Genomic DNA, 55,651 nt, shown 5'->3' with positions numbered 1-55,651 from the left:
CGGCTCGGCGCGCGCATTCCGATCCTCGGCGTCTGCCTCGGCCACCAGAGCATCGGCCAGGCTTACGGCGGCCGCGTGGTGCGCGCGGCGAGCATCATGCACGGCAAGACCTCGCGCATCCGCCACACCGGCCGCGGCGTGTTCGCCGGCCTGCCCGACGGCTACGAGGCCACGCGCTACCACTCGCTGGTGGTCGAACGCGAAAGCCTGCCCGAGTGCCTGGAGATCACCGCCTGGACCGAGCACGCCGACGGCAGCTTCGAGGCGATCATGGGCTTCCGCCACCGCGAGCACCCGGTCGAGGGCGTGCAGTTCCACCCCGAGTCGATCCTGACCGAGCATGGGCATGCGTTGTTGAGGAATTTCCTGGAGAGCGGGGGAACGGGGAACCGGGAACCGGAAACCGGATAGCTCGCGCCCCGCTTCCGACATTCCCCGCTCCCCGTTCCCGTTCCCCGTTCTCGTTCCCGTTCCCGTTCCCCGTTCCCCGTTCCCCGTTCCCCGACACAGCCCATGCCCCTCACCCCCCAGGAAGCGCTCCAGCGCACCATCGAGCACCGCGAGATCTTCCATGACGAGATGGTCGATCTGATGCGGCAGATCATGCGCGGCGAGGTGTCGCCGGTGATGACCGCGGCGATCCTGACCGGCCTGCGGGTGAAGAAGGAGACCGTGGGCGAGATCGCGGGCGCGGCGCAGGTGCTGCGCGAGTTCGCGCGGCCGGTCGAGGTCGCCGACCGCACGCACCTGGTCGACATCGTCGGCACCGGCGGCGACGGCGCGCACACGTTCAACATCTCGACCGCCTCGATGTTCGTGGTCGCCGCGGCCGGCGCCAAGGTCGCCAAGCACGGCAACCGCAGCGTCTCCTCGAAGTCGGGCAGCGCCGACGTGCTCGAGGCGCTCGGCGCGCGCATCGAGCTGGCGCCGGAACAGGTAGGCGCGTGCATCGCCCGCACCGGCATCGGTTTCATGTTCGCGCCGGTGCATCACCCGGCGATGAAGACGGTCGCGCCGGTGCGGCGCGAGATGGGCGTGCGCACGCTGTTCAACATCCTCGGTCCGCTGACCAACCCGGCCGGCGCCCCGGCGATCCTGATGGGCGTGTTCCACCCCGATCTGGTCGGCATCCAGGTGCGCGTGCTGCAGGAGCTCGGCGCCGAACGCGCGCTGGTGGTGTGGGGCCGCGACGGCATGGACGAGCTTTCGCTCGGCGCGGCCACGCTGGTCGGCGAGCTGCGCGACGGCCGCGTGCGCGAGTACGACGTGCACCCGGAGGACTTCGGCATCGCCATGGCGCACAGCCGCAACCTGCGCGTGGCCGACGCGCTGGAATCGAAGGCGATGGTGCTGGCCGCACTGGAGAACCGCGACGGCCTGGCGCGCGAGATCGTCGCGTTCAACGCCGGCGCGGCGCTGTACGTGGCCGGTGTCGCCGAGTCGATCCACGACGGTATCGCCCGCGCGCGCCAGACCATCGCCTCGGGCGCCGCGCGCGAAAGGCTGGATGCCTTCGTCGCGGCGACCCGCGAGCTCGCAGAATAGTGCCCCGCTTCCCGACCGCCGCCGCCATGCCCGCCCCGTTCGCACGCCTTCCCGCGCCGCCGTACTACGCCGTCATCTTCAGTTCGCAACGCACCGCCGACGACGAGGCCGGCTATGCCGAAGCGGCGGACCGGATGATGCGGCTCGCGTCGCAGCAACCCGGCTTCCTCGGCGCCGAAAGCGTGCGCGGCGCGGACGGCTTCGGCATCACCGTGTCGTACTGGGACAGCGAGGAGGCGATCGCCGCCTGGCGCGCGCACGCCGAGCACGCCGCTACCCGCGCCGAGGGGCGGCGCCGCTGGTACGCCCACTTCGAACTGCGCGTCGCCCGCGTTGAACGCGCCTACGGCCTGAAGGAATCCTCGTTCGCATGACCGACGTGCTGACCCGCATCCTCGCCCGCAAGCGCGAGGAGATCGACCAGCGCAGCCGCATCCGCCCGCTCGCGGAGCTGCGCGCGCGCGCCGCGCACCAGCCGCCGGCGCGCGGCTTCGTGCGCGCGATCGAGCGCCGCGTGCGCGCCGGCGAGGCGGCGGTGATCGCCGAAGTGAAGAAGGCCAGCCCGTCGAAGGGCGTGATCCGCGCCGACTTCGACCCCGCCGCGATCGCGCACAGCTACGAGGCCGGCGGCGCCGCCTGCCTGTCGGTGCTGACCGACGTCGACTTCTTCCAGGGCAGCAACGCCTACCTCGGCCAGGCGCGCGCCGCCTGCACGCTGCCGGTGCTGCGCAAGGACTTCATCGTCGATCCCTACCAGGTGTACGAGGCGCGCCTGATCGGCGCCGACGCCATCCTGCTGATCGTCGCCGCGCTCGAGGACGGGCCGATGATCGAACTGGCCGGGCTGGCGATGGAGCTCGGCATGGACGTGCTGGTGGAGGTGCACGACATCGACGAACTCGAGCGCGCGCTGCAGACCGACTGCGCGCTGATCGGCATCAACAACCGCGATCTGCGCACGTTCGAGGTCTCGCTCGACACCACGCTCGCGATGAAGGACGCGGTGCCGCCGGACCGCATCCTGGTCACCGAGAGCGGCATCGCCACCCGTGTCGACGTCGCCCGCCTTCGCGCGGCCGGCGTGCACGCGTTCCTGGTCGGCGAAAGCTTCATGCGCGCGCCCGACCCCGGCCGCGCGCTGCGCGAGCTGTTCGCCCCATGAGCCTCGCCGGGCCGCGCTATCCGCAGGCGAAGGCGGACGCGCCGCTGGTGGTGTTCGACTTCGATCACACCCTGTACGACGGCGACTCCGGCAGCCACCTGTTCGTCTGGATGATCCGCCGCGCGTGGTGGCGGCGCGTGCTCGCGCTGCTGATCGCGCCGGTGTTCGCGCCGATGATCGCGTTCCTGCCGACGCGACGCGCCGGCATCTCCGCGTTCGTCTGGGCGGGCACGATCGGCCTGAAGCGCCGGCGCGATCTCGACGAGCTGATCGATCGTTACGTCGCCGGCAACGCCGATGCGATCCGCCGCCGGCTGCTGCCGCACGCGCTCGACGTGCTGCACCGTCATCGCGAGGCGGGCGACCGTGTGGTGATCGCCACCGGCGCGCCGCCGGAGCTGGCGCGTGCGATCCTCGCCTTCGTCGCCCACGAGGACGTGCCGGTGGTGGGCACCGAAGTCGGCCCGCGCTTCGGCGCGGTGATCGCGCGCCGCCACTGCCACCACGCGATGAAGATGCGCATGCTGCGCGAGGCCGGGTTCGCCGGCGAGATCGCCATCGCCTATTCCGACAGCAGCGCCGACCTGCCGCTGCTGCAGGCCGCGCGCCGGCCGGTGGTGGTGAATCCGAAACCCGACCGCGTCGAGTTCTTCCGCCGCACGCTGCCGCCGGGCACGCCGATCCTCAATTGGGGCTGCCCGGACCGCGGCGGCGAGCCGTTGCCCGGCTGAGCCTCAGCCCAGCATGCGCACGAGCTGGTAGCCGCTGATCCCGAGGATCAGCACGCCCACCGCGCCGAGCGCGGGGCGCTCCGGGACGCGTTTGACCAGCCAGGCCGCCAGCGGCGCGGCGATCACGCCGCCGACCAGCAGGCCGGCGATGACCTCCCAGTGCGTGAGGCCGATGTGGACGATGAAGGAGATCGAGGTCGCCAGCGTCACGCAGAACTCCGCCGCGCTCACCGAGCCGATCGTGGTGCGGATGTGGCCGCCGCGCGCGAGCAGGGTCGAGGTCGCCATCGGCCCCCAGCCGCCGCCGCCGATCGCGTCCAGAAACCCCGCCACCAGCCCGAGCGCCGGCACGTGGCGGATCTCCTTGCGCGCCTTGCGCCTGCCGAGCGCGGCCCGGCCCAGGATCACCAGCGCCAGCAGCACGAGATAGCCGTACACGAACGGCTTCACCGCATCGCCCGGCACGCGCGTGAGCAGGTAGGCGCCGACCGCGCCGCCCAGCATGCCCGGCACCGCCAGGCGCACGAACAGACGACGGTCGACGTTGCGGTGCAGGGCGTGCGCGCCGCCAGAAACGCCGGTGGTGAACACCTCGGCCGCATGCACGCTGGCGGACACCGTCGCCGGCGGCAGCCCCATCGACAGCAGCACCGACGAGGAGATCAGCCCGTAGGCCATGCCGAGCGCGCCGTCGATGAGCTGCGCCAGCAGGCCGACCAGCACGAAGAAGAGGAACTCCTGACCCAGCCAATCCATCCGGTCATCCGGTCGGGCAAAGGCGCCCGTTGTACGGGATGCGTGCGGACGATGCCGTTACGGGCGCATCCGCCGCGTTCAGGCGCCTAAAGCCTTGACGAAACGCAGTGCGCCCTCGCCGAAGCCGAGCGCGCGGTAGAACGCGTGCGCCTCGGCCCGGTGCGCCGCGCTGGTGAGTTCGAGCCGGCTGGCCCCGGCCTGGCGCGCGCGCCGCTCGGCTTCGCGCACCAGGCGCCGCCCGACGCCGCAGCGCTGCGCCTCCGGCAGCACGGCCAGCGCGGTGATGCGGCAGGTGGGGGCGCCGAGCGGCACGTAGTAGAGCGTGTCCAGGCCGAGCAGCCCGCAGCCGGCGCCGCCCACGCAGGCCAGCAGCAGTTGCTGGCGCGGGTCCGAGCGCACCGCCTGGATGCGGACCGCGGCCTCGCGCGCATCGCACGGGTAGCCCAGCACGGTGAGCAGCCGCGCGACCACCGGCGCGTCGGCCGGTTCGGCCGGGCGCACGGTCACCGCCTCGGCGGGAAAGGAGGCCGCCGCCTGCGCCATGCCTCAGCGCGTGCCGAACAGCACGATGGTCTTGCCGCGCGCGTACAGCTTGCCGTCCGCCTGCAGCTTCTTCAGCACGCGGCCGGCCATCTCGCGCGAGCAGCCGACCAGGCGCGACAGCTCCTGCCGCGACACCCGGATCTGGGTGCCCTGCGGATGGCTCATCGCCTCCGGCTCCTTCGCCAGGTCGTGCAGGGTGCGCACGATGCGGTCGGTGACGTCCAGGAAGGCCAGTCGGCCGGCCTTGCGCGTGGTGTCCAGTAAACGTCTGGAGATCTGCGCGGCGATCGCGTACAGCAGCTTCGGCGCATCCGCCGACAGCCGGGTCAGCAGCAGGTCGTACAGCCGCTCGTGGCCGATCTCGGCGAGCTCGCAGGCCGACCGCGTGCGCAGGATCACCTCGCGCTGGTCGCTTTCGATGAACAGGCCCAGCTCGCCGACGAATTCGCCCGAGCCGAAATAGCCCAGCACCAGTTCGCGGCCGTCGTCCTCCTCGGCGATGATGCTGACCGAGCCGGACACCACGTAATACAGCGTGCCGGCGGGGTCGCCGGGGCGGAACACGTCGGTGCGCGAGGGGTAGCGCCGGCGGTGGCAGTGGGCCAGGAAACGCTCGATCGTGGACGCGTCCGGCATCAGCGGACTCTGGGAACGTCGCATCGTCGGGTTGGAGGCAACCAGGGAGGCGGTCATGGCGGAAGGGGGATCGGGGGATGTTCAGCCGCACTTTAGGCTTGAGCGTGGCGTGGCGCAAATTGGTTAAACGCGTCACGTTCGTGAACAGCGCGGCACCTCTCCGAACCCCGGGCAACCGGACGCCCCGCGCGCGTTCCCCCGGGGGGCCGATTGGCCCATAATCGCCGCCTTCGCTGGTCAGACCGGGGATCCGAAGTGGTCAAGCCGTTGCCGCGCCTGAGGCTGCAGGGGTTCAACAACCTCACCAAGGCGCTGTCGTTCAACATCTACGACGTCAGCTTCGCCGCGTCCGAAGACGAGCGTAAGCGCTACATCGAGTACATCGACGAGGCGTACAACGCCGACCGCCTGACGCAGATCCTCACCGACGTCGCCGAGATCATCGGCGCGAACATCCTCAACATCGCCCGCCAGGACTACGATCCGCAGGGCGCGTCGGTCACGATCCTGATCTCCGAGCAGCCGGTGATCGACAAGCGCGACGCCGGCCGCGAGCTGATCTCCGACGCGGTGGTCGCGCACCTGGACAAGTCGCACATCACCGTGCACACGTATCCGGAAACGCATCCGGACAACGGCATCGCCACCTTCCGCGCCGACATCGACGTCGCCACCTGCGGCGTGATCTCGCCACTGAAGGCGTTGAACTACCTGATCGAGAGCTTCGAGTCCGACATCGTGATCATGGACTACCGCGTCCGTGGCTTCACCCGCGACGTCAAGGGCAAGAAGCACTACATCGACCACAAGATCAACTCGATCCAGGACTACCTGGCGAAGAACATCAAGAACCGCTACGAGATGCTCGACGTCAACGTCTACCAGGAGAACATCTTCCACACGAAGATGCACCTGAAGGAGTTCGACCTCGACAACTACCTGTTCGAGGAGAAGGCGAAGAACCTCTCGTTCAAGGAGCGGATGAAGATCGAGGCGCGGCTGAAGCGCGAGATCGAGGAGCTCTACCACGGCCGCAATCTGATCGACTGAGCGTCGGCCGCGCATCGCCCAGCACCGGAAGCCCGCCGTCTGGCGGGCTTCCGCGTTCCGCGCGCCGGTTGCGCCGCGATCGCGCGAGCGAGTCGGAATCCGGACCCGCCCGCCACCTCACACCCGATACGCCACCGCCTTCATCACCTTCGAGGCAAGCGACATCAGGCGCGGGATCGGCATCGGCAGCGCGCGCGCGCCCGCGGCCTGGGCGTTGTCGGCGTGGCGGGCCTCGTCGATCTTCATCTGGCTCAGGATCGCGCGACTGCGCGCGTCGGCGGGCGGCAGGCGCTGCAGGTGTTCGTCCAGATGCGCTTCGACCTGCCGCTCCGTCTCCACCACGAAGCCCAGGTTCCAGCCGTCGCCGCGCAGACCGGCGAGCAGGCCGATCGCGTAGCTGCCGGCGTACCAGAGCGGGTTGAGCAGGCTCGGACGGCTGTCGAGTTCGTGCAGCCGGTCCGCGCACCAGGCCAGATGATCGGTTTCCTCCTGCGCGGCCGCGAGCAGGTGCGCGCGCGTACCCGCATCGCGCGCGACCGACGCCTGGCCGACGTACAGCGCCTGCGCGCAGACCTCGCCGACGTGGTTGATCCGCATCAACCCCGCGGCGTGGCGGCGTTCGTCCTCGTGCAGCACCACGTCGGGCGTGTCGGCCGCGGGGTTGGGCCGGTGCGCGGGCGGCCGCGCGAACACGGTCTCCAGCGCGCGCTGGGAGTCGGCCAGGATGCGATCGAGCGGGGAGAGAGTGCGTGCGGTCATGCCGCCAGTGTACGCCGCCCCTTGCGGCGCGGACGTCGGCATCCGGCTCAGGACGCCAGCCAGTCCGCGAGCGCCTCCAGCGGATGCCGCACCGGCACCGGGCACGCCGGCGCCAGATGCAGGCGGCAGCCGATGTTCGCGCTCAGCACGCAGCTCGCGCCGGACTGCCGGATCGCGGCGACCAGCGGCGCGCGGAAGGCGGCCGCGCGCCGCGGATCGAGCAACATGTGCGACCCGGCCGCGCCGCAGCATCCGTAGCCGGCATCGAGTTCCACCACCTCCAGCGCCGGCACCTGGGCCAGCAGCCGCCGCAACGCCGCATCGGAGCGCACCACGCTGCGCTGCGTGCACGGCAGGTGCAGCGCGATCCGCACCCGTGCCGGACGGAAGCGCAGACGCTCGGCGTGTTCGGCGAGCAGCTCGAGCGCATCGCGCGTCGCCGCCGGTCCGCGCGCCGCGGCGACGTGCGCATGGCAACCGCTGGCGATCGTGGCCACCACCGGGAAGGCGGCGAGCGCGGCGCGGTTCGCCGCCGCCAGTCGCGCCGCTCTCTCCGCGGCGCCCGCGTGCGCGTGCAGCGCACCGCAGCAGGTCTGCCCGCGCGGTTCGACCACTTCCAGCCCGGCGGCCGCGGACAGGCGCACGAAGGCGTCCCGCACCGGCGCCTCGAACACGCCGCCGACGCAGCCGCGGAAAACCGCGATGGCCGCAGCCGCCGTCGACGGAGAAGGCGCCGGCGCGGCGCCCGGCGGCCGCGGCAGCGGACGCAGCGGGCCCGGCAGCAGCGGGTGAAGCGACCGGTACAGCCGCAGCAGCGCGTCGAGCAGCCGCGGCCGCGCCGCCAGCGCCTCCAGCGCCCGTTGCCGCCATGCGGCGCCGCGCCGCTTGCGCTGGCGTCGCCGTCCCTCGACCAGCAGCTCGCCGTAGTGCACGCCGGCCGGGCATACCGCCTCGCACCGGCGGCAGCCCAGACAATGATCGAGATGGGCCTCGCCCGCGGGCGTCGGCGCCGCCGCCTCCAGCGCCCAGGCGCGCAGCAGCGCGATCCGGCCGCGCGGGCTTTCGGTCTCGAGCCGTTCGCGGGCGTAGGTCGGGCACGCCGGCAGGCACAGGCCGCACTGCACGCAGCGATCGGACAGGGCGGCCAGCGGATCGGGCACGGGCTGCGGCGGCATCGCCGCGATGCTAGCATCCGCACCCGGTCGCGACCGGCCCGCTTGCACGGGCGGGTCGCTGCCGCTATGATTCCGCTTCTTTCGCTCCACCCCTCTACAACGCGAGGCGAAGTTCCGCCGGCCCAGGCGCCCGGAACCAGCCCGGCAAGGTACCCGCACAGTCACATGAAGACTTATTCCGCCAAGAACGAGACGGTCCAGCGTGACTGGTACCTCGTCGACGCGACCGGCAAGACGCTGGGCCGCCTGTGCTCCGAACTCGCCCGCCGTCTGCGTGGCAAGCACAAGCCCGTCTACACGCCGCACGTCGATACCGGCGACTACATCGTCGTGATCAACGCCGAGAAGATTGTCGTCACCGGCAACAAGCTGAAGGACAAGCAGTATCACCGCTTCACCGGCTACATCGGCAACCTGAAGACCGAGACGCTGGAGCAGGCCCTGCAGCGCCATCCGGAGCGCGTGATCGAGATCGGCGTGAAGGGCATGCTGCCCAAGAATCCGCTCGGCCGCGCGATGTTCCGCAAGCTCAAGGTCTACAAGGGCTCCGAGCATCCGCACACCGCCCAGCAGCCGCAGCCGCTGGAGATCTAAGGTCAACCATGGCTACCACGCAGCAGAATTACGGCACCGGCCGCCGCAAGTCCTCCACCGCCCGCGTGTTCCTGCGCAAGGGCAGCGGCCGCATCCTGATCAACGACCGTCCGCTCGACGAGTTCTTCGGCCGCGAGACCGCGCGCATGATCGTGCGCCAGCCGCTGGAGCTGGTGCAGGCGACCGACAAGTTCGACGTGATCGCCACCGTCAGCGGCGGCGGCACCACCGGCCAGGCCGGCGCCATCCGTCTGGGCATCGCCCGCGCGCTGGTGGAGTACGACGAGTCGCTGAAGACCGACCTGCGCAAGGCCGGCTTCATGACCCGCGACGCCCGCGAGGTCGAGCGCAAGAAGGTCGGTCTGCACAAGGCCCGTCGCGCGACCCAGTTCTCGAAGCGCTAAGCTTTTCGCGCTACAATCCATCGCGTTCCACAGCCCCGTCGCCAAGTGGTTTAAGGCACCTGGCTCTGAACCAGGCATTCGGTGGTTCGAATCCATCCGGGGCTGCCATCTTCGACCGTCCGACGGTCATCCACGAATCCCGCCGCGTGCGGGATTCGTCGTTTCTGCGCCGCCGTTTCCGCGCAACCCTCGCGGCGACCTTCGTGCCCGATGGTGCGCGGTTCCGACGCCGCGGCCTCGGCGCCTCTTCCCCGCGCAAGCGGGGGATCCCGTGTCGGGCGGTGCGGCGGCGACGCAGCGCATGGTCGTTCCGCGGCTCCGCAGGGCGCCCGCCATGACGCCCGCCCACCGTGCGCGTCGAACGCGCGCGCCGGATGCTGTCCGGCCTCCCATGCCGGACGCGCGGCGGCTCTGGTTACAATTGAAACCAATTCGCGCCGGGCACCGTGCCGCCCGGCTCTGATCCGCGGAGAACACGCATGAAGCTCGGAAGTCTCAAGGAGGGCGGCCGCGACGGCACGCTCGTGGTGGTCTCGCGCGACCTCGCGCGCGCGGTGCGCGCCGACGGCATCGCCCCCACCCTGCAGCGCGCGCTCGAGGACTGGTCCAACACCGCGCCGCGATTGAACGCGCTGTACGACGCGCTCAACGCCGGCGCAGCGGAGGGCGCGTTCGACGTCGACTTCGCCGCGTTCGCCGCGCCGCTGCCGCGCGCCTACGAGTTCGTCGACGGCAGCGCGTACCTGCCGCATGTCGAGCGCGTGCGCCGCGCGCGCGGCGCCGAAGTGCCCGAGAGCTTCTACACCGATCCGCTGATGTACCAGGCCACCAGCGCCGGCTTCTACGGCCCGCGCGACCCGGTGCTGGTGACCAGCGAGGACTACGGCATCGATCTGGAAGCCGAAGTGGTGGTGATCACCGACGACGTGCCGATGGCGGTGACGCCCGCGCGCGCGGCCGAGCACATCCAGTTGGTCGGTCTGGTCAACGACGTCTCGCTGCGCAACCTGATTCCGGCCGAGCTCGCCAAGGGCTTCGGCTTCCTGCAGTCGAAGCCGCGCTCGGCGCTTTCGCCGGTGTTCGTCACGCCCGACGAGCTCGGCGAGGCCTGGCGCGACTGCAAGGTGCACCTGCCGCTGGTGACCCACATCAACGGCGAGTGGTTCGGCGCACCGGAAGCGGGCGTGGACATGCAGTTCGACTTCGCGCAGCTCGTCGCGCACGCCGCCCGGACCCGGCCGCTCAGCGCCGGCACGATCGTCGGCTCGGGCACCGTCGCCAACCAGGACACCTCGCTGGGTGCCTCCTGCTTCGCCGAACGGCGCACGGTGGAGACGCTCGAACACGGCAAGCCGCTGACGCCGTTCCTGAAGTTCGGCGACCGCGTGCGCATCGAGATGCTCGACCGCGAGGGCCGCAGCATCTTCGGCGCGATCGAGCAGCGCATCGAACGCTATCCGCTCGACTGACGCGCGCCTTGCGGCGGATGGACGGCGCTCGCCGCATCCGCCCGCGGGCTACAGTGCAAGCCGGCAACCGGACCTGGCGATGACCGACACCCTGCGGCTGTACTCGTACTGGCGCTCGAGCGCCGCCTACCGCGTGCGCATCGGCCTCAACCTGAAGGGACTGGCCTACGAGCTGGTGCCGGTGCACCTGCTGCGCGACGGCGGCGAGCAGCGCAAGCCGGAATACCTGCGCACCAATCCGCAGGGCCTGGTGCCGGTGCTGATGCACGGCCAGCGGCCGCTGCGGCAGTCGCTCTCGATCCTCGAATACCTCGACGAAGTCTGGCCGGAGCCCGCGCTGATGCCGGCCTCGGCGCGCGAGCGCCAGCGCGTGCGCGCGTTGGCGCAACTGGTGGCCTGCGACATCCACCCGCTCAACAACCTGCGCGTGCTGCAGTACTTCGATCGCACCTGGGGCGTACCGCAGCCGGAGCGCGACGAGTGGGTCAAGCACTGGATCCGCGAGGGTTTCGCCGCGTTCGAGGCGCTGGTGGCGGACAACCCGGCGACCGGCGCGTTCTGCCAGGGCGACAGCCCGACGCTCGCCGACTGCTGCCTGATTCCGCAGATGTACAACGCGCGCCGCTTCGGGCTCGATCTGTCGCCGTACCCCACGCTTCTGCGCATCGAACAGGCGTGCCTCGCGCTGCCGGCATTCGATCTGGCCCGCCCCGAGAACCAGCCGGACTGTCCGCCGTAGCGCGGGCGATGCGGGGCAGGCCGCGGCCTGGGCGGCTATGGGAAAGGGACGTGGCGCTGGTTGCGCCACCCACATCCGCCGCCCCGGCGCATGCCGGGGCCCATCGTCCGCTTGTCTGCGCGCTCGCGATGGCCCGGCTTGAGCCGGGACGACGGACAAGGCGGCATGGCGAGCCTCGCTCGCCATCCGCGACTCAGGTCGTGAACACGTCCGCGTACGGATCGTGTTCGCCGCTCGCGCCTTCCGACAGGCGGAACTTGAGCGACAGGCCCTCGCGCGAATCGGCCGCGCGCAGCGCTTCCTCCATCTCGATCTTGCCTTCCTTGTAGAGCCGGAACAGGCACTGGTCGAAGCTCTCCATGCCTTCCTGCAGCGAGGCTTCCATCGCCGGCTTGATCTCGTGGATTTCGCCGCGCCGCATCAGATCGCGGATCAGCGGGGTGTTGATCAGCACCTCGGTCGCCGGCAGGCGGCGGCCGTCCTTGCCGACCACCAGGCGCTGCGAGATCACCGCCTTCAGGTTCAGCGCGAGGTTCATCAGCACGTTCTTGTGCGCGGCCTCGGGGAAGAAGTTGAGGATGCGCTCGAGCGTCTGGTCGGCGTTGTTGGAGTGCAGGGTCGCCAGGCACAGGTGGCCGGTCTCGGCGAACGAAATGGCCGCCTCCATCGTGGTCGCATCCAGGATCTCGCCGATCAGGATGACGTCCGGCGCCTCGCGCATCGCGTTCTTCAGCGCGGAGTGGAACGAGTGCGTGTCCAGGCCCACTTCGCGCTGGTTGACGATCGACTTCTTGTGCTTGTGCAGGTACTCGATCGGATCCTCGATGGTGAGGATGTGGCCGGCCACGTGCGTGTTGCGGTGGTCGATCATCGACGCCAGCGTGGTGGACTTGCCCGAACCGGTCGAGCCGACGATCAGCACCAGCCCGCGCGGGGCCATGATGATGTCCTTCAGCACCTGCGGGAGCTGCAGTTCCTCGATCGACGGGATCACGCTGCGGATCGCGCGGATCACCATGCCGACCTCGCCGCGCTGCTTGAACACGTTGATGCGGAAGCGGCCGACGTCGGCCAGCGCGATCGCCATGTTCAGTTCGAGCTCGCGCTCGAAGTGCGGCACCTGCCCCTCGTCCATCAGCGAGTAGGCGATCTTCTTCACCATCCCCGGAGGCAGGCCAGTGTTGCCGAGCGGATACAGCCGCCCTTCGACCTTGATGTACACGGGCGCGCCGGTCGTCAGGAACATGTCCGACGCGTTCTTGTCCGTCATCAGCTTCAGGAAATAGCCGATGTCCATGAATTCCCCCGAGGCGACGGCCCGCGTGTCCGTTGCGCGCGGCCGTCCGGCTTGACCACAATGGCCGCAACACGACTGCTGCGGACTCCCCAATGCGTTCTAGCTTGGCACAAATCCGGAGCGTGCTATCAGCTCTGATCCTCGGCTTTGTGATGGTGGCCCAGGCGGCGACGCCGGCGCCGCTGCCGGAGGTGGCGGGCGCGCAGGAGGCGATCGCGCGCGCCGAGCAGGCGGATGCCGACCAGTACGCCTCGCTCGAGATCGCGGCCGCGCGCGGCGCGCTACAGCGCGCCCAGCAGGCCAGGCGCAAGGACGACGCCCGCGCCGAGGCCCGCGCCGCCGCGGCGGATGCGGACCTGGCCTACTTCAAGAGCCGCGAGGCGGTGCTGAATGCGCAGGTGACGCAGCGGCGCGCCGAGATCGCCGAGCTGCGCGAGCGTCTGCAGACGGGGGAGGGACGATGAGTCGCCGCCTGCTGGGCTGCCTGCCGCTGGTGTGGGTGCTGGCGGTCGCGCCGATCGCCGCCGCGGAGAACCCCGACCTCGCCCGTCTCGCCCAGCGGCTCGCCGCGGTGCCGGCCGATCCGCTGGCCCATCCGGTCGCGGCCTACGAACGTCTTCGCGCCCAGCAGGCGCTCGACGCGCTGGCCAAGGCCCGCGGACGGGCCCGGGCGGGGGCGCTGTACGTCGCCGAGCGGCGCGTGCAGAGCGCCGAGATCGCCGCCCGCATCGACCTCGCCCAGCGCGAGCTGGAGACGCTCGAGCGCGAACGTGCCGATCTGCTGGTCGAGGCCAGCCGGCGCGACGCCGAGCGCGCCCGTGCCGAAGCGGAGCGGTTGCGCATCCAGGCGCAGATCCAGGCTGAGGAGGCCGAGCGCCTGCGCCAGCAGGCGCTCGCCAGCCAGCAGGCGGCCGAGCAGGCCGACGCCATGCTGGAGGGCGTGGCCGATGCCCAGGCGGCGCGCATCGAGGCCGCCCGCGAGCGCGAGCTGAAGCTGGCCCGCCAGGAGGCCGAGCTGGTCGCGGGCCGCAAGCTCCCGGCCTCGCGTCGCGAGGGCAACCTCGAGGTCTTCACCCTCGCCGGCGACGCGTTTGCCTCCGGACAGGCGGCGCTGACCGACAAGGCGAAGGCCGACGTCGGTGCGATCGCGGCGTACCTCGCGGCGCTGCCGGGGGCCTCGGTGCAGGTCGAAGGCCACACCGACGCCCAGGGCGCTCCGGATGCCAACCGCGCGCTGTCGCAGCGCCGCGCCGACGCCGTGCGCGAGGCGCTGCTCGCCGGCGGCGTGGCGCGTGCGCGGGTGCGTGCCGCAGGTCACGGCGCGGAGCGGCCGGTGGCCGACAACGCCACCGCCGAAGGCCGCGCGCGCAACCGCCGGGTCGAGATCCGCATCACCCACAAGTAGGCTACAGGCGCCAACGGCGCCCTTCGTCCGCGAACGTGCGGGCAACGGTCTTCGCATCCGTGAAAGGCGGGTGTACGGCGCCCGCCCCTCGCCGCCAGGGCCCTTGCCGACGCCGGGAGGGAGGAGTAGGGTCGGTATCCCAAGCGGCCCGTTTCCGCTTGGCCCTACGCCAGGTCGCGATGATGCAGCTGATCTTGCCCCCGCAGCCCGACGCCGCCCGTGAGGTCGGCGAGGTGCCGCGGGTGCTGCAGCACCGCGCCGCCTCGACTCATCCACGCAAACGCCTCGGCCGTCCCGGCCGGGGCGTTCGCATTTGCGCTGAAGGAGGCATTCATGTTCGAAGAACGGCCGCAGCAGGAAATCGACGCCCTGATGCAGAGCAACCCGGAGTTCAAGAAGCTCTATCAGCGACACAAGGAGCTGGACAAGAAGGTGCTGGACGCCGAGCTCGGCGTGCTGCCGATCGACGACGTGACCCTGGTGCAGATGAAACGCGAGAAGCTGGCCACCAAGGACCGCCTGTTCCGCATCTACGAGGCTCAGCGCCACTGAGCTCGATCACGCGGGCGGGGGCGTCTTCCTCGTCGACCGCCCACGCCCGCGTCCGGTCCGCCGCGGCTGCCCTCCGGGGCAGCCGCGGCGGCGTACCGGCAACCCCGCGCCCGGCCCGTTAGAATCCCGGACTTTCCCGGCCGCCCGGCCGCGAGGGTCCGCATGGCCATCCACACCTCCGTCCTCGAACTGATCGGCGAGACGCCGATCGTCAAGGCGCAGCGCCTCGATACCGGCGTCTGCTCGCTCTACCTGAAGCTCGAGTCGCAGAACCCCGGCGGTTCGATCAAGGACCGCATCGGCCTGAAGATGATCGAAGCCGCCGAGGCGCGCGGCGACATCAAGCCGGGCGACACCCTGGTGGAAGGCACCGCCGGCAACACCGGCATCGGGCTGGCGCTGGTCGCGCAGCAGAAGGGCTACCGGCTCATCCTCGTCGTGCCCGACAAGATGAGCCGCGAGAAGATCTTCAACCTCAAGGCGATGGGCGCGCAGGTGGTGCTGACCCGCTCGGACGTCGCCAAGGGTCATCCCGACTACTACCAGGACCTCGCCGCCCGCATCGCGCGCGAGACGCCGAACGCGTACTTCATCAACCAGTTCGGCAATCCGGACAACCCGGCCGCGCACGAGTTCGGGACCGGCCCGGAGATCCTGCGCCAGATGAGCGAAGTCGGCGGGCTGGACGCGATCGTGTTCGGCTGCGGCAGCTCGGGCACCATGACCGGCCTGTCGCGCTGCTTCGCGCAACACTCGCCGCATACCGAGCTGGTGCTCGCCGATCCGGTCGGCTCGATCCTTGCCCAGTACATCAACGAGGGCACGCTCAGCGAGAAGTCGGGCACCTGGATGGTGGAGGGGATCGGCGAGGACTTCCTGCCGTCGATCTCCGACTTCTCGCGCGTCAGAAAGGCCTACGCGATCGGCGACAAGGAGAGCTTCCTCACCGCGCGCGAGCTGCTGGAGAAAGAGGGCATCCTTGGCGGCTCCTCGACCGGCACCCTGCTGGCCGCCGCACTGCGCTACTGCCGCGAACAGACCGCGCCGAAGAACGTGCTGGTGTTCGTCTGCGACACCGGCAACAAGTACCTGTCGAAGATGTACAACGACTACTGGATGCTCGACAACGGCTTCATCGAGCGTCCGAAGTACGGCGACCTGCGCGACCTGATCCTGCGCCCGTTCGCGCAGCGCGACACCGTCGTCGTGAGCCCCAACGACCTGCTGGTCACCGCCTACCAGCGCATGAAGCTGTACGACGTCTCGCAGTTGCCGGTGATGGACGGCGAGCACATCGTCGGCATCCTCGACGAGAGCGACGTGCTGCTGCACGTCTACGGCGACGAAGCCCGCTTCCGTGACCCCGTGTCGACCGCGATGGTCAGCAAGCTCGACAAGGTGGACGTCTGCGCGCCCATCGAAGCGCTGCTGCCGGTGTTCGACCGCGGCCATGTCGCCATCGTCATGGACGGCGAGCGCTTCCTCGGGCTGATCACGCGGATCGATCTGCTGAACTATCTCAGGCGGCGCATACCGCAGGCATGAACCGTGCGGGCCGGGCGGCGAGGCGTCCTGCGCCGCCTGCTATCCTGCGCCGGCCGCAACGCTCCCTGGACCCCATGCCGCCAGCTTCTCCGCACGCCGCCACGCCATCGCCCGCATTGCGCAGGCTCGGCGAGCTGTTGGTGGAGCGCCACCTGGCCACGCCCGCCGACATCGGCAAGGCGCTGGCGTTCCAGCAGCAGTTCGGCGGCCGGATCGGCAGCATTCTGGTCCGCCTCGGTGCGCTGTCCGAGGAATCGCTGCTGCCGGTGCTGTCCGAGCAGCTCGGCATCCCGTTGCTTGACTCCTCCGAATGGCCCGTGGATGCCCAGGCGGCCCGCGTGCCGCTGGATGCGAGCGGCATCGTCGCGGACTGGTGGATCGACAACGACGTCGTCGCCTGGGCCGCGCCGGAGGGACAACTGCTCGTCGCCGGACGGGATCCGCTCGATCCGATGGTCAACGAACTGCTCGGCCAGCGCCTCCCTGCCGGCTGGTCATGGCGGCTCGCCCGCGCGCAGGACATCGAGCGTCTGGTCGATCTGCTCGCGCGCGCCCGCCGCGCGGACGAGGAGGCGGCCGACGACGTCAGCCATCTACGCGAGCTCGCCGAGGAAGCGCCGGTCATCGAGCTGGTCAACAACATCCTCGCGCAGGCGATGGACCAGCGTGCCTCGGACATCCATATCGAGCCGGAGGAGATGCTGTTCCACGTGCGGATGCGCATCGACGGCATCCTCCATACGCGGCTCACGCTGCCTGCCAGCCGTTACCCCGCGGTGGCATCGCGCGTCAAGCTGATCTCGGGCATGGACATCGCCGAGCGCCGCCTCCCGCAGGACGGCCGCCTGAGCGTCCGTGTCAGCGGCCAGGACGTCGACGTGCGCGTCTCGTCGGTGCCCGCGGTGCACGGCGAGTCGCTGGTGATGCGTCTGTTGCCGAAGGAACGCCAGGATCTGAGTCTGCAGCGGCTGGGCTTTTCCCCGCGCGACCTGTCCCTGTTCCGCGGCTGGGTGCAGGAGCCGCACGGCATCGTGCTGGTCACCGGGCCGACCGGATCAGGCAAGTCGACGACCCTCTACGCCGCGCTGGAATCGATCAACCAGCGCGACCGCAAGATCATCACCGTCGAGGATCCGGTCGAGTATCAACTGCCGGGGATCACCCAGATCCAGGCCAACGCGGAGATCGGATACACGTTCGCACGGGCCCTGCGCGCCATCCTGCGCCAGGATCCGGACGTCATCATGATCGGCGAGATCCGCGACCTCGAGACCGCGGAAATCGCGGTGCAGTCGTCGCTGACCGGCCACCTCGTGCTGTCGACGCTGCATACGAACGATGCGGTGAGCGCGTTCACCCGCCTGATCGACATGGGCGTCGAGCCGTTCCTGGTCGCGACCAGCGTCCGCGCCGTGCAGGCGCAGCGACTCGTGCGCCGGTTGTGCCCGGACTGCAGCCGGCCCGTCGAACCGCTACCGGCGGTGGCGCGGTTGGTCGAGCCTCTGCTCGAGGCTTCGGCCGCGCGACCGCAGTGGCGTGAGGCGGTGGGGTGCCAGCGTTGCCAAGGCACCGGCTACCGTGGCCGTGTGGGCATCTACGAGCTGGTGGATGTCACGCCGGAGATGCAGGAGCTGGTCCTCGCGCGCTCGACAGCCGAGAAGCTGCGCACGCTTGCGAGCGCGCAGGGCGGCCGTACGCTGCGGGAAGACGGCCTGCTGAAGGCGCATGCCGGGCTCACCACGGTCGAAGAAGTCGTGCGCGTGACCGGCGCTCTGCCGGCGGACGGCTGAGATGGAATTCCGCTACCAGGCGATCGATCCGACAGGAAACAACGTATCCGGCAGTGTGCATGCGCCGGGCGAGCGCGAGGCCGCGCGCGAGCTGGCCGCGCAGGGGCTCACCGTGTTCGCATTGCGCGCACAGGCCGAGAAACGCCCGCTGTCGCATCGGCGGCGACGCGCGTCGTCGCGCGAGCTGCAGCTCGTGCTGCAGGAGTTCGCCACGCTGCTGGAAGCCGGGGTGTCGCTGGTGGTCGCACTGGCGTCGCTGGCCAAGTCCAGCCACCACCCCCAGCTCACGCGCGCGTTCGCCGACATGGAGCGCGCGGTGCGGCGTGGTGAAAGTTTCAGCAATGCGTTGCGCGGCGCCGCCCTGCCTGTGCCGGAGTACGTACACCAACTGGTGCAGGCCGGTGAAGCCACCGGTCGGCTTGCCGACTCCTTGCGGGCGGGCGTGGAACAGTTCGAGTACGACCAGCGCGTAAGCCAGGAGATGCGATCCGCACTGGTGTATCCCAGCGTGCTGGTGATGTCCGGCATCGCGGCGGTCGGCATCATCTTCGTATGGGTGGTGCCGCGCTTCGGTGGGTTGCTGACCCAGCACGGCGACCGAATGCCGCCGCTTTCGCGCCTGACCATCAGCACGGGCGTCTGGCTGAGCGAGCATCTCTGGCTGGTCGCGCTGGTCGTGCTGGGTGCGCTCGCCGGGGCGCGCGCGCTTTGGTCGCGCGAGACGCTGCGCAACCGGTTGGCCGAGCTTGCGGCCCGGATGCCGGTCCTGGGCGATTGGCTGATCGAGGCGGAAGTCGGGCGGTGGTCGAGCACGCTTTCGGCACTGCTCGCCGGGCGGGTCGAACTGATCCGCGCGCTCGGGCTCGCCGCCGGATCGGTGCGCCTTGCGTTCCTGCGCAACCGGCTCGCGCAGGTGGCGAAAGCAGTGAAGGCCGGCTCGACGCTGTCGGCCGCGCTGCGCGAGCACCGCGCGCTCAATCCCACTGGATACGACCTGGTGGCGGTGGGCGAGGCGAGCGGCGAGCTGCCGAAGCTGCTGGCGGCCCTGGCACGGCTCTACGAGACCACCGGCCGCGACCGGATGAAGCGCGTGCTTCAATTGATCGAGCCTCTGGCGATCATTATCATCGGCGCGGTTGTCGGCACCATCGTGACCGCCATCATCCTGGCGATCACCAGCGTCAACGACGTGCCGCTGTGACGCCCTCCGGAGTGCCCATGCCCCACCGCCGCAGGTCCGCAGGTTTCACCCTGCTCGAAATGCTCGTCGTCCTGGTGATCATCGGGCTGATCGCAAGTCTGGTCGGACCGCGTCTGTTCAGCCGGGTCGACAGTTCGAAGGTGCAAGTCGCCGAGACACAGGTCCGCATGCTCCGCGGCGCGGTCGAGACGTTCCGCCTCGAGGTCGGACGGCTGCCGACGCCGGAGGAGGGGCTTGCGGTGCTCACGCAGGCGCCGGCGGATGAGCGGACGCGCGGACGCTGGCGCGGACCGTATCTGGACGAGGCGGTGCCGGCGGACCCGTGGGGCAACCCCTACCAGTACTCGATCCCCGGCCGCGACGGCATGCCATTCGCGCTCTACTCGCTCGGCGCGGACGGCAAGCCCGGCGGCGAGGGCAACGATGCCGATGTCGGTTTCCTGCCGCCGCAGTGAACCGCGTGTCCGGCCGACCGTGGCGGCCGGATTCACCCTGCTGGAGCTGCTGATCGTGCTCGCGTTGATCGCGATCGCGGCTGCCGTCGCCGCACCTCGGCTGGAGCGAACCTACGACGCGGTGGCGGGCAGCGGTGAGCGCGCCGAAGTGCGTCGCCAGCTCGAGAGCCTGCCGCTGCGCGTTCGTCGCGACGACCGTCCGCTGACGGTGCAGGCCGAGGACGCCACCGCACTGGCCGCGGCGCTCAGCCTGCCGGCCGGCTGGCGCGTGGTGCCGCTCGATGTGCTGCAGATCGAAGCCAGCGGCGTTTGCGCTGCGGCGCGCGTGCGCGTGGACGGACGCGGTGCCACCGAGGTCTGGCGGTTGCGGGAACCGGATTGCGTGGTGAGCGATGCGCCGTAACCGCCATTCCGCGGTGGCCGGTTTCTCGCTGCTGGAGGCGATCGTCGCGCTCGCCATTCTTTCCGCGGCGGGCTTGGCCCTGTTCGCGGCGATCGCCCAGTCCGTGCGGATGGCCGAGCGCGCCGAGCGCGCGCGCGAAGCGGACACGGCCATGCGCAATGCGCTGGCCTGGAGCGAGCGGATCAACCCGATGGAGCAACCGCGGGGCGAACAGCTTCTCGGAGGCTTCCGCCTGCGATGGACGAGCGAGCCGGTGGAGCCGGAACGCGATGCGGTCACCGGCCACCTGCAGCCCGGCCTTTACCGCGTCGGGCTGTACCGTCTGCGCATGGAGCTCTGGCGCGACGGTGCCATCGCGGAGGAGGTCGAACGTCTCCGTGTCGGCTATCGCCAGGTGCGCGAGGCGCCGCGGCTGTGACGCACAGGCGCGCACGCCAGGCAGGGTTCACTCTGCTCGAAACGATCGTCACTCTGGTGATCGTGTCACTGCTGGTCGCCGTGCTGATGCAGGCGCTCAATCAGACGCTGAACCTGCGTACGCGCCTGCTGCGTCACCAGGGCGAGGCGCGTCTGGCGGCGTTGCAGGAGGCGTGGTTCCGCGATTCCGTGGCGGCCGCGCTGATCGATCTGCCCGACGGTCTGGGCGAAATGCGCGGCAATAGCACCGCGGTCGATTTCGTCACCGCGCGGCCCCTCGCCGGGTCAGGGCCGGCCCGCGTGCGATGGTCGCTGCAGAGGGGGGCGAATGGCATCGAGCTGCGGTATGGCGATGAGCGGCTCGGGGAAGTCACCGCCGTTCCCGGCCCTTTGTACGAGGCCCGCTTCGCCTACCTGGGTGTCGACGGCCAGTGGCATGACATCTGGGAGCCCGAGACCGAGGCGGACGAGCGCCTGCCGCGTCTGGTCCGTTTCGAAGCGCGAACGGGCAGGGGCACCATCGCCTGGTGGGTCGCCATCGCGTCCGATCCCCGACTCCCGACCCGGCTGCGGAGGAACGAGTCCGGTGTCTACTGAGCGACGCGGCGCGCAGCGCGGGTTCGTGCTGGCGGTCACCTTGTGGATCCTCGCCGCCATCACCCTCGCGGTCGCTCTGCTCACCCTGTGGAGTTACGAGGAAGTCCGCGAGGCGAGCGATGCCCGCGATCGCACCGCAGACGCCATCGCGATGGCGTCGACGCGCGATGCCTTGCTGTACCTCGGTGCAACCCGCGAAGTGACCCTCGCCGGCTTGCCCACGCGGGCGCTGACGGAAGCCGAGCGCGCCAGTCTGCGGCTGCAGGAATTCGGTGCGCTGCGGACCGACCCGCGCGGTGGCGAGCTGCGGCTGGACGGAACGGTCTATCGGGGGCGCGGGGCGGCCCGCTTCGCCCTGCAGGACGAGGCGGGGCTGCTGGGCCTTCTGCTTCCGACTTCGGCGCTGGTGGATCGCTATCTGGAATCCGCCGGCGTGCGCCGCGAACAGATCGGACGCCTGCGCGACGCGCTACTGGATTACATCGACGAAGACCGCCTGAAGCGCCTGAATGGCGCCGAACAAAGGGAATACGAACAGGCCGGGCGCGAACCGCCACCGAACCGGCGTCCGCTGATTCCGGGCGAAGTGCTGCGGGCGCTGGGATGGTCCGAGCTGCCCGCCGGGGTGCGCGCACGCCTGCCGGAAGAAGCCACCGTGTTCTATTCCGGCGCGGTCAACCTCAATACCGCGCCCGAATCCCTCTTGGCCACGTGGTTGCCCGGGTGCCCCCAGACCTGCCGCACCGTGGTTGCGCGCCGGCGCACGCAGCCCTTCGCGTCGGGGCTCGAGGTGCAGACCGTGGCCGGCGTGCGCCTGCCGGGCGACCCGCTGATCGATTACCGGGTGCTGCCTTCAGACACCTTACGCATGACGCTGTGGGGCCGGACGGGCGCCGGCTGGCGCATCCATGTACGATTCACGCCCCTTGCGGACAAGCGGGCCCCGTGGTCCATCCTGGCCGCCTATCCGGTTCCCCGACCTTCCTCCGATGCCCCAGCGCAAGACCCTGGCAGCGATCTTCTCGCCGACGCGGCGCCTGATCGGCCCTGAGCCGAAGGTCGTCGCGCGTGGCGGCCTGCTCGGCGCGTCGGAGTGGGTGGTGCCGAGAGCGCAGTGCCTGTATCGCCGTCTGGATCTGGCGGCGCTCCCGCCGCGCCAGCGTGCCGGTGCCGCGCGCATCGCCGCGCGCCAGCACGAACCGGTCGAAGGCGCGCCGGCGCGTATCGCGTGGACCGGCGGGATCGCCCACCTTTGGTTCTGGACCACGCCCGACCCCGCCGTCGCCCGCAGTGAAGAGGCCTGGACGCCGGAGAGTCTCGTGCGCGAGCCCCCGCTGGTCGATGGCGTGCGGCTGCTCCGGCTGGTGGAGGGGGTGGAAGGGCAGTACTGGCGCGAAGGCGTCCTGCAGGCCAGCCAGTACTGGCCGCAGCGTCCCAGCGAGGAGCAGTGGCGGCGTTTCGTGCGCGCCTGCGGGCTCGGTCCGGATCATGCGCGGACGGTGCCGGAGCCCATCGAAGCCGCCTGGGCGGCGCCGTGGGCAGAAAGCCGGCGCGCGTGGCCGGGCTCGCCAGCACGCCTTGAACGCTGGGCGTGGATCGGCGCGCTGTGGATTCTCGCGGTCGTGCTGGGGTGGCAGGTGGCCGCGCTGGCCCGCTGGCAGGATGCGCAACGTGACCTGCAGGCCCGCCTGGAGACGATGCGCGCGCGCTCCACGCCGCTGCTGGCTGCACGCGAGCGCGCGGAGACGGCGCGCGATGAGCTGCTGCGCCTGAGGGAGCTCCAGCGCGGCGTGAGCGACTATCGCCTCATGGCCGACATCGTCGCCGCATTGCCGAAGGGAAGCCTGCTCACGGGCTGGGTCCGGGAAGGCGGCAAGCTGCAGGTCACGGTGAAGTCCGCCGAGACCGATCCGCGCGCCTTCGTCGCCGCGTTCGAGAAGAACAAGGTTCTCGCCGACGTCTCCGCCACTTCGTTGCCGACCGGGGCCATGCAGCTCGAATTCACCCTGCCGGGCATCGTCACGCCGGAGGCCAGGCCGTGATCGCCGCGCATGTGCAGCGTGCGCGGCAGGAATGGCGGAGCAACCGCCGCCTGCGTCTGGGCGCCCTGGTGATCCTGCTGATCGCCGGAGCGCATGCCGCTTCCGCCCTCAGCGAGCGTCGCGCTGCGATCGCCGCCGACTACGGGCGCGACCTCGAGCTGCTGCAGCGGCTGGAAGAGGCCAGCCGCGAGGCCCTCTGGCCCAAGCGCGCCAGTCAGACCGAGGCCCGGCTCCGCGCCGAACGCGACAGCGTGCCGCCGGTGCCCACCGCGGGTGCGGCGAAGGCGGAGATGCAGGCGTGGCTTGCCGCGCAGTTGCCGCCGACCGGAGTGCGCGTCGAGCGGATCGAAGTCGAGACCGCGGCCGACGTGCCGGACTACCCCGGACTCTGGCAGGTGCCGGCGCGGTTCGACGTGGTGGCTCCGCTCGGCAAGGTGCGCGATGTCATGCGCATGCTGAGCGAGGCCCTTCCTTGGGTGCAGGCCGAGCGCGTCGAGGCCTCCGGCGAGGGCGAAACCCGCCTGTCGGTCATCGTGCGCGGCTACTACCGCAAAGGCGCGCGCCGTCCGGCCGATACGGCCAAGGTGGGATCGCCGCGATCGGGCGATCCTGCGACCGATTCTCCGTCGGCGTCGCCTCCCTCCGCGGCCCGGGCCGCCTCGGATGCCGGGACCCCAGGCAGGAAGGCCCGCGCGGCGGAAACCGGGCGGCCACCGAGCACGCGTGGCATCGTGCCCTCGATCGCGCGCGAACCGGTTACGGGCGGGGGACAGAAGCGATGAGCGCGGGGTTGAGGATCATCCTCGGGATGGTGCTTGCTGCGGCGCTCGGCGGCCTGCTTGCATTCCGTGGCGGACTGCCGCGGACCGATGCGCCGCGGAATGGCGCCCGCGCCGAGTGGAGCCTCCCTGCTCCCGCCAAGCCCGCACTCGCATCCGCGGATCGCATCTGGGAAGAGCGCGCCCCCTGGGGCGCGCCTCCGCCCCCGCCCCCGCCGCCCGAGCCGCCTCCTCCGCCCCCGCCGGTGCCGGTGGGCGTCGTGAAGTCCGGGCGCTTCGCGTACGCCGTGTTTGTCGTGCCGGGCGCGCCCGCGGAATACCACGTCCGCGTCGGTGGGCGCCTGCCCGATGGCGGTCGTGTGATGAAAATCTCCAGATCGCGTGTGATCTGGAAGGATGGCCGGGGCGAGCAGCACGACCAGGAACTGCTCGCCGACCCGCTGCCTCTTTTGAGGAACCCTGTTCGTCCCTGACGGTCTCGTACCGTCGCCGTTGTTTGCCAGGACACCGAGCCTTGCCATGAGCCAGACGCCGCCCCATTCCACTTGCCGGTCCGAGCCCGGACGTGCACGCATCGCCTATGCGGTCCGCATCGTCCTGGCCGTTCTCCTGGCCGGCACCTTGGCGGCATGCGCCGTTCGCCCGCCCAAATTTCCGGCGCCGCTTCGCGCGCCGAATCCACCGCCCGCGCAGGACGATGTTCTCCAACAGCAAGGCGGCGCAACCCGCCCGCGCCTCGAGGAGGGGCCGACGCTCCCGGCCGCAGCACCGGCAGCCCAGCAACAACCGGCCGAGTCTCCCGTTCCCCCCATCCCGAACAGGAAGCCGGTTGCGCTGGCATTGGATGGCGTGCCGCTGTCCGCGTTCATCAACGTGGTGTTCGGCACGGAACTCGGCTTTCCGATCGAGATCGAGCAGGCGGTCCGTGATCGGACCGAGCTGGTGACCCTGCGGCTGACGGAACCGCAGGAGCCTGAAAAGCTTTATGCCATCGCGGCCGAAGTACTTCGAAACTACGGCGTGCGTGTACAGCCCGTCGGCACGTTGCTCCGCTTCAGCCCTATACCGTCCGCGACCGGCGCTGCGCCGCGCGTGGTCGTCACGCGAGCGCTTCCGGACGTGCCGGCCGGCCAGCGGCCGGTGTTCGTGGCGATCCCGCTGGACATCGGCGAACCCGGACGCATCGCCGCGCAGGTGCGCATCCTCCTGGGCAACAGCGGTGTCACCATCACCGAGATGATCGAGGCTAATGCCTTGCTGCTCAGCGGCCCCGGCGATGCGGTCCAGGCGGCGATGGACGCAGTCCTCACCCTCGACAAGGCTGCGCTTCGCGACAAGCGGTCGATCCGCATCAATCCCCTTTACCTGTCGGTCGACCAACTGGCGCGCGACCTGCGCGAGGTACTCAATGCGCAGGGCATTTCGGTGCGGATGGGGCCCGGCACTTCGGGCGCGCTGACCTTCGTGCCCGTGCAATCGGCGAACGCCCTGATCGTGTTCAGCGAGTCGGAGGCGGCGCTGCGTGCAGCGTCCGAGTGGGCGGAGCGCCTCGACCAGCCGACCGACGAGAGTGCAGGCGGCGGCGGGGTCTACCTCTATTCCGCTCGCCATACCACGGTTGAAACGCTGGTTCCGATCCTGCAGGCGCTGGTCGGCGGCGCCAATGCGCCGACGGCGCCCGCCTCGGGCTCGGCGGCCGCGGGCGGCAGCGGTACGCCGGGCGCTCCGCAAGGGCAGGCGGGTGCGTCGAACCAGGTGGTGTCCATTGCAGGCAACGGAGGGCGGCTGGCGGTCGACCCCATCCGCAATGTCATCGTCTACCAAGGCGATGGGCAGCGCTGGCGGGCGATCCAGGGCGTCCTCGCCCGCTTGGACCAGCCTGCCAGGCAGGTGGTGATCGAGGTCACCGTAGCGGAGGTCACCCTGACTGACGAGTTCAGTCACGGCATCGAATGGGCCTTGCGGAACATCAATTTCGAAGGCATGTCAGGGCCGTTGACGGCGCTTGGCGGCTCGCAGCCCAATGCCGGCGGACTGGTCTGGCGGGCGATCTCGTCCTCGGGGCAGGTAAGCGCACTGGTCAACCTGTTCGCGCGCGACAGTCGCGTGTCGATCCTCTCGACGCCCCGCCTGCTCGTGAAGAGCGGGGAGAAGGCCAGCATCGACGTCGGCACCGAGGTCCCCATCATCACCAGTCAGGCGACCGCGCCGGACCTGCCCAGCCCGGGGGAAACGCCGTCCATCCTGCAGTCGATCCAGTACCGCAAGACCGGTGTGCTGCTGGAGATCGAGGCCGTTGTGCATTCGGGACAACGGGTCGATCTCAAGATCGCTCAGGAGGTCAGCGAGGCCACCCAGACCGAGAGCAGCGACATTCCTTCGCCCAGCATCTTCAGCAGGCGGTTGCAGACGAGTCTCACCCTGTCCGACGGCGAGAGCATGCTGCTCGGCGGGCTGATCTCGAGCACCAACAGCGACGGCAAGAGCAAGGTGCCCTTGCTGGGGGATATCCCGGGCCTTGGCCGGCTGTTCCAGAACCGGCGCAAGGAGGGAACACGAACCGAGCTGCTGATGCTCATCACCCCGTACGTGGTCGAGGACGCGACGCAAGCGAAGGCGATCACGGAAGCCGTCCGCGCCCGCTTCGGTACCGGCAAGGAAGAGTGAGACAGTCATCTGCTGGTCAGGTAGATGACCGTTTCAAGTAGATTGACGGCGGTTTAACGGCCCCCGTATAGTCGGTGCCGCCTGGGGACTGCGCAGTGCTTGAGCATGCGCAGGAAGGTCGAGGAACGGGGGACAGGGGAGTCATGAAGAATCTCCGCCACCGGCCCGACCGGGGTGCCGGCGCCGGCACGTGCGTGCGGGCGGTGGGTAGTGTCCAGGCGTAGTGCTTCGCAAGAAAAATCAATCCTAAGCTTAGGAGCAAAAGAATGTCCTTGAACAAGAAGGCTCTCGCTACGGCTGTCGCCGGAGCCCTGCTGGCGGGCAATGCCTATGCCGCCAACATCTCCACGGGCGGCGCGCCGGCGTACTTCGCGCGCGAGATCATCGCCACCCCGGCCGCGCCGGTCACCCTCAACACCGACTCGACGGCGGGTGTCGACGCCACCGAGCTGTCCTGGAACGTCGGTTACAACTTCTCCGACGGCGAAGTCCGCTACGCGCGCGTCGAGTGCTCGGGCAACTTCCGCTTCGGTACCGGCCTGACCGTCGTCTCGAACGATCCGGGCTCCGTCAACTTCGGTTCGATCAACGGCATCGGCACCAACGTGCTGACCTTCTCGGTCACCTCGCTGGGCGGTGCCAACAACGTCGTGGCCGCCGACACGTTCACCATCACGGGCGATCACCAGATCACCGGCACCAGCTCCGACGTGGTCTGCAACGTCGCCCTGTACGACCAGCCGTCGCAGGCGCAGGCCGGCGGCACCACGGGCCGCATTCCGAACTCGCTCTCCGCGGGCCCGTACCTGGCCTTCCGTGACAGCTACAACTTCACCAGCACGCCGTTCACGGCGACCGCCGATGTGTCGACCGACTACCTGGACTTCCTGGCGTCGGGCGACACCACCGCGGCGACCGCCGAGCTGGCCAGCTGGGTCTATGACCTGGTCGATCCGGACGCTGCGGGCCCGCAGACCGCTCCGTACGACATCGACGGTTCGGCCATCACGCTGGCCGATCTGATGGCCACCGGCGCCACGGGCACCCGCATCGTGGTCAGCGGCGACTTCAGCTATGCGACCAGCGCGTTCCTCTCCAGCGGCGGCAACTGCGCCACGCCGATCGCCGGCATGACCGCGACCATCACCGGCGGCAACACCGCGACGTTCAACGTGGGCGCCACCGCTCTGCCGGCCGGCACCTCGTTCTGCGTGACCCGCAACGGCACGACCGCGATCCCGGTCACGGACTACACGGCGCAGCTGATTGCCGTGTCGGCCGCGCCGACCACCTATGCGGTCACCAACCGCGGCCCGCACGCTTCCGGCTCGATCGTCCGCAACGGCACCGAGCTGCAGGCGCCGCTGGTGCAGCTGCCGAGCGGCTACCTCAGCCGCATCATGCTGACCAACACCGGCTCGGTGGCCCGCAACTACCGCATCCGCGTGATCGGTGAGACGGGCAACGTGATCTCGACGAACGCCGCCAACATGTCCGGCACCATCCCGGCCAACGGCAGCCGCTTCTTCGAGACCAACACGTTCATCACCGGCTTCAGCGCCGGCACCCGCGCCACGGTGATCATCACGGTCGACGCGCCGACCAACCAGATCCAGGGTCTGTACCAGATCGTGAATCCGGCCAACGGCTCGATCAGCAACCACGTGATGGTGCGTCCGGGCACCAACTGATCGCGGTTCGGATCAGCGCAATCGGAAAGGCCCGCTTCGGCGGGCCTTTCTCTTTTCGCGATGCCGGTTCGCGATCGCCCGGCGGGCACGTCGGCAGTCACGGCTCGATGCGGTTGCTCGGCTCGATAGGGTTGATCGCGCATCTTGTTGTTCTACGTCGCGGCGTCGGGCGCAGCCGGCCTGCGCGCAAGGCTCTTGCGCCCGCATGGCGAGGGCCCCGAGCCTCTCGGCGGCGTGAGAAGATGGCGGACAGGCTCTCGATTCGTCCCATGAACTTTTTCGATCAGTATCCGCGCTTCTACCAGACCAGTCGGACCAGCCCGTGGCCGCGCCGGCTGAACGCGCGCCACACGGCGATCATCGCGCGCAATGCCGAAGCGCTGAGAGGCCGGCGTGTGATCGACATCGCCAGTCACGATGGCCGATGGACGTTCGCCGCCCTGCATGCAGGTGCGGCGCACGTGGTCGGCATCGAGCCGCGAGCCGAGTTGATCGCGAACGCCCGCGAGTCATTGACGCACTACGGCGTCTCCCCTGACCGTTATGAGCTACGGCAGGGCGATGTCTTCGACGTCCTCGACGGCTCGTTGCATGCGGACGTGGTGCTCTGCCTTGGCTTCTACTACCACACGATCCGACATGCGGAGCTGCTCGACCGCATCGAACGCACGGGCGCCCACCTGGTCGTCATCGATACGGAAGTAGCGCCGATTTCCGACGCGGCTGCCGGATTGGACGATCCGCGGTTGGTGTACGCGAACCCTCATGTGATTCAACTGCTCCAGGATCCGGTCGACGACCAGCGCATGGCCTGCGCCGACGCGCTCACGCGCAACGGCCGGACTCTCGTGGGGCGGCCATCGCGCGAAGCAATCCGCTTCATGGCAGCGCACTTTGGATTCGAGCTCGACAGCTACTCCTGGCAGGCCCACTTCGAGCGGCGTCCCGCCGATGCGGAGGACATGATCGATTACTTCGAGGGATGGCGGGACACGCTCTACCTCACCCGGTAAAGCCCAACCACCGATGTACGGGGCACCCGGCGCCCGCCGTATTTACGGCCGGGCGAGGTGGGCGATCCGGTATCATGCCTGCCCTTCTCCCCCGACCACCGGACCGCCATGGTGCATCGTCCCGGTACCCTTGCCATCCATGCAGGCCAGTCGCCCGACCCCGCGACCGGCGCGGTGATGACCCCGATCTACGCCACCTCGACTTACGCCCAGAGCAGTCCGGGTGTTCATCAGGGGTTCGAATACTCCCGCAGTCACAACCCCACACGGTTCGCGTATGAGCGTTGCGTGGCAGCTCTGGAAGGCGGCACGCGAGGGTTTGCATTCGCGTCGGGCTTGGCGGCCACTTCTACGATCCTCGAGCTGCTTGATACGGGCAGCCATGTCGTGGCGATGGACGACGTTTACGGAGGTACGTACCGGCTGTTCGAGCGTGTGCGGCGCCGCTCCGCGGGGCTTGATTTCAGTTGGGTGGACCTGACCGATTCTGCCGCGTTCGAAGCGGCGATCCAGCCGAACACCCGCATGGTGTGGATCGAAACGCCGACCAATCCGCTGCTGAAGCTGGTGGATATCGCGCAAATCGCCGAACGCGCGCGCGCGCGCGGGCTGATCGTGGTGGTCGACAACACCTTCGCCTCGCCGATCCTGCAACGCCCGCTGGAACTCGGCGCTCACATCGTCATGCACTCGGCGACCAAGTACCTCAACGGCCATTCCGACATCGTCGGTGGCATGGTCGTCGTCGGCGACGACGTCGAGTTGGCGGAGAAGCTTGCCTTCCTGCAGAACGCAGTCGGCGGCATCCAAGGCCCGTTCGACAGCTTCCTCGCCTTGCGGGGGCTGAAGACGCTGCATCTGCGTATGAAGGCGCATTGCGAGAACGCGCTGGCACTGGCGGAGTGGCTGCAAACGCACGCGGCCGTCGAGAAGGTCGTCTATCCGGGGCTGAAGGCGCATCCGCAGTACGAGCTAGCCAAGCGCCAGATGCAGGGTTTCGGCGGGATGGTGTCGATCTACGTCAAGGGCGGTTTCGAAGCGGCCAAACGGCTGTGCGAACGCGTCCGGATCTTCGCGTTGGCCGAGTCGTTGGGCGGCGTCGAAAGCCTGGTCAACCACCCTGCCGTGATGACGCACGCGAGCGTGCCGCCCGAGCGGCGTTCGCAGTTGGGCATCGCGGACAACCTGGTCCGTCTCAGTGTCGGCGTCGAGGACGTAGAGGATCTACGTGCCGATCTGGACAATGCGATCGGTGCCTGACGTTGCACACATGAGCACCGCCACCATGTCGTTCGAGGCCGGTTTGCCCTGCCTGCTGGCATCGCTGCGACGCAACCGCGATCTGATCCGCCAACTGGTACGCCAGGAGATCGTCGGCCGCTACCGCGGCTCGTTCATGGGCGTGGCATGGAGCCTGCTGACGCCGGTGTTGATGCTGCTCATCTACACGTTCGTCTTCAGCGTGGTGTTCGGCGCGCGTTGGGGCGGTTTGCCGCAGGGCGGCAAAGCCGCATTCGCCGTGGTGCTGTTCGCGGGAATGGCGGTGTTCAACGTGTTCTCCGAAGTGGTCGTGCGCGCGCCGAATCTCGTGGTAGCCAACGCGAACTATGTGAAGCGCGTGGTCTTCCCTCTCGAGGTGCTGCCCATCGTGCAGATGGGCAATGCGTTGTTCCATTTCGCCGTGAATATGGCGGCATGGCTGGTGGCGGCATGGGTCGTGCTCGGCACGGTACCGTGGACCGCCTGGTTGCTGCCGGTGGTGCTCGGTCCGTTGATTCTCGGTACGCTGGGTATCGCTTGGCTGTTGGCATCGCTGGGCGTGTTCGTACGGGACATGGCCCAGACGGTCGGGCTGCTGGTGACGGCACTGCTGTTTCTCACTCCGATTTTCTATCCGCTCGAAGCGATCCCCGAGGACTTTCGGCCGTGGCTCGCGCTCAACCCGCTCGCCCATGTGGTGGAGCAGGCGCGTGCGCTGCTGATCGGCGGCACGGTACCGGCCCTGCGCGAACTCGCGCTGTCGTGGGGGCTGGGTGTCCTGGTGATGTGGCTGGGGTTCGCCTGGTTCCAGAAGACGCGCAAGGGCTTCGCCGATGTGCTCTGAACGCGTCGTCGTTTCCGCGCGCGGGTTGGGCAAGTGTTTCCCGGTGTATGCGCGACCTTCCGACCGCCTGCGCCAGTTCGTGCTGCCGCGTCTGCAGCGATGGGGTGGGCTAGCGCCGCGCCGCTACTACCAGGAGTACTGGGCGCTGCGGAATGTCACCTTCGATATCCGTGCCGGCGAACAGGTCGGAATCGTCGGCCGCAACGGTGCTGGCAAGTCGACGTTGCTGCAGATCCTATGCGGAACGCTGGCCCCGACTACCGGAACGGTTGAGGTCGAAGGCCGCGTCGCCGCTCTGCTCGAGCTGGGGGCAGGCTTCAACCCGGAACTGACCGGTGCGGAGAATATCTTCCTCAACGGCAGTGTGCTGGGGATAAGCCGCCAGACGCTCGAAGCGCGCTACGACGACATCGTCGCGTTCGCGGATATCGGCGGCTTCATCGACCAGCCTGTCAAGCATTACTCCAGCGGCATGTTCATGCGCCTGGCCTTTTCCGTGGCGGTGCACGTGCAGCCGGACGTGCTAGTCGTGGATGAGGCGCTGGCGGTGGGTGACGAGGCCTACCAGCGAAAATGCCATGCGCGCATCCGCCGTCTGCGGGACGATGGGGCGACGATCCTGTTCGTCTCGCACGCGGCGGGTCACGTGACCGAGGTTTGCGATCGCGCCCTGCTGCTCGACGGGGGCGAATTGCTTTGTATCGGCCCGGCCCGTGACGTGGTTTCGCGTTATCAGAAGCTGCTCTATGCGCCGCCCGAATGTCGGGAGGAGGTAAGACGGACGATCGCGGGCAAGAGTGCTGCGGTGCCGGACGCGACCAAGGTACGGGCAGCCGATCGGCGCGCGGAGGCGGGCATGCCGCGGGCGACACTGGTCGAGCCCACGTGGGACCCGGGTATGGTGCCGGCAAGCACCGTGGTCTATCCGTCCAAGGGCTGCGTCATCGAGGATGCGCGCCTGGAAACGCCCGATGGCGCGCGCGTGAACGTGCTGAGGCCGGGTGAAGACTATGTGTTCTCGTACCGAGCCGATTTCGATACCACGGCCGCCGGTGTGAGGTTCGGCATGATGGTCCGTAGCCTGACCGGCGTGGAGCTCGCAGGCGCGGTCAGTCATGCGGTGACGCGGCCGCTGGAGTGGATCGCCTCCGGCAGTCGGGTCGAGGTGCGATTCCGCTTCCGCAATCGGCTCAATGCGGGAACCTACTTCCTCAACGCAGGCGTGGTCGCCCTGGAGGGGGAGTCGGAGGCATTTCTCGCCCGTTGCGTCGACATCGCGATGTTCCGCGTCATGAAAGACCCCGACGCATTGGCCACGGGATTCGTGGATCTCGACGTCGAGCCGCAGGTGGAGATTCGCTGATGCAGTCGGCGTGTCAACCGGATGCGGTCCTCGTGTTGGGTATGCACCGCTCCGGCACCTCTGCGGCGACCGGCGCGCTGGAACGGCTGGGATTGCACTTGGGCGACCGGCTGGTGCCGGCAGCGGAAGACAATCCGTCGGGTTACTTCGAACATGCGGACGCGGTTGCGCTGAACGAGGCGCTTCTGGATGCGATGGACCGCAGTTGGGACGACATACGCGCGTTGCCCGACGGATGGCTCGCGCTGCCGGCCGCTGACGCGGCGCGGGCGCGCATCCGCACCGATATGCTGCCGGCGCTGTCGGCAAATGCGCCGTGGGCGTTGAAGGATCCGCGTTTGTGCCGGTTGTTGCCGCTGTGGCGGATCGTGCTGGAGGAAAGCGGGGTTCGCGTGGCTGCGCTGCTGGTGGTCCGCCATCCTGACGAAGTGTCCGCTTCACTGCTCGCGCGCGACAGGATGCCGCCCACGATCTCCCGCATTCTCTGGCTGCGGCACGTGTTCGAGTCCGTGCGGAGCTCAGTGGGCTTGCCGCGCGCAGTGTTGAACTACGCGGCGCTGCTGGAGGCGCCGACGAGTCTGTTGAGCGCAGTCGGCGAACGACTCGGATTGCAGTTGCCTGCGACCGCCCCGCAGATGGCGTTGGACGAGTTTCTCAAGAGGGATGCCCGCCACCATGCCGCCTGCAACGACCCGCCGCCAACCGACGAATGGCACGCGCTGTCGCTTCGGACCTACTCCGAGTTGACTGCGATCGAGCCGGATTGGAGGCGGATGGATGGGTTGTATCAGGAGTTCTGCCGTCTGCAGCAGCAGGCTGCGAACTGGATCGAGCTGACCGGCGCCGTGCTGCGTGCTGCGGATGTCCGTCGCCGTTCGCTGGCGGAGCGCGCACTCGCGCGCGAAGCGCAGCTGGACGTTGCCCTCCAGACCGTCACCGCACAGGCACTGGAGCGGCTGGAGACGATGCGTGCGCTGCGTGCCGACCTGGATGCAACCCAGATCGCATTGGAGCAGGTGAAAGCCCAAGCGTTGGAGCGCCTCGAAACGATGCGGGGGCTGCGCTTGCAGTTGGATGCGACGGAAGAGGCATTGACGCGGGTCGAGTCACTGTCGCTGGAGCGGCTCGCCGGGCTGGAGCGGGTCTCGCGAGAGTATGCGGAGGCCACTCAAGCGCTGGAGCGCGCCGAAGCCAAGCGGGCCGAGGTCGAGGCGACACTGGTGCGGGTGTCTGAACGGTTGGCACGCATCGAGACGAGCTGGTGGTGGAAAGCGGCACAGTCGGTACGCCGTCTGCTTCGGCGGGGAGGCTGAGCGTGGCGCATCGGTTCGGTCTCGATTCGCTCGTAATCCGCGATGGGCGCTTCTACGGCTGGGGATGGTTCTTGGACGACGAGGCGGGCGCTGCACGATGCGAGCTGCACTTGCCGCTGCGCGGCGGCGGCGCGCAGACCGTCATGTGCGTGCCGGCCGGCACACGTGACGACCTCCGTCGGGCCTACCCCCAAATACCGCACGCGGCGTCGGCAGGCTTTCTGTTACAAGGCCGGCTGCGCGCCCCACTCGACTCAAGCCGCCCCGCACGCCTGGTGGCCACGTTGGCCAACGGTCAGGTCCGGAGCTGCGAGGTTCACGACCTTCTTCAGATCGGACATCCAACCGGCGTATTGCGACGTGCGTGGAACAAGTGGCGGCGCGAAGGGCTGCGCTCGCTGGTCCTCGCAACCCGCCAGCGCACGGAGGCGCGTCTGCAAGCCGCAACATCCAGGCGGCTGCTTCTGCGAAGGCTGTACCGCTGGGGCGACGGAGACCCTTTGATCTTGGTGATCGATCACGGCATGGGCGGCGGTGCCAACCGCTATCGCCATGCGCTCGTGAACAGCTTTGCCGGGAAGGGGGCGGTACTGGTGGTGAGCCCGGTCCTCCAGGAGTTGAGCTACCGCGTCGAACTGCGCACACAGGATGGCGTGTTCGAGGGCCAGGTAACCCGACTGGAAGCGGTGCTGCGCCCACTGGAACGCTTGCGCCGGCTCGATATCCACGTCAACGAATTGGTTTCCTACGCCGAACCGTTGGCACTGTTGGAGTGGGTGCGAGCACAGCGAGCGCGCGGGATCGGCGAACTGGTGTTCCACCTGCACGACTACCACGCGGCCTGCCCGGCTTGGACGCTGATAGACCACACCGGTGCCTTCTGCGGCGTGCCCGATCCGATCATGTGCCTTACCTGCCTTCCGGCCAACACCGCCAACACGATGGACTTCACGCCCGATGTCACCGTGCCGCAGTGGCGCGCGGCGTGGGGCGCCTTCCTGGAGGTCTGCGATCGCATCGTCGCGTTCTCGTGGGCGTCGGTGGATGTGCTCGCCAAGGCTCACCCGCGACTGCCGAAAGAAAAGGTGACGGTACAGCCGCATACGGTCGATGTGAGCCTGCGGCCGATCCGGACCGATCCTGGGCCGCCGCTGGTGATCGGCGCTGTCGGCCACTTGACCAGTGCGGCCAAAGGTGCCCGCATTCTGCGCGAGATGGCGGACCTGATCCGCGAGCGTGGCTTGCCGATGCGGATCGTCGTTTTCGGAACGCTCGAGCAACACGATGGCGATGACGGAATCGAGGTGCTGGGGGAGTACGCGCTCGCCGATCTGCCCGATCTGCTGGAGCGGCAACGGGTCGGAGTATGTCTGCTGCCCTCGATCTGTGCCGAGACCTATTCCTTCGTCACCGCCGAGCTGATGGCTATGCGGGCACCGTTGGCGGTGTTTCCGATCGGCGCGCCGGCTGAACGCGTGCGCCAGTACGATCTTGGTCTCGTGATCAGCAGAATCGATCCGGCAGTCGCGCTCGACGAGATCGCTGCGTTCGCGGCGCGCGTACTCGCTGATGCCGACGCCGCTCCTAAAGGACAATGAGATGGGAAAGACGGTCGCATTCACTTCAGCAGCGGTGAATTATCTGCCGAAGGTACGCAAGTTGGCGGCTTCGCTGCGCAAGCATCATCCGGAGTTCGAGATCGTACTCGCGCTCGCGGACGAAAGGCCTCCGGGGATCGATTTCTCTGCCGAGCCGTTGGACAGGGTGATCGCGGTTGACGATTTGCCGATTCCGGATCGCCGCCGCTGGATCTACTTCCACACCATCGTCGAGTTGGCTACGGCAATCAAGCCTTTCGTACTGTGTCAGCTGCTGTCCGAGCCCGATGTCGATCGTGTGCTGTACTTCGATCCTGACATGGTCGTGTTCTCGCGCCTGGATGACCTGCTCGCTACGCTGGATTCGTCCAACGTCGTGCTGACGCCGCATCTGACCTGCCCCGAGCGCACGCTGGAGGCGGTGCGCGACAACGAGATCAGCGCGCTAAAGCACGGTGTGTACAACCTGGGCTTCCTCGGGGTGAGGCGCACTCCTGAGGGCGAGCGCTTCTCCCGCTGGTGGAGCGAGCGCATCTACCACTTCTGCATCGCGGACGTTCCCGCTGGATTGTTCACCGACCAGCGCTGGATCGATCTGGTGCCTGCGTTCTTCGACGGCGTGGGCATCCTCAAGAATGCGCGTTTCAATGTCGCCACTTGGAACCTCACGACCCGGCATGTCGCGGGCGGCCTGGATGCGGGATTCACCGTGAACGGCGAGCCGTTGGGGTTCTACCACTTCACCGGCTTCGACAGCGGCGCCCATCGGGCAATGTTCGACAAGCACGGTGCAGGCAACCCGGCGGTGGCCGAGCTGGTGGCCTGGTATACGCACGAAACGCGCTTCGATGGCGAAGAGCCGGCCGCCAAGGTCGCATGGCGCTATGGGCGATACAGCGACGGAACACCGATCCCGCTCGAGCACCGGCGACTGTATCGTGACCGTCCCGATCTGCAGGCGGCCTATCCGGACCCCTTCGATGCCAGCGGCCTATTGCGATGGATGACGACGCAGGGGCCGATCGAGCATCCGGAGCGATTCGCAAAAAAAGCCCTTGGCTGAGGCGTGCCGTGTGGCGTTTAAGCCATCTGAGCCGCGTGCTCGTCCTCAGCCTCACCGATGCCGATGCCCGCCGCGCGCGATGGCGGGCGCTTGCCTGCCATATCGCCGAGCGCGGTTGGTGGGCAACACTGATCATCATCCTAGGAGGACGCAGGAATGGGAATCTTCACCGATAGCTTGCCGGTCGAGTGGAACCAGTACGGGCGCGCCGCGGGCGTGCTGCGGGCGCTCTTCTCCTTGCCTGAGGCAGGCCTGTCGGCTTCCGTGAAGGTATCGGTTGACGGTGCGGAAGTCCTGGAGGCACCCGCAGCTCCCAAGAGCGACGGACGGGTGCGTGTCAACTTGCACACCCATCTGCTCGACGACGGCATGCACGAGATCCATCTGCGGCTCTCGCAGGGCAAGCGCGAATGGTCGGCTTCCACGCGCGTCGAAACCCGAAACGGCGGCGGCGTTGGCCCGCGGGTACGTGAGGCGTTGCGCACTCACGGCGCCCCACTGGCGTTCGTGGGCGACTGCGATGCTTCCCACTACGCGTCTGCTCAAGCCGCGTTGACCGCTTGGGTGGATGCGCCAAACGCGGAGCAGCGGATTTCGGACAAACTCTCCGCCGGTGCGATCACCGCGTCGGAGGCCGACATGTTACGCCGCTTCGTGCGCGATGGCTTCGTCATTCTCGACGAGCTTCTCCCCGATCCCATGGTCGAGCGCGCGAATGCGGCACTGGATGAGGCGATCGCCAACGGCTACCAAGGCTATCGCTATGGCGAAAGCACGCGCCTGGAACAGATGCACGTGCACTTTCCGGCGATCCGCGACATCTGGCTGTATCCGCCGGTGCACCGTTTCCTGTCGCTGGTATTCGACGCACCGTCCCGACCTTGCCAGTCGCTCGTCTATGTGTTCGGCAGTCAGCAGGACGCTCATCAGGACACCATCCACCTGACGCCTTTCCCGGCCGGTCTGATGTGCGGCGTGTGGATCGCGCTGGAGGATGTCCGGCCGGGCTCGGGAGAGCTGGTGGTGTACCCGGGCAGCCACCGTCTGCCGCGCGTGTACATGCACGAGGCAGGGTGCGCCAAAGTGAGCGGCGACTGGAGCGAGTTCGGCACGAAAGTGGTCGGTCGCTGGACGCAGATGTTGCGCGACAGCGGGATCGCCCCGATGCCGTACCTGGCCAAGCGCGGCCAGATCCTGATCTGGCATGAGAACCTGATGCACGCCGGCTCGGTCCGCCGCGATCCGTCGTTGTCGCGGCGCTCGGTCGTCACCCACCATTTCGCAGAAGGCGTTATCGCCTACTACGATTCTTCCGGCGACGTCGGCTACGTCTACCCCGAAGCCGTGCCTGCGGTCGGATGACACGCCACGCTAGGGTGGTGCCGGGCCTCTTGCAGCCTGCTCCGGCACCACCAGCGCCAGCAGGATGGCGGTGACGCATGGAATAAGCAGGAACAGGTATCGGAAGTCGCAGGCGATCGAGGTCGGCAGGAAGGCGCCGACGAACAACGTCAGTCCAGCGACCCACGGCAACAGGATGCGGCGGGCACGTGTTCCGCGCCGCCATGCTCCGATAGCGGCTGCCAGCAGCAGCAGCACGTAGAACCAGTGCTGCCAGAGCGGAGTGTGGAAGAGCCCTTTGTACTTCTCGTACAGCCAGTCGTCGCGCGGCTCGTTTTCCGCGCGAAGGCGCGACTCGGAGAGGAAGTCGGGCACGCCGTCCACCCCGACAAGCACGGGCAGACACTTGCCTGGATCGCGCAGCCCGAGCAGCCAGACGAACGCCGATAGACGATGCCTAGCGTACGCGATGGGGTGGCGCTTTATGGAGTCCCACCAGAGCGCCTTGAGCGCCTCTTCGTCCAAGCTTCCGAAATATCGGCTGACGGACGGATGCGCATTGAGACGATCGACCCGATCGCCGCTGTAGGTTTCCTGAATGGCACCGAGGGTTTCCGCAGGCGCGCCGGCGCGGGCAAGGGGGCCAGTGGCGCCGGTGCGCGCCTGGATGCCCGCGAGGTCGTACGCGCGGATGATGCGGGCGCCGACAGAAAGGTCGCGGCCATCGGGCCCTTGTGTGAAGGTGGCTGCCACCGCGAACCGAAGAAGCAGGTAGCCGGCCAGCACGGCGACGCCGACGGTGGCAAGCACCCACTTTCGCGATTGGGCCGGGGCTGATTCGGCAATCAGCAGCGCGGGCGCGATGGCGAACACCGGCATCAACAGCAATCCTTGCTGACGCACCATCGGGATTGGCAGCAGTGTCAGCAGTGCCAAGAAAGCCAAAGCCCTGCGATGCCGAGGGTTGTACGCCCGGCTGGCGGCCACAGTAAGGCTGAGGGCCAACACGCACAACGAGGCGAGCAGTACGTCCTTCCAGACGATGCCGACGTATGCGAAAACCACAGGGTTGGCTATGAGGATCAATGCCACCGACAGGCGCCACCAGGGCCAAGGAGTCTCCGCCGTTCCGCGTGCGATCATCCAGAACGCGCCATAGGTCGCGGCTGTGTTGAGGAGCACGAACAGGGCGGTCGCGACGCTGCCCGGTCCAAGCCACGCAAGCAGTGCGGACATGAACGGCGGGGCCCAACTCTCGATCCGTCCGCTGTGCGCCTCATGCAGTTGAATGGTCGAATCCACGCTCAGATGGCCGGGCGAGTGCAGCGCCAGCGCCAGCCCGGCCGCCAACAGGCACAGCAACGTTATGCCTGCGCGCGTGCTGCGCGCGGAGATCATGGTCATGGGGGTGCGATTGAAGACGGGTTCTTATACTAGCGTAGCTATTTTTCATCCGTGTCCAGGTACTCATGTCCCAGCGTAATCCGGTCGAGTCCATGGTGCCGGCCGCAACCCGGCCACTGCCGCGCGTCGCGGTCGTGGTTCCTGCATATCGCGTCACCCGCCATGTGCTTGGGGTGTTGGCCGCCATGCCTGCGGCGGTGTGGCGCATATATGTGGTAGATGATGCGTGCCCCGACGGCTCGGGCGACCTGGTCGAACGCGAATGCGACGACCCGCGCGTCGTGGTGGTTCGAAATCCGCGTAACCTCGGGGTCGGCGGTGCCGTGCTTGCGGGCTATCGCAGGGCCGTGGAGGAAGGCGCGGGCATCATCGTCAAGATCGACGGTGACGGGCAGATGGATCCGGCAATGTTGCCGCGCTTCGTGGCGCCAATCGTCGCCGGGTACGCCGATTACACGAAGGGTAATCGCTTCTACGACCTCCGCCACATTGGTCGCATGCCGGGCGTACGCCTGTTCGGCAATGCGGTGCTGTCCTTCATGGCGAAGATCTCGACCGGGTACTGGGACATCTTCGATCCAACCAACGGGTACACCGCCATCGATGCGCGCTTGGCCGCGCTTCTTCCCTACGAGCGCATCAGCCAGCGTTACTTCTTCGAGACCGATCTGCTGTTTCGACTTGGGACCTATCGCGCCGTGGTCGTGGACGTACCGATGGATGCGCGCTACGCCGACGAGGTCAGCAACCTACGCATCGGCAGCGTCCTGGGGGAGTTCCTCCGCAAACACCTGCGCAACCTGTGCAAGAGGATCTTCTACAACTACTTTCTGCGCGACCTGTCGATCGCGTCGCTGGAACTTCTGGCGGGCATCGCGATGCTGGCTTTCGGGGTCGCCTACGGTGGGTGGCATTGGTGGCAGGCGCTCGCCTCCGGCTCGGCGACTCCGATCGGGACGGTGATGCTGGCCGTGTTGCCGGTGCTGGTGGGCTTGCAGCTCACGCTCGCCTTCCTGGCTTACGACATCGCAGCGGTGCCGCGCCTTCCCGTTTCGGTGAGGCTCGGTGAGCGCGTGTCCGCGGAGTCCGACTGATGGCGGCACGCACGCTGTTGCGTCAGGGTGCAGGCTACGGCGTGGTTGGCGCGCTGCAGTTGCTGCTCGACTGGGGACTGTTCGTAGCCTTGAGCGCGTCGGGGGCGAATACGATCGTCTCCAACCTGGTCGGTCGTGTAGCTGGTGCCCTGGTGGGCTTCTGGCTCAATGGCGTCGTCACGTTCAGTTCCGAGGGCGGCAGTCGCCTCGGCTGGGCGCGACTGGCCCGCTTCCTGCTGTCCTGGGCAGCGATGTCGGTGCTAGGCACGGCCGTTGTCGCGCTGCTGGATCAGCATGCCGGCCTCCACTGGGCCTGGGTGGCCAAGCCGGCGGTCGATGTGGTGTTGGCCTTTCTCGGCTTCGTGGTGTCGCGCTACTGGATCTACCGTTAGAGAGAGAGCGAGCGGATGGAATTCGAGCGCTGTGGTTGTTCAGAGCATGAGCTTTCCGAGTACGCGGGATTGTTCAGGGCATGCTTCCCGAAGGCTGGCAAACTTGCCGATCTCGCCTACCTGCGTTGGCTCTACACGGAGAACCCGGTCGGCTCGGTGATCGGCTTCAATGCACGCGTGGGCGGCCGGCTTGCGGCCCACTATGTGTGTGTGCCGATCTCGCTCGAGCTCGATGGTCAGCGCACGCGCGCGCTGCTGTCACTGAACACGGCCACGCACCCCGATTTCCAGGGGCGCGGATTGTTTACGCGTCTCGCCGAACTGACCTATCAGGCCGGTGCCGGGGAAGGCGCACGTCTGGTGTACGGCGTGGCGAACGCCAACAGCACCCCAGGTTTCGTCCGCAAGCTGGGCTTCCGTCTGATCGCACCGCTCCAGGCAAAGATAGGCGTAGGACCGCTAGGACGTTTCGACTGGGGACGCGTTTCGCGCGCGCGTTTCCGCCTGGCCTGGCCTGCGGAGGAATTGCAGTGGCGCTTGCGTAATCCCGCCAATCCGGTGCGGGCCCGGATCCAGGAGGACGGCAGCGTAGGCTATGCAGCCGCCACGGGGTGGCCGATGCTGCGGGCCTGGACACAAGCACCGCGGCCGGAGAGTGTGCCCGTGTCTGCTCGGGAAGGAGGGGGGGCACTTGCTCGCATGTGGCTGGGGTTGATGCCGGCCGGGGCTGGATCGTTCGGTCTGTACGCCGAATTGCCGCAGCGATTGCGGCTGTCGCCGCTGAACCTCATCGTGCGCGATCTCGCCGGCCCTCTCGAGCTTGCCGCCGACGAGGTCTTTTTCCAGTTTCTCGATTTCGATGCCTTCTGAATGGCTGGCCGGTTCCTGTTCCTCCTTGCGCATCCCGACGACGAGTTTGCATGCTCGATGCGCATCCGCGCGCTCGTCCGTGAGGGCGGCGAGGTGCACTGTGCCTATCTCACCGACGGCGGGTACGGTGGCCAGCCCGTTGAGCGGCGTCGCCACGAAAGCCTGCGTGTGCTGCGAAGGCTCGGAGTGCCGGCGGAGCGCGCGCACTTCATGGGCGAACAGCACGGGCTGCCGGACGGTGGACTGCACTCCCATCTCGACCGCGCATACAGTGCCTTGGAGGCATTGGTGGCGCGGATCGGTGCGCTCGACGGGCTTCATGTGCCGGCGTGGGAGGGGGGGCATCAGGACCACGACGCAGTGCATCTGCTGGGGGTGGCGCTGGCCGTACAGCACGGGTGGGCCGAAGCGTTGCGCCAGTTCCCGCTTTATCACGGTGCGGGCATGCCGGGGCCTTTTTTCCGGGTGCTGGCCCCGCTGGCGGAGAACGGGACCGTACGCTCGTACACCGCGCCTTGGCCGGAGCGGCTGCTCGCTATACGCCTGTGCCTCGCGTACGCCTCGCAATGGCGCACGTGGGTCGGACTGCTCCCCTTCTTCGCGTTGCACATGCTGCTTCGGGGGGCCTTTCCTGAACAGGCGGTGGACCCCCGGCGCGTCCGGTCGACGCCCCATGCGGGCCAGCCTCTCTACGAGCGTCGGGGGTTCCTCCCCTATGTCCGTTTCCGGGAGGCGGCGGACGCCTTCCTGGCAGCCCGCAATCTCTGAGCGCCGCTATCGGACGGTACCAGGCCTGCCTTCGCAAAACTTGACAACCGTAACATTGTGCGTTCCAAGGGGGCGAGGCATCATGGGGCGCATTGGGTGGGGAAGCCGGGAAGGGGTGCCCCGTCATCATCGGGGGAGTCATGAACAGAAGTTCCTTGGTCGTTGCCGCCGTTTTTTTGCTGGCGGTAGGCTGCTCGCAGGACCGGCAGCCGGATGGGATGGCGCAGGCCTATCGCGGACCTGGCAATCATGCTGCAGCCGCCGTGCCGAACGCAGTGGCGCGTGCTGCGATCCGGCAAGGTTTCGCGTCGCTCCCCGACCGGGGCGAACTGCTGAGCTACGACCGTTCTTTGGCCGTCACGACGCAGGGAGGCCAGACTTGGATTCCTGTGTGGCTGAGCGAGGCTCATGCGCTGCGCGCCATCGGCGACGGCGAGCTCCGGCTTGCAGCGCCCGATGGCACGCCCCTGCGGTTGCGCTACGAGAGGCATGTCGAGCACCCGGACGGCAACTGGACGTGGGTCGGCCGGGACGGTGCTGGCAACGATACGGTCCTGACCTTCGGTCCGGACGCCGTGTTCGGGGTGATCGGTCTGGCTGGTCGCCAAGCGTTGCAGGTCGTCACCGAGCGGGGTCGGACGTGGCTGGTCGAGACGGACCCCGCCCGCGCCGCCGAGCCGCATATGCGTACGCCCGACTATCTGGCCCCTCCCCAGTTGGCTCTGGCGGCGGTGGAGGGAAAATCCACCATTGCCGGCAATGCAGCGATACGTCCGGCGATGGCCGCGGCTGAGGCCAAGTCCGCTACCGCGACGGTGGATGTCGCCCTCGGCTATACGGCCGGATTTGCGGATGCACGAGGCGGCGATTCGCAGGCGGTCACCCGGCTCAACAACCTTGTGGAAATCACCAACGTCGCGTACGCGAACAGCCAGATCAACGCCCGGCTTCGTCTGGTGCGCACGGTTCGGGTGAACTATCCCGACGCAACTTCCAACAAGGAAGCGCTTGAGAAGATTACCGGGTATAGGTCGGGTTCCGGAACCATCCCGGTGGATCCCGCCTTCAATGAGCTTCGCGCGGCTCGCGAGCAGTATGGCGCGGATCTGGTTTCGCTGGTCCGTCAGTTCCGGACGCCCGAGAACGACGGTTGCGGCATCGCCTGGCTGCTTGGCAGCGGACAGTCCAGCATCACCCGCAGCAGCGCGCCGTTCGGTTACTCGGTCGTCTCCGACGGCTCCGACCGCGACGAGAGCGACGGCAAAACCTATTTCTGTCGCGACGAGACCCTTGCTCACGAGCTCGGTCACAACATGGGGCAGGCGCATAATCCCGAAGACAGCGAAAGCGCCGGCGCCCACAGTTACTCCTACGGCTACCGCGAAGAGTCGAGTTCGGGCTTCTACACGGTGATGGCGTATCGCCTGCCGAGCGGCAGCCAGTTCTCGATCCGCTACTTTGGCAATCCCAACGTTGCTTACCTTGGGCGGCCTACGGGAACGGCAAGCGCGGATAACGCCCGAAGCCTGCAACAGACGATTCCGCTCATCGCGACCTTCCGCGATACGGTCGTGCCCGGCACACCGCGAAAGGTCCCGCATGCCGACCTGAATGGCGACGGCAAGTCGGACATCGTCTGGCGAAACAGCACGCTCGAGTTGATGGCGCACTGGTGGCAGAACGGCCCGGTGCGTACGGCGGAGCGCGCCCATTCGGTCGCGTCGATCTATCGGATCGTTGGAAACGGTGATTTCGACGGCGACGGGCGCAGCGACATCCTGTGGACCAACAATACGAACAACTACCTGTGGATCTGGCGCAGTCGCGGCGACGGCACCTACGAAGTCCAGCATGTCGGGAGCTATGGGCCGAACCGGCTCGTCGCCGGAGTGACCGATCTCAATGGCGATGGCCGCGCTGACATCGTATGGAGGCATGCGGATCTCGGCGAGATGTCGTATTGGCTGATGAACGGGCCGATTCGAACCGAGATGCCGACTCGTGCAGTCGTTGCAACGCAGCGGGTGGTGGGCACTGGCGATTTCAATGGCGACGGCCGCGCCGACCTTTTGTGGGCTAACACCACCAATACGTTCTTGTGGATGTGGATGACTCGTGCGGACGGTGGTTTCGACATCCTGGAGGTGGGAGGGCTGCCGTCCGGCTGGTACGTTGCCGGGGTAGTGGACCTCAATGGCGACAGCAAGGCGGACATCATCTTCCGCAATGAGGCGCGCGAAGTGATCTCACACTGGTGGATGGAGGGCACACGCCTGATCGCCGAGCGTACGCACGGTGTGTCGGCAATCTACCGGATCGTCGGCACCGGGGACTTCGACGGCGACGGCCGCGGTGATCTGTTGTGGACCAATAGCGACCGGAACGATCTGATCTGGATCTGGCGAAGCGTGGGCGACGGCAACTATCAGATCCAGTTCGTCGACGGATATCCGCCCGGCTGGGAGATGATGAACCGGTTTTGAGGTGCGCCTCTTGGAGGCAACAAGGCCCGGGCAATGCCCGGGCCTTTTACATTCGCGTTGCTCAGTTCAAAGTTGGGACTGAAGCTCCGGCAGGATCTGGAACAGATCCCCTGTCAGCCCGATATCCGCGATCTCGAAGATCGGCGCATCCGGGTCCTTGTTGATCGCCACGATCGTGCCGGCGTCCTTGATGCCGGTGAGGTGCTGGATCGCGCCGGAGATGCCGACGGCGATGTACAGCTCGGGGGCGATGATCTTGCCGGTCTGGCCGACTTGCAGTTCGTTCGGCACGTAGCCGGCGTCGACCGCGGCGCGGGAGGCGCCGACCGCGGCGCCGAGCTTGTCGGCGAGGTCGAAGATGATCCTGAAGTTCTCCGCCGAGCCGACGCCGCGGCCGCCGGAGACCACGCGCTTCGCGCTCTGCAGGTCGGGGCGGTCGCTGCTGCCGGCGGCGAGGCCGACGAAACGGGTGTGGGTGGGCAGCGCCGCATCGACGCTCACCGGTTCCACCGCTGCGCTGCCGCCGCGCGCGGCTTCCGGCCACGAGGCGGTGCGCACGGTGGCGACCACGGTGCGGTCGGCCGGCGCCTGCACGGTGATGATCGCGTTGCCGGCGTAGATCGGACGCTTGAACGTGTGCGGGCCGTCGACCGCCATCACGTCGGACACCTGCGCCACGCCGAGCAGCGCGGCCACGCACGGCATGAGGTCCTTGCCGAAGGTGGTCGAGGGGCCGAACACGTGGCTGTAGTCGGCGGCCAGCTTGGCAATCTGCGGCGCCAGCACCTGCGCGATCGCATGCTGGTTGGCCGGGTTGGCGACCGCGAGCACGCGGCGGATGCCCGCGATCTGCGCGGCCTCGGCGGCGACGCCGTCCGGATCGGCCGCCAGCACCACGATGTCGATCGCCTCGGGCGACAGCGCCTGCGCGGCGGACACGCACTTGGCGGTGGCGGCGTTGAGCTTGCCGTCGAGATGTTCGGCAACGACGAGAACCTTGGCCATCACAGCAACCCCTTCTGCTTGAGCGCGGCGACCAGTTCGGCCGCGTCCTTCACCATGATCCCGCGGCTGCGCTTGGGCGGCGGGGCGTAGTGGGTGGTCTGCAGCAGATCGCCGGAGTCCACGCCGAGCTCGGCGAACTGCATGGTTTCGAGCGGCTTGCTCTTGGCTTTCATGATGTCCGGCAGCTTGATGAAGCGCGGCTCGTTCAGGCGCAGGTCGGTGGTGACCACGGCCGGCAGGTCCACCTCGAGCGTCTCCAGACCCGCGTCCACTTCGCGCGTCACCGTCGCCTTGCCGTCGGCGATCTCGAGCTTGGAGGCGAACGTCGCCTGCGGACGGCCCCACAGGGTGGCGAGCATCTGGCCGGTCTGGTTGCAGTCGTCGTCGATCGCCTGCTTGCCGAGGATGACCAGGTCCGGCTGTTCCTTCTCGATCAGCTTCAGCAGCGCGCGCGCGGCGGTCAGCGGCTGCACCGGCTGGTCGGCGACCACGTGGATGGCGCGGTTGGCGCCCATGGCAAGGCCGTTGCGCAGGTGGGCCTGGGCGTCGGCTGGGGCGATGGTGGCGACCACGACTTCGGTCGCGATGCCCTTGTCGCGCAGGCGCAGCGCCTCTTCCAGCGCGATTTCGTCGAACGGATTCGGCGACAGCTTGACGCCGTCGGTGATCACGCCGGAGCCGTCCGGCTTGACCTGGATGCGGACGTTGTAGTCCACCACGCGCTTGTAGCCGACGAGGATCTTCATCGTGCGGGGTTCCTGTGGGGGAGGCCGCCGGGCGGCTGGAACCGGACATTCTAGCGAAGCGCGGTGAGCCCGGGCGGGTGGGCTATCCTTCGCCGGATTCCCCCACGAGACGCCCCGCATGCTGCATCCGGTGGTCCTCAGCGGCGGCAGCGGCACCCGGCTGTGGCCGCTGTCGCGCCAGAACCAGCCCAAGCAGTTCCTGGCCCTGATGGGCGACCGCTCGCTGTTCCAGGAGACCGTGCTGCGCGCCGCGGCGCTGCCGGAGGCCGCCGCGCCGGTGACGGTGTGCAGCGACGAGCACCGGTTCATGGTCGGCGAGCAGTTGCAGACGGTGGGCGTGGCCAGCGGCGGCATCCTGCTCGAACCGGCGCCGCGCAGCACGGCACCGGCGATCGCGCTGGCGGCCTTCCACGCGCTGACAGGCGATGCGGACGCCACCCTGCTGGTGCTGCCGGCCGACCACCTGATCGCCGACGAGGCCGCGTTCCGCAGCGCCGTCGGCGCCGCGCGCCGGTTGGCCGCCGACGGCTGGCTGGTGGCGTTCGGCATCACGCCCGACTACCCGGAAACCGGCTACGGCTACATCCGCAGCGGCGAGCCGCTGGGCGCGGACGGCTTCCGCATCGCCCGGTTCGTCGAAAAGCCCGATCTCGCCACCGCGGAGCGCTACCTTGCCGAGGGCGGCTACGCGTGGAACTCGGGCATGTTCCTGTTCCGTGCCGACGCCTACCTCGCCGAGCTCGGCCGTCATGCGCCGGCGATGCGCGAGGCCGCCGAGCGTGCGTACCGCAACGCGCGCCGCGACCTCGATTTCACCCGCATCGACGCCGAGGCGTTCGCGGCCAGCCCCAGCGATTCGATCGACTACGCGGTGATGGAGAAGACCGACCGCGCCGCGGTGGTGCCGGTGAGCTGCGGCTGGAGCGACATCGGTTCGTGGTCGTCGCTGTGGTCGGTGGCCGAGCGCGACGCCAGCGGCAACCGTTCGGAGGGCGACGTGATCGCGGTGGACACCCGCGACAGCCTGATCCGCGCGTCCGACGGGCGCCTGATCGCCACGCTCGGGGTCGAGGAGCTGGTGATCGTCGACACCGCCGACGCCACGCTGGTCGCGCGCAAGGAGCGCGTGCAGGACGTGAAGAAAGTGGTGGATCTGCTGAAGAACGCCGGCCGCACCGAGCATCTGGTCCATCGCAAGGTGTACCGGCCGTGGGGCAGCTACGACTCGATCGCGGTGGGCGAGCGCTTCCAGGTGAAGCGCATCGTGGTGAAGCCGGGGGCGGCGCTGAGCCTGCAACGGCACCGGCATCGCGCCGAGCACTGGGTGGTGGTCTCCGGCGTTGCCGAGGTGACATGCGACGAGCGCGTGTTCGAGCTGCGCGAGAACCAGAGCACCTACATCCCGCAGGGCAGCCTGCACCGCCTGCGCAATCGCACGGACGCGCCGGTGGAGCTGATCGAGGTGCAGTCCGGCGGCTATCTGGGCGAGGACGACATCGAGCGGCTGGAGGACGTGTACGGCCGCGCCGAACGGCCGGCGTAGGCGACCACGCCCGCGCGGCGCGTCGTTGCGCATCGCGAACGCGCGCGAAGAGGCTAGTGGCCCGAGGGCGCGCGCCGCACGTCCGCTGCCGTTTCGAGCAGCTTGCGCAGCGCCGCCGCGAAACGTTCCGCGCTGCCGGCCGCATGCGCCAGGAACAGCGCGGGTTCGCACAGTTCCAGCTCGAGCAGGTACGGCTGCCCGTCCGCACCGCGCAGCAGATCGACCCGGGCGTAGGCGAGCGGCCCGCCGAGCGCCGGGTGCGCCGCCACGATCGCGAGCACGCGTTCGGCCAGCGCGCGTTCTTCGGCCGCAGGCTCGGTGGGGCGGATCACCTCCGGGGCGCTGGCGTGCGAGCGCGCGCTCCCATCGGGCGTGAGCAGCGCCGCCTTGCGGATCGCATGGCTGTAGCCGTCGGCGAAGTGCAGCAGTGCGGTTTCGCCGTGCTCGTCCACGGCCGCGAGATACGGCTGCAGCATCGCGCTGCGGCCGGCGCCGGTGAGGCGGCGCACGTGGCCGGCGATCGCCTCGACGTTCGCCCGCGCGTGGCGCTGCGTGTCGCGCGAGCCGGCGCTGACCGCCGGCTTGACCACCAGCTCGGCGGCCTCGCCGAACGCGTCCAGGCAGGTCGCGACCGCGGCGTCCACGTCCTCGCCGGGTTCGACGAAGCGCGTGGGCACCACCGGCACGCCGCGCGCGGCGAGATCGGCGAGGTAGTGCTTGTCGGTGTTCCAGCGCACCACCTGGATCGGGTTGAGCAGCCGGCTCGCGCGGTCCACGCGCGCGCACCACGCCAGGAACTCGGGCAGGCGGTCCATGTAGTTCCAGGGCGAGCGCAGCACGACGGCATCGAAGCGCGCCCAGGAAACGCTCGGATCGTCCCAGGCGAGCACGTCGGGGTGCAGGCCGGCGGCGGTGCAGGCGGGAACCAGCAGATCGAGATCGGCATCCTGCGCGCGCGAGCCGATGGCGGTGACCAGAGCGATGCGGGGCATGACCGGCAGTCTACCGGGCCCCGGCCGTCCGGCGGCGCACGGTGCAGGCCCGCGCCCTTGCCCGAAAGACCGAGGCGGCCGGTGCGCGGCGCGGGCTAAACTTGCGGCCTCTCCCGGTTCTGCGGAGCTTCCCCATGGTTGAAGCCACGGCCGCCGCAGGCGGCAAGCGAAGCAAGCTCTATCCCGATGCCGCCACCGCGCTGCGCGATCTCGTGCGCGACGGCCAGACGCTCGCCGTCGGCGGCTTCGGCCTGTGCGGCATTCCCGAGGCGCTGATCGCCGCGCTGCGCGATTCCGGCGTGCGCGATCTGACGGTGATCTCCAACAACGCCGGCGTCGACGGCTTCGGCCTCGGCCTGCTGCTGGAGACGCGGCAGATCCGCAAGATGATTTCGTCGTACGTCGGCGAGAACAAGGAGTTCGAGCGTCAGTTCCTGTCCGGCGAGCTGGAGCTGGAATTCAACCCGCAGGGTACGCTGGCCGAGCGCCTGCGCGCCGGCGGCGCCGGTATCCCGGCCTTCTACACCCGCACCGGCTACGGCACGGTGGTGGCCGAGGGCAAGGAGACGCGTCAGTTCGGCGAGCACTGGTACGTGCTTGAAACCGCGCTGCACGCCGACGTCTCGCTGGTGAAGGCGTGGAAGGCCGACAAGGCCGGCAACCTGGTGTTCCGCAAGACCGCGCGCAACTTCAATCCGGCCTGCGCGATGGCGGGCAAGGTGTGCGTCGCCGAAGTCGAGCACCTGGTGGAGATCGGCGAGATCGATCCCGACCACGTCCATCTGCCGGGCATCTACGTCGACCGCATCGTCGTCAACCCGAATCCCGAAAAGCGCATCGAACAGCGCACCGTGCGCGCCGCGTAAGGAGTCCGCAATGCCCTGGAATCGCGATCAGATGGCGCAGCGCGCCGCGCAGGAACTGGCCGACGGCATGTACGTCAACCTCGGCATCGGCCTGCCGACGCTGGTGGCCAACTTCATCCCCGACGGCGTGGACGTCTGGCTGCAGAGCGAGAACGGCCTGCTCGGCATCGGCCCGTTCCCGACCGAGGCCGAGGTCGACGCCGACCTCATCAACGCCGGCAAGCAGACCGTCACCGCGCGCCCCGGCGCCAGTTACTTCGGCAGCCACGACAGCTTCGCGATGATCCGCGGCGGCCACATCGACCTCGCCATCCTCGGCGCCATGCAGGTGACCGACAAGGGCGACCTCGCCAACTGGATGGTGCCCGGCAAGATGGTGAAGGGCATGGGCGGGGCGATGGACCTGGTCGCCGGCGTCAAGCGCGTCGTCGTGCTGATGGAGCACGTGGCCAAGAACGGCGAGCACAAGATCGTCCCGGAATGCACCCTGCCGCTGACCGGCGTGAAGGTGGTGGACCGCATCATCACCGACCTGGCCGTGATGGACGTCACGCCCGACGGCTTGCGGGTGGTCGAGCTGGCGCCGGGGGTGTCCCGCGAGGAGCTGAAGACGAAGACGGGTGTCCCGTTGGCGAATTGAGGTTAGCTGCGGTCGGCGTAGGGGTAGCGGCGTGGCTCCATAGGTGCGCGATCCCCACAGGCCACCGCGACGTCGTCCAGGCGAAATCCGGCAACAGGGATGGCCTTGCCGATCAGCCGCTCGATGGCATGAGCCAACGTGCCGTCGACCTGGCCGCGCTCGGGCTCGAACAGCCAGTCGTCGAGATTGGAATCGAGCAGCGGTCGCAGCGCCTCGAGGCGTATCCAGAACATGCTGCCGGCAGCGAAGCGTTCCTGCTCGGGGCGCGGCGCTGGCAGGCCAAGTCGCGCGCAGAGCGCTTCCACGTTCGATCGGTTGGCGCCCCAGAAGTAGCTCAGTGGCTGCAAGTGGCCTTCCGGAGCCACCAGACCAAGATCGGGCTGGCTACGGAAAGCATCGAGGACGCGGAGCACGCGCGTGGGGCTGGTGAGCGCGTCCACCATCTCCCTGCGCCACTGGCCACCGTCACCCCGGTGGAGGGAGCGCTTGGTGTGCAGCTTGAGGATCAGCGGTTCGCCCTCGTCCGCCAGGCGCGTCGCCACCCGCAGGAACGGCAGGATGTCGCGGCCGCGGTTCTCGAAGACGCAGACTTCGGCGCTTGGCCAGAGGCGTTGCAGGCAGGCGCGGACCTCGCGCTCGACTTCGGGCGCGGTGGTCACGATCAGCCGCCAGGCGATGCCGGCGCGATGCAGGGCCTCGAGAATCTCCTCGAGCACGTCCGGATACCACGCGTGCACCACGGCGCAGGGAGGGCGGTCGGGCGCGTCGGTGTGCGGCGTGCAGGCCCGCGTGAGCGCGTCGCGCGTGGCCTGCAGCCAGGCGTATCCGAGGCGCGCATCGGGCTCGAGCACGGCGCCTTCCGCCCATTCGTTCCAGGCATTGATGAAGACCAGACGCCTGGAGGGCGACCGGTCGCCCAGCCTGTGGCTGACGGTGTCCTGCAGCCAGTCGCGATAGCCGCGCGGTGAGGCATGCAGGTAGACGCGGCCGGCGCCCGGCCGCCGCGGCTCGTTGTCCCAGCCGCAGTTGACACCCGGAAACAGGTGCGCCGGCGCCGGGCCGCGCTCGCGGTATTCGCGCGCCAGCTCGCGCCAGTCGAGCACCTGACCGCGGTAATCCGGGTTGATCAGGATCTGTTCGCCGCCGATCTCGCGCGGCGTGGACATGTTGGGCGGAAATTCCACCGCCGAGTCGAACCCGATCGCGGCCGGATCCGGCCGCTCGAACGCCTGTGCATAGGCGAGATGGATTTCGCCGATGCCGTTCTCGCGGCACCACGTGCGCCAACGCTCGGCGGCGGCGCGCGCGTCGGGCAGCAGACCCGGCCGATAGACGAGCAGCAGCGGCCGGCCTTCGACCCGCAGGTAACGTGGATCGCGAAGATAGTCCGCGACGTGGGCGATGAAGGCGAGGTCGTCCTCGGCCGAGTGGCGCTGGTCGATCAGCACGTCGTTCGGACGGCCGTCCCAGCGGCGCGACCACGGCTCGTTCGCCCAACACAGGCAGTAGGGGAAATCGATGGCGGGATCGGACCGCCACTGCCGCAGCGGCTGCTCAAGCAGCGTGGTGCCGCCGAACCAGTAGAAATAGAAGCAGAACGCGCCGATGCCGTACTCGCGGGCGAGCGCGGCCTGCTCGCGCATCACCTGCGGATTGCGCAGATCGTAGTAGCCGAGCGCGCCGGGCAGACGGGGTTGCGCGTGGCCTTCGAACTGGGGCAGCGCGCGGGTGACGTTGTGCCATTCGGTGAAGCCTTTGCCCCACCAGCGGTCGTTCTCGGGGATGGGGTGGAACTGCGGCAGGTAGAACGCGACCAGCGTCGCGGGCAGCGGATGGGGAAGCGGCTCGGAGCGGTATTCGACGTAGCCGATCGCGCGCTGGTCGGCCCGCACCAGCGGACGCTGCGGGCGTGGGCCGCCGGTGATCAGCGTGCGTCCGCGTTGCGGGTCGGGCAGCAGGCCGGGATAGCGGGCGAGAAACGCCTGCCGCCACCGGTCGCGCGTGGCCGCGGGCATCGGCATCGCGCGGAAGAGCAGCCGCAAGGTGCGGAACAACGCGCCCCGGACATGCGATCGCACTGGCGACGCCATCGCTCAGAGGTTCTGGTAGTTCGGCCCCGAACCGCCTTCCGGCGTGACCCAGTGGATGATCTCGTACGGGTCCTTGATGTCGCAGGTCTTGCAGTGGACGCAGTTGGCGGCGTTGATCTGCAGGCGCTTGCCGGTGCCCTCGGATGAGGGGTCGTCGACGATCTCGTAGACGCCGGCGGGGCAGAAACGGGTGCAGGGGTTGGCGTATTCCTCGGCGCAGCGGGTGACGCAGATCGAGGTGTCGACCACCTTCAGGTGCACCGGTTGGTCTTCGTCGTGCTCGGTGGCGGCGAAGTAGACGCCGGCCAGGCGGTCGCGCGGCGGCAGGCTGCGGTCGACGTAGTCGCGCCTGGGCGATTCGTATTCGCCGATCTTCTCGAGCGAGGACCAGTCGGGCGTGTTGCGCAAGGTCCATGGCGACGCGCCGCCGGTGACCGTCTCCCAGGCGGCGTTGAACATGCCGAACCAGAAGCCGCGCTTGAAGCCGGGCTTGATGTTGCGGACCCTGCGCAGCTCGGCCATCGCCTCGGACGCGCGCAGCTTCGCGTCCCAGCCCTGCGGCGAGAGGGTCTCGGCGAGGTGTTCGGCGGCCAGCATGCCGGAGCGCATCGCCTGGTGGGTGCCCTTGATCTTCGGCACGTTGAGCAGGCCGGCGGTGTCGCCGATCAGCAGCGCGCCGGGCATCTCCACCTTCGGCAGCGACTGCCAGCCGCCGGTGACGATCGCGCGCGCGCCGGCCGACAGGATGCTGCCGCCTTCCAGCAGCGGCTTCACCATCGGGTGGTTCTTCCACTGCTGGAACGCTTCCCACGGCTGGTAGCGCGGGTCCTTGTAGTCGAGCCCGGAGACGTAGCCGAGCGCGATGCGGCCCTTGTCCAGGTGGTAGAGGAAGCTGCCGCCGTAGGTGCGGTTGTCGGCCGGCCAGCCGACCGTGTGCACGATCCGGCCCGGCGTGACCAGCTCTTCCGGGACCTGCCAGAGCTCCTTGATGCCGATCGAATAGGTCTGCGGATCGCTGTCGGCATCGAGTCGGAACTGCTTGATCAGGCGCTTGGTCAGGTGCCCGCGTGCGCCCTCGGCGAGCACGGTGACCTTGGCGCGGATGTCGATGCCGGCGGTATAGGTCGGTTTGTGCGAGCCGTCCTTCGCCACCCCCATGTCGCCGATGCGCACGCCGACCACCGCGCCGCTGTCGTCGTGCAGCGTCTCGGCGGCGGCGAAGCCGGGGTAGATCTCCACGCCCAGCGCCTCGGCCTGCGGCGCCAGCCACGCGCACATCGCGCCGAGGCTGACGATGAAGTTGCCGTGGTTGTTCATCGTTGGCGGCAGCGGCAGCTTGCGGCCGCCGGTCTTGCTGAGGAGCCAGAACTCGTCGTCCTTGGCCGGAACGCAGATCGGCGGCGGGTTGTCGCGCCAGTTCGGCAGCAGCGTGTCCAGCGGACCGGGTTCGATCACCGCGCCGGACAGGATGTGCGCGCCGATGGTGGAGGCCTTCTCGATCACGCACACCGACAGCTCGGGCTTGAGCTGCTTGAGCCGGATCGCGAACGCGAGGCCCGCGGGCCCGGCGCCGACGGTGACGACGTCGTACTCCATCACGTCGCGTTCGATGGCGTCGCTGGCGCTGGGCTGGCTCATGGGGGCTCCGTGCAAACGGTCGTTCGGCGCGGAATTGTCGCAAATCGCCGTGCTAGCGTGCGCCGATGGCGCGGATCGAGCTGCCCGACGCGGACCTGGACTACCGGCCCGGCTGGCTGGGCGTGGCGGCGGCGGCGCGTCTGTTCGCGACGTTGCGCGACGCCGTGCCGTGGGAGGTGCATCGCATCCGCCTGTTCGGCCGCGAGCACGCCTCGCCGCGCCTGAGCTGCTGGATCGGCGACCCTGCCGCGGTGTACCGCTACTCCGGCACCCGCTTCGCGCCGCATCCGTGGCTGCCCGACCTGGCCGCGCTGCGCGAGCGCCTGTGCGCCGAGCTGGGCGCGCCGTTCAACAGCGTGCTGGCCAACCTGTACCGCGACGGCCGCGATGCGATGGGCTGGCACAGCGACGACGAGCCGGAACTGGGGCCGGCGCCGGTAATCGTGTCGGTGAGTCTCGGCACGCCGCGCCGGTTCGTGCTGAAGCACCGGCGCGACCCGGCGCTGCGGTATGCGCTGGTGCTGGAGCCCGGCAGCCTGCTGGTGATGGCCGGCGCGACGCAGCGGCATTGGAAGCACGCGCTGCCGCGCACGGCGAAGCCGGTGGGGGCGCGGATCAATCTGACGTTCCGGCAGGTGGGCTGAGGGGCGGGCGAGCGGCGCAACCCGGTCGTTGCAGGAGCGGCGTCAGCCGCGTCCCCGCCCAGCCCGCCGGCGGCGATGCGAATGCCTCAGCCCAACCCGGGTGCGGGCTTCGCCCTTGCCCCGGGCTATGGCGCAACTCCGCGTTTCCGATCGCGGCTGAAGCCGCTTGTGTCTTTCGATCCCGCTAGATTTCCAAGGTGAGAGCGGAGTGCGGCAGGTCGCTAAGCCGCGGTGCCGCGAGCACGAGCAGGAGCATGGACCGCCGCACTCCGTGCTC

55 protein-coding genes and 1 tRNA gene (1 of these 56 cut by a window edge) are annotated in these 55,651 nt (G+C 68.6%); 44 read left to right on the top strand and 12 right to left on the bottom strand.

Features of this window, described 5'->3' with window-relative positions; all coding sequences use genetic code 11:
- The 5 genes from FQY64_RS07930 to FQY64_RS07910 form a co-directional block, all read left to right on the top strand.
- A protein-coding gene (locus FQY64_RS07930; RefSeq protein WP_146473639.1) for an anthranilate synthase component II crosses the window boundary here: on the top strand, positions 1–411 show its 3' portion. It extends 201 nt beyond the left edge of the window; only the last 411 of its 612 coding nucleotides appear in the window; its start codon lies beyond the left edge, outside the window; the stop codon is at positions 409–411.
- A gap of 102 nt (positions 412–513) precedes the next feature.
- Positions 514–1,545 carry an anthranilate phosphoribosyltransferase gene (gene trpD / locus FQY64_RS07925; protein ID WP_146473637.1) on the top strand — a complete coding sequence of 344 codons (1,032 nt, stop codon included), beginning with the start codon at positions 514–516 and terminating at the stop codon, positions 1,543–1,545.
- A gap of 26 nt (positions 1,546–1,571) precedes the next feature.
- Entirely contained in the window at positions 1,572–1,919 is a 348-nt protein-coding gene (locus tag FQY64_RS07920; protein ID WP_146473635.1) for an antibiotic biosynthesis monooxygenase family protein, read from the top strand.
- Positions 1,916–2,707 carry an indole-3-glycerol phosphate synthase TrpC gene (trpC, locus tag FQY64_RS07915; protein ID WP_146473633.1) on the top strand — a complete coding sequence of 264 codons (792 nt, stop codon included), beginning with the start codon at positions 1,916–1,918 and terminating at the stop codon, positions 2,705–2,707. Before FQY64_RS07920 ends, trpC begins: the two co-directional genes overlap by 4 nt.
- Positions 2,704–3,438, top strand: a complete 735-nt coding sequence (locus FQY64_RS07910; protein ID WP_146473631.1) for an HAD-IB family phosphatase — start codon at positions 2,704–2,706, stop codon at positions 3,436–3,438. The genes trpC and FQY64_RS07910 overlap by 4 nt, the downstream gene beginning before the upstream one ends.
- A 3-nt stretch (positions 3,439–3,441) precedes the next feature.
- Here FQY64_RS07910 and FQY64_RS07905 read toward each other — a convergent pair whose 3' ends face one another.
- The 3 genes from FQY64_RS07905 to crp form a co-directional block, all read right to left on the bottom strand.
- Positions 3,442–4,194 carry a sulfite exporter TauE/SafE family protein gene (locus tag FQY64_RS07905; protein ID WP_146473629.1) on the bottom strand — a complete coding sequence of 251 codons (753 nt, stop codon included), beginning with the start codon at positions 4,192–4,194 and terminating at the stop codon, positions 3,442–3,444.
- Positions 4,195–4,272: 78 nt separating this feature from the next.
- Positions 4,273–4,737, bottom strand: a complete 465-nt coding sequence (locus tag FQY64_RS07900) for a GNAT family N-acetyltransferase (protein ID WP_146473627.1) — start codon at positions 4,735–4,737, stop codon at positions 4,273–4,275.
- A 3-nt stretch (positions 4,738–4,740) separates the two neighbouring features.
- On the bottom strand, positions 4,741–5,430 hold the full coding sequence (crp, locus tag FQY64_RS07895) for a cAMP-activated global transcriptional regulator CRP (RefSeq protein WP_146473625.1): 690 nt from the start codon (positions 5,428–5,430) through the stop codon (positions 4,741–4,743).
- A gap of 198 nt (positions 5,431–5,628) precedes the next feature.
- On the opposite strand from crp, the gene speD reads away from it, so the two are divergent.
- Positions 5,629–6,423 carry an adenosylmethionine decarboxylase gene (gene speD, locus FQY64_RS07890; protein WP_146473624.1) on the top strand — a complete coding sequence of 265 codons (795 nt, stop codon included), beginning with the start codon at positions 5,629–5,631 and terminating at the stop codon, positions 6,421–6,423.
- Positions 6,424–6,540: 117 nt separating this feature from the next.
- On the opposite strand, the gene coq7 is transcribed toward speD, so the two are convergent.
- Both coq7 and FQY64_RS07880 read right to left on the bottom strand, forming a co-directional pair.
- Positions 6,541–7,182 carry a 2-polyprenyl-3-methyl-6-methoxy-1,4-benzoquinone monooxygenase gene (gene coq7 / locus FQY64_RS07885; RefSeq protein WP_146473622.1) on the bottom strand — a complete coding sequence of 214 codons (642 nt, stop codon included), beginning with the start codon at positions 7,180–7,182 and terminating at the stop codon, positions 6,541–6,543.
- Positions 7,183–7,229: 47 nt separating this feature from the next.
- Positions 7,230–8,357 carry a (Fe-S)-binding protein gene (locus FQY64_RS07880; RefSeq protein WP_146473620.1) on the bottom strand — a complete coding sequence of 376 codons (1,128 nt, stop codon included), beginning with the start codon at positions 8,355–8,357 and terminating at the stop codon, positions 7,230–7,232.
- 165 nt (positions 8,358–8,522) lie between these two features.
- On the opposite strand from FQY64_RS07880, the gene rplM reads away from it, so the two are divergent.
- The 5 genes from rplM (at position 8,523) to maiA (ending at position 11,563) form a co-directional block, all read left to right on the top strand.
- A complete protein-coding gene (gene rplM, locus FQY64_RS07875) occupies positions 8,523–8,951 on the top strand; it encodes a 50S ribosomal protein L13 (RefSeq protein ID WP_146473618.1) in 429 nt (142 codons plus the stop codon).
- An 8-nt stretch (positions 8,952–8,959) separates the two neighbouring features.
- Positions 8,960–9,355 (top strand): 30S ribosomal protein S9, encoded by a 396-nt coding sequence (gene rpsI, locus FQY64_RS07870; protein ID WP_146473616.1) that lies wholly within the window; start codon positions 8,960–8,962, stop codon positions 9,353–9,355.
- A gap of 31 nt (positions 9,356–9,386) precedes the next feature.
- Positions 9,387–9,463: transfer RNA gene (locus FQY64_RS07865), tRNA-Gln, on the top strand.
- Positions 9,464–9,834: 371 nt separating this feature from the next.
- Positions 9,835–10,824, top strand: coding sequence for a fumarylacetoacetate hydrolase family protein (locus FQY64_RS07860; protein ID WP_146473614.1), 990 nt, complete (start codon positions 9,835–9,837; stop codon positions 10,822–10,824).
- Between the two features lie 79 nt (positions 10,825–10,903).
- Positions 10,904–11,563 (top strand): maleylacetoacetate isomerase, encoded by a 660-nt coding sequence (maiA, locus tag FQY64_RS07855; RefSeq protein WP_146473612.1) that lies wholly within the window; start codon positions 10,904–10,906, stop codon positions 11,561–11,563.
- Positions 11,564–11,756: 193 nt separating this feature from the next.
- Here the strand turns inward: maiA and FQY64_RS07850 are convergent, their stop codons facing one another.
- Entirely contained in the window at positions 11,757–12,860 is a 1,104-nt protein-coding gene (locus tag FQY64_RS07850) for a PilT/PilU family type 4a pilus ATPase (RefSeq protein WP_146473610.1), read from the bottom strand.
- Between the two features lie 122 nt (positions 12,861–12,982).
- On the opposite strand from FQY64_RS07850, the gene FQY64_RS07845 reads away from it, so the two are divergent.
- The 24 genes from FQY64_RS07845 to FQY64_RS07730 all read left to right on the top strand — a co-directional run bounded on the left by FQY64_RS07845 (position 12,983) and on the right by FQY64_RS07730 (position 38,220).
- The gene (locus tag FQY64_RS07845; protein ID WP_229814958.1) at positions 12,983–13,324 is read left to right on the top strand and encodes a DUF4398 domain-containing protein; all 342 of its coding nucleotides are present in this window, start codon (positions 12,983–12,985) and stop codon (positions 13,322–13,324) included.
- Positions 13,321–14,265: an OmpA family protein gene (locus FQY64_RS07840; RefSeq protein ID WP_146473608.1), complete on the top strand. Its 945-nt coding sequence runs from the start codon at positions 13,321–13,323 to the stop codon at positions 14,263–14,265. The genes FQY64_RS07845 and FQY64_RS07840 overlap by 4 nt, the downstream gene beginning before the upstream one ends.
- 333 nt (positions 14,266–14,598) lie before the next feature.
- Positions 14,599–14,817, top strand: a complete 219-nt coding sequence (locus FQY64_RS07835; RefSeq protein ID WP_146473606.1) for an HP1242/YdcH family protein — start codon at positions 14,599–14,601, stop codon at positions 14,815–14,817.
- Between the two features lie 162 nt (positions 14,818–14,979).
- Positions 14,980–16,362, top strand: coding sequence for a pyridoxal-phosphate dependent enzyme (locus tag FQY64_RS07830; protein ID WP_146473604.1), 1,383 nt, complete (start codon positions 14,980–14,982; stop codon positions 16,360–16,362).
- 74 nt (positions 16,363–16,436) lie between these two features.
- Positions 16,437–18,152, top strand: a complete 1,716-nt coding sequence (locus FQY64_RS07825) for a GspE/PulE family protein (RefSeq protein WP_146473602.1) — start codon at positions 16,437–16,439, stop codon at positions 18,150–18,152.
- A gap of 1 nt (position 18,153) precedes the next feature.
- Positions 18,154–19,353 (top strand): type II secretion system F family protein, encoded by a 1,200-nt coding sequence (locus FQY64_RS07820; protein ID WP_146473600.1) that lies wholly within the window; start codon positions 18,154–18,156, stop codon positions 19,351–19,353.
- Positions 19,354–19,370: 17 nt separating this feature from the next.
- Positions 19,371–19,808: a type II secretion system major pseudopilin GspG gene (gene gspG, locus FQY64_RS07815; RefSeq protein WP_146473598.1), complete on the top strand. Its 438-nt coding sequence runs from the start codon at positions 19,371–19,373 to the stop codon at positions 19,806–19,808.
- Positions 19,783–20,211 (top strand): prepilin-type N-terminal cleavage/methylation domain-containing protein, encoded by a 429-nt coding sequence (locus tag FQY64_RS07810; RefSeq protein WP_146473596.1) that lies wholly within the window; start codon positions 19,783–19,785, stop codon positions 20,209–20,211. Before gspG ends, FQY64_RS07810 begins: the two co-directional genes overlap by 26 nt.
- On the top strand, positions 20,201–20,629 hold the full coding sequence (locus FQY64_RS07805) for a PulJ/GspJ family protein (RefSeq protein WP_146473594.1): 429 nt from the start codon (positions 20,201–20,203) through the stop codon (positions 20,627–20,629). The genes FQY64_RS07810 and FQY64_RS07805 overlap by 11 nt, the downstream gene beginning before the upstream one ends.
- Positions 20,626–21,225, top strand: a complete 600-nt coding sequence (locus FQY64_RS07800) for a PulJ/GspJ family protein (protein WP_186760893.1) — start codon at positions 20,626–20,628, stop codon at positions 21,223–21,225. The genes FQY64_RS07805 and FQY64_RS07800 overlap by 4 nt, the downstream gene beginning before the upstream one ends.
- A gap of 25 nt (positions 21,226–21,250) precedes the next feature.
- The gene (locus FQY64_RS07795; protein WP_186760892.1) at positions 21,251–22,276 is read left to right on the top strand and encodes a type II secretion system protein GspK; all 1,026 of its coding nucleotides are present in this window, start codon (positions 21,251–21,253) and stop codon (positions 22,274–22,276) included.
- Positions 22,215–23,267: a hypothetical protein gene (locus FQY64_RS07790; RefSeq protein ID WP_146473590.1), complete on the top strand. Its 1,053-nt coding sequence runs from the start codon at positions 22,215–22,217 to the stop codon at positions 23,265–23,267. The genes FQY64_RS07795 and FQY64_RS07790 overlap by 62 nt, the downstream gene beginning before the upstream one ends.
- Positions 23,264–24,049, top strand: coding sequence for a hypothetical protein (locus tag FQY64_RS07785; RefSeq protein ID WP_146473588.1), 786 nt, complete (start codon positions 23,264–23,266; stop codon positions 24,047–24,049). The genes FQY64_RS07790 and FQY64_RS07785 overlap by 4 nt, the downstream gene beginning before the upstream one ends.
- Positions 24,050–24,057: 8 nt before the next feature.
- Positions 24,058–24,519 carry a hypothetical protein gene (locus FQY64_RS07780; protein WP_146473586.1) on the top strand — a complete coding sequence of 154 codons (462 nt, stop codon included), beginning with the start codon at positions 24,058–24,060 and terminating at the stop codon, positions 24,517–24,519.
- Between the two features lie 46 nt (positions 24,520–24,565).
- On the top strand, positions 24,566–26,713 hold the full coding sequence (locus FQY64_RS07775) for a type II secretion system protein GspD (RefSeq protein ID WP_146473584.1): 2,148 nt from the start codon (positions 24,566–24,568) through the stop codon (positions 26,711–26,713).
- A gap of 266 nt (positions 26,714–26,979) precedes the next feature.
- Positions 26,980–28,404, top strand: coding sequence for a hypothetical protein (locus FQY64_RS07770; protein WP_146473582.1), 1,425 nt, complete (start codon positions 26,980–26,982; stop codon positions 28,402–28,404).
- A gap of 269 nt (positions 28,405–28,673) precedes the next feature.
- A complete protein-coding gene (locus FQY64_RS07765; protein WP_186760891.1) occupies positions 28,674–29,417 on the top strand; it encodes a class I SAM-dependent methyltransferase in 744 nt (247 codons plus the stop codon).
- Positions 29,418–29,525: 108 nt separating this feature from the next.
- Positions 29,526–30,677 carry a cystathionine gamma-synthase gene (locus FQY64_RS07760; protein WP_146473677.1) on the top strand — a complete coding sequence of 384 codons (1,152 nt, stop codon included), beginning with the start codon at positions 29,526–29,528 and terminating at the stop codon, positions 30,675–30,677.
- 10 nt (positions 30,678–30,687) lie between these two features.
- Entirely contained in the window at positions 30,688–31,521 is an 834-nt protein-coding gene (locus FQY64_RS07755) for an ABC transporter permease (protein ID WP_229814960.1), read from the top strand.
- Complete coding sequence (locus FQY64_RS07750; RefSeq protein WP_146473578.1) at positions 31,511–32,884, top strand: ABC transporter ATP-binding protein; 1,374 nt, start codon at positions 31,511–31,513, stop codon at positions 32,882–32,884. The genes FQY64_RS07755 and FQY64_RS07750 overlap by 11 nt, the downstream gene beginning before the upstream one ends.
- The gene (locus FQY64_RS07745; RefSeq protein WP_146473576.1) at positions 32,884–34,197 is read left to right on the top strand and encodes a sulfotransferase family protein; all 1,314 of its coding nucleotides are present in this window, start codon (positions 32,884–32,886) and stop codon (positions 34,195–34,197) included. Before FQY64_RS07750 ends, FQY64_RS07745 begins: the two co-directional genes overlap by 1 nt.
- Before the next feature lie 2 nt (positions 34,198–34,199).
- Positions 34,200–35,795, top strand: a complete 1,596-nt coding sequence (locus FQY64_RS07740; protein WP_146473574.1) for a glycosyltransferase — start codon at positions 34,200–34,202, stop codon at positions 35,793–35,795.
- Position 35,796: 1 nt separating this feature from the next.
- On the top strand, positions 35,797–36,858 hold the full coding sequence (locus FQY64_RS07735) for a glycosyltransferase family protein (protein WP_146473572.1): 1,062 nt from the start codon (positions 35,797–35,799) through the stop codon (positions 36,856–36,858).
- A 156-nt stretch (positions 36,859–37,014) separates the two neighbouring features.
- A complete protein-coding gene (locus tag FQY64_RS07730; RefSeq protein ID WP_146473570.1) occupies positions 37,015–38,220 on the top strand; it encodes a phytanoyl-CoA dioxygenase family protein in 1,206 nt (401 codons plus the stop codon).
- Between the two features lie 9 nt (positions 38,221–38,229).
- On the opposite strand, the gene FQY64_RS07725 is transcribed toward FQY64_RS07730, so the two are convergent.
- Positions 38,230–39,603, bottom strand: coding sequence for a DUF2029 domain-containing protein (locus tag FQY64_RS07725; protein ID WP_146473568.1), 1,374 nt, complete (start codon positions 39,601–39,603; stop codon positions 38,230–38,232).
- A gap of 65 nt (positions 39,604–39,668) precedes the next feature.
- On the opposite strand from FQY64_RS07725, the gene FQY64_RS07720 reads away from it, so the two are divergent.
- The 5 genes from FQY64_RS07720 (at position 39,669) to FQY64_RS07700 (ending at position 45,210) form a co-directional block, all read left to right on the top strand.
- Positions 39,669–40,697, top strand: coding sequence for a glycosyltransferase family 2 protein (locus FQY64_RS07720; protein ID WP_229814961.1), 1,029 nt, complete (start codon positions 39,669–39,671; stop codon positions 40,695–40,697).
- Positions 40,697–41,089 (top strand): GtrA family protein, encoded by a 393-nt coding sequence (locus FQY64_RS07715; protein WP_146473566.1) that lies wholly within the window; start codon positions 40,697–40,699, stop codon positions 41,087–41,089. Before FQY64_RS07720 ends, FQY64_RS07715 begins: the two co-directional genes overlap by 1 nt.
- 15 nt (positions 41,090–41,104) lie before the next feature.
- The gene (locus tag FQY64_RS07710) at positions 41,105–41,959 is read left to right on the top strand and encodes a GNAT family N-acetyltransferase (RefSeq protein WP_146473564.1); all 855 of its coding nucleotides are present in this window, start codon (positions 41,105–41,107) and stop codon (positions 41,957–41,959) included.
- Positions 41,960–42,727: a PIG-L deacetylase family protein gene (locus FQY64_RS07705; RefSeq protein WP_146473562.1), complete on the top strand. Its 768-nt coding sequence runs from the start codon at positions 41,960–41,962 to the stop codon at positions 42,725–42,727.
- Between the two features lie 140 nt (positions 42,728–42,867).
- The gene (locus tag FQY64_RS07700) at positions 42,868–45,210 is read left to right on the top strand and encodes a reprolysin-like metallopeptidase (protein WP_146473560.1); all 2,343 of its coding nucleotides are present in this window, start codon (positions 42,868–42,870) and stop codon (positions 45,208–45,210) included.
- Positions 45,211–45,276: 66 nt separating this feature from the next.
- On the opposite strand, the gene FQY64_RS07695 is transcribed toward FQY64_RS07700, so the two are convergent.
- Positions 45,277–46,215: an electron transfer flavoprotein subunit alpha/FixB family protein gene (locus FQY64_RS07695; protein WP_146473558.1), complete on the bottom strand. Its 939-nt coding sequence runs from the start codon at positions 46,213–46,215 to the stop codon at positions 45,277–45,279.
- Entirely contained in the window at positions 46,215–46,961 is a 747-nt protein-coding gene (locus FQY64_RS07690; RefSeq protein WP_146473556.1) for an electron transfer flavoprotein subunit beta/FixA family protein, read from the bottom strand. Before FQY64_RS07690 ends, FQY64_RS07695 begins: the two co-directional genes overlap by 1 nt.
- A gap of 118 nt (positions 46,962–47,079) precedes the next feature.
- On the opposite strand from FQY64_RS07690, the gene FQY64_RS07685 reads away from it, so the two are divergent.
- On the top strand, positions 47,080–48,504 hold the full coding sequence (locus FQY64_RS07685; protein ID WP_146473554.1) for a mannose-1-phosphate guanylyltransferase/mannose-6-phosphate isomerase: 1,425 nt from the start codon (positions 47,080–47,082) through the stop codon (positions 48,502–48,504).
- 53 nt (positions 48,505–48,557) lie between these two features.
- Here the strand turns inward: FQY64_RS07685 and FQY64_RS07680 are convergent, their stop codons facing one another.
- Positions 48,558–49,496 carry an ATP-grasp domain-containing protein gene (locus tag FQY64_RS07680; RefSeq protein WP_146473553.1) on the bottom strand — a complete coding sequence of 313 codons (939 nt, stop codon included), beginning with the start codon at positions 49,494–49,496 and terminating at the stop codon, positions 48,558–48,560.
- Between the two features lie 134 nt (positions 49,497–49,630).
- Here FQY64_RS07680 and FQY64_RS07675 point away from each other — a divergent pair, with 134 nt between their 5' ends.
- Both FQY64_RS07675 and FQY64_RS07670 read left to right on the top strand, forming a co-directional pair.
- The gene (locus tag FQY64_RS07675) at positions 49,631–50,362 is read left to right on the top strand and encodes a CoA transferase subunit A (protein ID WP_146473551.1); all 732 of its coding nucleotides are present in this window, start codon (positions 49,631–49,633) and stop codon (positions 50,360–50,362) included.
- 10 nt (positions 50,363–50,372) lie between these two features.
- Entirely contained in the window at positions 50,373–51,002 is a 630-nt protein-coding gene (locus FQY64_RS07670) for a CoA transferase subunit B (RefSeq protein ID WP_146473549.1), read from the top strand.
- Positions 51,003–51,004: 2 nt separating this feature from the next.
- Here the strand turns inward: FQY64_RS07670 and FQY64_RS07665 are convergent, their stop codons facing one another.
- Entirely contained in the window at positions 51,005–53,092 is a 2,088-nt protein-coding gene (locus FQY64_RS07665) for a glycoside hydrolase family 99-like domain-containing protein (RefSeq protein WP_146473547.1), read from the bottom strand.
- 3 nt (positions 53,093–53,095) lie between these two features.
- Positions 53,096–54,730, bottom strand: coding sequence for an electron transfer flavoprotein-ubiquinone oxidoreductase (locus tag FQY64_RS07660; RefSeq protein ID WP_146473545.1), 1,635 nt, complete (start codon positions 54,728–54,730; stop codon positions 53,096–53,098).
- A 65-nt stretch (positions 54,731–54,795) separates the two neighbouring features.
- Between FQY64_RS07660 and FQY64_RS07655 the strand changes: the two genes are divergently transcribed.
- On the top strand, positions 54,796–55,374 hold the full coding sequence (locus tag FQY64_RS07655) for an alpha-ketoglutarate-dependent dioxygenase AlkB family protein (protein ID WP_146473543.1): 579 nt from the start codon (positions 54,796–54,798) through the stop codon (positions 55,372–55,374).
- The last annotated feature ends 277 nt before the right edge of the window (positions 55,375–55,651 follow it).

The sequence above is a fragment of the Vulcaniibacterium thermophilum genome (assembly GCF_007923255.1).
GTDB classification, from domain to species: Bacteria; Pseudomonadota; Gammaproteobacteria; order Xanthomonadales; family Xanthomonadaceae; genus Lysobacter_F; species Lysobacter_F thermophilum.
The sequence above is the reverse complement of the archived record's forward strand: the minus strand, read 5'-3'. Positions and strand labels throughout refer to the sequence as shown.

Bases quoted from the DNA above. Each gene is read 5' to 3' on its own strand.
- trpD (WP_146473637.1), top strand. From the start codon at position 514: ATGCCCCTCACCCCCCAGGAAGCGCTCCAGCGCACCATCGAGCACCGC.
- FQY64_RS07920 (WP_146473635.1), top strand. From the start codon at position 1,572: ATGCCCGCCCCGTTCGCACGCCTTCCCGCGCCGCCGTACTACGCCGTC.
- trpC (WP_146473633.1), top strand. From the start codon at position 1,916: ATGACCGACGTGCTGACCCGCATCCTCGCCCGCAAGCGCGAGGAGATC.
- FQY64_RS07910 (WP_146473631.1), top strand. From the start codon at position 2,704: ATGAGCCTCGCCGGGCCGCGCTATCCGCAGGCGAAGGCGGACGCGCCG.
- FQY64_RS07905 (WP_146473629.1), bottom strand. From the start codon at position 4,194: ATGGATTGGCTGGGTCAGGAGTTCCTCTTCTTCGTGCTGGTCGGCCTG.
- FQY64_RS07900 (WP_146473627.1), bottom strand. From the start codon at position 4,737: ATGGCGCAGGCGGCGGCCTCCTTTCCCGCCGAGGCGGTGACCGTGCGC.
- crp (WP_146473625.1), bottom strand. From the start codon at position 5,430: ATGACCGCCTCCCTGGTTGCCTCCAACCCGACGATGCGACGTTCCCAG.
- coq7 (WP_146473622.1), bottom strand. From the start codon at position 7,182: ATGACCGCACGCACTCTCTCCCCGCTCGATCGCATCCTGGCCGACTCC.
- FQY64_RS07880 (WP_146473620.1), bottom strand. From the start codon at position 8,357: ATGCCGCCGCAGCCCGTGCCCGATCCGCTGGCCGCCCTGTCCGATCGC.
- rplM (WP_146473618.1), top strand. From the start codon at position 8,523: ATGAAGACTTATTCCGCCAAGAACGAGACGGTCCAGCGTGACTGGTAC.
- rpsI (WP_146473616.1), top strand. From the start codon at position 8,960: ATGGCTACCACGCAGCAGAATTACGGCACCGGCCGCCGCAAGTCCTCC.
- FQY64_RS07860 (WP_146473614.1), top strand. From the start codon at position 9,835: ATGAAGCTCGGAAGTCTCAAGGAGGGCGGCCGCGACGGCACGCTCGTG.
- maiA (WP_146473612.1), top strand. From the start codon at position 10,904: ATGACCGACACCCTGCGGCTGTACTCGTACTGGCGCTCGAGCGCCGCC.
- FQY64_RS07850 (WP_146473610.1), bottom strand. From the start codon at position 12,860: ATGGACATCGGCTATTTCCTGAAGCTGATGACGGACAAGAACGCGTCG.
- FQY64_RS07840 (WP_146473608.1), top strand. From the start codon at position 13,321: ATGAGTCGCCGCCTGCTGGGCTGCCTGCCGCTGGTGTGGGTGCTGGCG.
- FQY64_RS07835 (WP_146473606.1), top strand. From the start codon at position 14,599: ATGTTCGAAGAACGGCCGCAGCAGGAAATCGACGCCCTGATGCAGAGC.
- FQY64_RS07830 (WP_146473604.1), top strand. From the start codon at position 14,980: ATGGCCATCCACACCTCCGTCCTCGAACTGATCGGCGAGACGCCGATC.
- FQY64_RS07825 (WP_146473602.1), top strand. From the start codon at position 16,437: ATGCCGCCAGCTTCTCCGCACGCCGCCACGCCATCGCCCGCATTGCGC.
- FQY64_RS07820 (WP_146473600.1), top strand. From the start codon at position 18,154: ATGGAATTCCGCTACCAGGCGATCGATCCGACAGGAAACAACGTATCC.
- gspG (WP_146473598.1), top strand. From the start codon at position 19,371: ATGCCCCACCGCCGCAGGTCCGCAGGTTTCACCCTGCTCGAAATGCTC.
- FQY64_RS07810 (WP_146473596.1), top strand. From the start codon at position 19,783: ATGTCGGTTTCCTGCCGCCGCAGTGAACCGCGTGTCCGGCCGACCGTG.
- FQY64_RS07805 (WP_146473594.1), top strand. From the start codon at position 20,201: ATGCGCCGTAACCGCCATTCCGCGGTGGCCGGTTTCTCGCTGCTGGAG.
- FQY64_RS07790 (WP_146473590.1), top strand. From the start codon at position 22,215: ATGCCCCAGCGCAAGACCCTGGCAGCGATCTTCTCGCCGACGCGGCGC.
- FQY64_RS07775 (WP_146473584.1), top strand. From the start codon at position 24,566: ATGAGCCAGACGCCGCCCCATTCCACTTGCCGGTCCGAGCCCGGACGT.
- FQY64_RS07770 (WP_146473582.1), top strand. From the start codon at position 26,980: ATGTCCTTGAACAAGAAGGCTCTCGCTACGGCTGTCGCCGGAGCCCTG.
- FQY64_RS07765 (WP_186760891.1), top strand. From the start codon at position 28,674: ATGAACTTTTTCGATCAGTATCCGCGCTTCTACCAGACCAGTCGGACC.
- FQY64_RS07760 (WP_146473677.1), top strand. From the start codon at position 29,526: ATGGTGCATCGTCCCGGTACCCTTGCCATCCATGCAGGCCAGTCGCCC.
- FQY64_RS07755 (WP_229814960.1), top strand. From the start codon at position 30,688: ATGAGCACCGCCACCATGTCGTTCGAGGCCGGTTTGCCCTGCCTGCTG.
- FQY64_RS07750 (WP_146473578.1), top strand. From the start codon at position 31,511: ATGTGCTCTGAACGCGTCGTCGTTTCCGCGCGCGGGTTGGGCAAGTGT.
- FQY64_RS07745 (WP_146473576.1), top strand. From the start codon at position 32,884: ATGCAGTCGGCGTGTCAACCGGATGCGGTCCTCGTGTTGGGTATGCAC.
- FQY64_RS07735 (WP_146473572.1), top strand. From the start codon at position 35,797: ATGGGAAAGACGGTCGCATTCACTTCAGCAGCGGTGAATTATCTGCCG.
- FQY64_RS07730 (WP_146473570.1), top strand. From the start codon at position 37,015: ATGGGAATCTTCACCGATAGCTTGCCGGTCGAGTGGAACCAGTACGGG.
- FQY64_RS07725 (WP_146473568.1), bottom strand. From the start codon at position 39,603: ATGACCATGATCTCCGCGCGCAGCACGCGCGCAGGCATAACGTTGCTG.
- FQY64_RS07720 (WP_229814961.1), top strand. From the start codon at position 39,669: ATGTCCCAGCGTAATCCGGTCGAGTCCATGGTGCCGGCCGCAACCCGG.
- FQY64_RS07715 (WP_146473566.1), top strand. From the start codon at position 40,697: ATGGCGGCACGCACGCTGTTGCGTCAGGGTGCAGGCTACGGCGTGGTT.
- FQY64_RS07710 (WP_146473564.1), top strand. From the start codon at position 41,105: ATGGAATTCGAGCGCTGTGGTTGTTCAGAGCATGAGCTTTCCGAGTAC.
- FQY64_RS07705 (WP_146473562.1), top strand. From the start codon at position 41,960: ATGGCTGGCCGGTTCCTGTTCCTCCTTGCGCATCCCGACGACGAGTTT.
- FQY64_RS07700 (WP_146473560.1), top strand. From the start codon at position 42,868: ATGAACAGAAGTTCCTTGGTCGTTGCCGCCGTTTTTTTGCTGGCGGTA.
- FQY64_RS07695 (WP_146473558.1), bottom strand. From the start codon at position 46,215: ATGGCCAAGGTTCTCGTCGTTGCCGAACATCTCGACGGCAAGCTCAAC.
- FQY64_RS07690 (WP_146473556.1), bottom strand. From the start codon at position 46,961: ATGAAGATCCTCGTCGGCTACAAGCGCGTGGTGGACTACAACGTCCGC.
- FQY64_RS07685 (WP_146473554.1), top strand. From the start codon at position 47,080: ATGCTGCATCCGGTGGTCCTCAGCGGCGGCAGCGGCACCCGGCTGTGG.
- FQY64_RS07680 (WP_146473553.1), bottom strand. From the start codon at position 49,496: ATGCCCCGCATCGCTCTGGTCACCGCCATCGGCTCGCGCGCGCAGGAT.
- FQY64_RS07675 (WP_146473551.1), top strand. From the start codon at position 49,631: ATGGTTGAAGCCACGGCCGCCGCAGGCGGCAAGCGAAGCAAGCTCTAT.
- FQY64_RS07670 (WP_146473549.1), top strand. From the start codon at position 50,373: ATGCCCTGGAATCGCGATCAGATGGCGCAGCGCGCCGCGCAGGAACTG.
- FQY64_RS07665 (WP_146473547.1), bottom strand. From the start codon at position 53,092: ATGGCGTCGCCAGTGCGATCGCATGTCCGGGGCGCGTTGTTCCGCACC.
- FQY64_RS07660 (WP_146473545.1), bottom strand. From the start codon at position 54,730: ATGAGCCAGCCCAGCGCCAGCGACGCCATCGAACGCGACGTGATGGAG.
- FQY64_RS07655 (WP_146473543.1), top strand. From the start codon at position 54,796: ATGGCGCGGATCGAGCTGCCCGACGCGGACCTGGACTACCGGCCCGGC.